The sequence below is a fragment of the Providencia sp. PROV116 genome, from assembly GCF_028482485.1.
GTDB lineage: Bacteria > Pseudomonadota > Gammaproteobacteria > Enterobacterales > Enterobacteriaceae > Providencia > Providencia rettgeri.
On sequence record NZ_JAMPQO010000035.1, the window covers coordinates 1 to 57,671 of the forward strand.

Sequence of the window (57,671 nt, forward strand, 5' to 3'; positions counted from 1 at the left end):
CCCCTTTTTTGCATTTTTTTATTCAACTGCTGCATTCCACAGCAAAACCCCTACTTATACCGACTTATGCACGAAGTTATCCACAACATGAAAATAATTTTAAAATTATCGCGCATTACGCAAACGTTTGCGTTACAATTGGCTCGAAATTTCAGCATTGATTTTGTTTTTATGTTCTGAAATTGTTAGTGACTTATATATTGTTATAGAGAAAGCTGGCAAATTCCGCTTTGCTTTCATCAATAGATATAATAGGTATATAAGAAAAGCTCGTTGAGTTTTTGACTGACTGATATTCGTTATTGCCTTATTTATTCAAATCCAAGGGATCTATCTCATGCAACTGCTTCGTCCTATTCGTCGTGCCCTGCTTAGTGTGTCTGATAAAACAGGGGTTGTTGAATTCGCTAAGGCGTTATCTCAACGTGGTGTTGAGCTCCTATCTACCGGCGGTACTGCAAAGTTACTCGCTGAGTCAGGACTAAACGTAACTGAAGTTTCAGATTACACAGGGTTCCCTGAAATGATGGATGGCCGAGTAAAAACATTGCACCCGAAAGTGCATGGCGGAATTTTAGGTCGTCGTGGTACGGATGATGCCATTATGCAACAGCATGGTATTGCACCGATTGATATGGTCGTTGTTAATCTATATCCATTTGCCCAAACCGTGGCAAAACCAAATTGTACCCTTGAAGATGCTGTAGAGAATATTGATATCGGCGGCCCAACCATGGTGCGCTCCGCGGCTAAGAATCATAAAGACGTAGCAATTGTAGTAAATAGTAATGACTATCAAATCATTATTGATGAAATGGATAACCACGAAAACTCGCTCAATTGGTCTACGCGGTTTGACCTCGCAATTAAAGCTTTTGAACACACTGCAGCTTATGACAGCATGATTGCGAATTACTTTGGTGAATTAGTTGCCCCTTATTATGGTGATACGACCCAGCCTTCTGGCCGCTTCCCTCGCACCTTGAATTTGAATTTTATTAAGAAACAAGACATGCGTTATGGAGAAAACAGCCATCAAGATGCCGCTTTTTATATAGAAGAAAACCCAAAAGAAGCGTCTATTGCAACTGCTCAGCAGATCCAAGGTAAAGCCCTGTCTTATAACAATATCGCTGATACCGATGCAGCTCTTGAATGCGTTAAATCATTCGAAGAACCTGCTTGTGTCATTGTTAAACATGCAAACCCTTGTGGTGTCGCTATCGGTGATTCTATCCATGCTGCTTATGATAACGCATTCAAAACTGATCCAACTTCTGCTTTTGGCGGCATTATCGCTTTCAATCGTCAATTAGATAAAGAAACTGCTCAAACCATTATCGAGCGCCAGTTTGTGGAAGTCATTATTGCGCCTTCCGTTGCTAAAGATGCATTACCTATTCTTGAGACTAAACAAAACGTTCGCGTACTTGAATGTGGCGAATGGAGCAAACCAGTTGCAGGCTTAGACTTTAAACGTGTGAATGGTGGTTTATTGGTACAAGACCGTGACTTAGGTATGGTTGAAAAGGAAGCGCTACGTGTAGTCACAAACCGCCAACCTACAGAGCGTGAATTAAAAGATGCCATGTTCTGCTGGAAAGTCGCGAAGTTTGTGAAATCGAATGCGATCGTTTATGCCAAAAATGACATGACCGTTGGAATTGGTGCAGGGCAAATGAGCCGTGTCTACTCTGCAAAAATTGCAGGCATTAAAGCCGCTGATGAAGGTTTAGAAGTCGCTGGCTGTGCAATGGCTTCAGATGCTTTTTTCCCATTCCGCGATGGTATTGATGCCGCAGCTGCTGTTGGAGTAACCTGTGTTATCCAACCAGGTGGTTCTATCCGTGATGATGAAGTCATTGCGGCGGCAAATGAACATGGTATTGCCATGATTTTCACTAATATGCGTCATTTCCGTCACTAATTATTAGGAGTCTAGTAATGAATATTTTGATTATTGGTGGCGGCGGCCGTGAACATGCCTTAGCTTGGAAAGCGGCACAATCCCCTTTAGCAGACAAAGTGTATGTTGCCCCGGGCAATGCAGGCACAGCATTAGAGCCAACCCTTGAAAACGTCAATATTTCGGCGACTGATATCAATGGATTGCTTCAATTCGCCAAAGATAAGCAAATTGGTTTAACTATTGTCGGCCCTGAAGCACCATTGGTTATTGGTGTAGTCGATGCGTTTAAGGCTGCTGGCTTAACTATTTTTGGCCCAACCCAAGGTGCTGCACAGCTTGAGGGTTCAAAAGCATTTACCAAAGATTTTTTAGCTCGTCATCATATTCCTACTGCGGCTTATGAAAATTTTACTGAAATTGAACCTGCTTTAGCTTACTTAGACAAAGTAGGCGCACCAATCGTGATCAAAGCAGATGGGCTTGCTGCAGGTAAAGGGGTTATTGTTGCAATGACTCTGCAAGAAGCGAAAGAAGCTGTTCATGACATGTTAGCAGGGAATGCCTTTGGTGATGCAGGCCACCGTATCGTGATCGAAGAATTTCTTGATGGTGAAGAAGCGAGTTTCATCGTTATGGTAGATGGTGAAAATGTCATTCCAATGGCGACTAGCCAAGATCACAAACGTGTTGGTGATGGTGATACTGGCCTAAATACTGGTGGAATGGGCGCTTACTCCCCAGCGCCTGTTGTGACAGATGAAATACATAAACGCGTAATGGAACAAGTCATTTACCCTACAGTTAAAGGTATGGACCAAGAAGGAAACCGCTACCAAGGCTTCTTATATGCAGGTTTAATGATTGATAAAGCAGGTAACCCAAAAGTTATCGAGTTTAACTGCCGTTTTGGCGATCCTGAAACTCAACCTATTATGATGCGCTTGCAATCGGACTTAGTCGCCTTATGTTTAGCTGGCGCGAAAGGTGAGTTAGCAGGTAAAGATTCATTATGGGATGAACGCCCTGCTTTAGGGGTAGTAATTGCTGCAGGTGGTTACCCAGGTGATTACCACAATGGCGATGTAATTTCAGGTTTACCAACCACTGAAGCCACGGATAGTAAAGTTTTCCATGCTGGTACTCGCATGAAAGATGGAGAAGTCGTGACTGCCGGTGGTCGCGTCCTATGCGTAACAGCATTAGGTAATGATATTGCTAAAGCACAAGCCAAAGCTTATGAAGTCGCCAAAGCCATTCACTGGAATGATAGCTTCTACCGCAACGACATCGGCTACCGCGCTATCGCTCGTATAAAATAATACAAAGTACTAAACCATTCCCTGAGCTGATAAGAGGAAACTTTTATCAGCTTTTTTATTTTCTATTTTTTGAACTTGTTTTTGCCTTTGACCATTCACACAGACAATGGCTCTAAGTATTTCGAATCACAGCAAAGCTGCAAGAGAGAGAATATCTAGGAGCATACATAAGTATGTAACTAGAGTGAGCGAACGTAGCAATATAGCTGAGGCTCGAAAAACGACGAGTAGACGAGTAAAAGTATCGGCTCTAAGTATTTCAATTCAGAGCTAGGCGGCAAACGAAGATATCTTAGGGAGCATACATAAGTATGTAACCTAAGTAGCTGAGAGCAGCCAACAAAGCTATGGATTGAAAGACGACGAGCGGTGATATTACAAAGAATCTTTAGAAGGCTGCCAGCGGCAAAAATCAGTATCCGCCACCATCAAAAGCTGGTTTCCCTCTGAAGACTCCAACCACGCTAAATTTAGCTGGGAATGCCACACTTTCGCACGGTTTTGTAACCACTTTTCAGAATAGGGTTCAAAAGTCACTTCACGCACATCCCCCTCACAGGTGGTCACTTTTCCTTGTTGCCAGCGACCTTGATAGAGTTTGATGCCGCCAACAATCAGTGCGGTGTTTGTCTCAAGTACTCGTTCCGCTTCAAAGCGCCAACGCGTGATTTCATCAGCCGAAAGTGATGTTTTATGGCCATCTTGAGCACGCTGCATAAAAATAACGTCATTATTTTTATCGAAGCGTAATTGTTCGGTGATATCACCATTTTTTTGATTCAAGATTTGGCTACGAATTTGCCAGAGGTTACCAGAGCGGTACTCGAAGAAATTAACGGAAGTGTCTGTGCCTTTATAGGGGCTATAAACCACCATTAAGACCAGAGGTTGGCTTTTTGCATTATTTAGCCGCCACATACGAATGACGCCATCATCGGCAATAAAACCGCTTGCACTAAACTCAGGTAGCTTTGGTGCATTAGAAGAACAGGCGCTTAGCATTGAGATGGCTCCCAATACCAGCAACCCTTTTTGAATAAACAAAAGGGGTAGTTTTTTACCCCCTCTGGTGATTCGTCTGTACAATGTTCTTATTTTACAGCTTCTTTCAGTGCTTTACCGGCAGAGAAAGCGGGTACAGTTGTAGCAGGAATTTGAATTTCTGCTTTAGTTTGTGGGTTACGACCAGTACGCGCAGCACGGTGGCTAACTTTAAAAGTACCGAAACCGACCAGTTGGACTTGCTCGCCTTTTTTCAGCGTTTCAGAAATAGCATTCAGAGTAGATTCTAATGCCGCTTTTGCCTGAACTTTGGTCAGGTCCGCTGATTCTGCGATAGCATCAACTAATTCAGTCTTATTCATAAATTATCCTTACACAGTGTGTTTATCGTTTGCAAAGCATCGAGTGCGTCGGATATGCCAAATTGACAGCCCCTGATACACGCCCCCGATAGCCACTTCTTCTCGCCCCTAAATGTAGACCAGAGTAGGGGCAAATGTGAAGTCTTAGTACTCAGCATTACTGCGTCAAGTCACGTTTTCGATAATGAAAATGCGAAAATCAGCTTAAAGTAATACCTATATTGCTCACCCCCGCTTCGCGGAGGTCAGATTTTAATCCTTTAATTAACTCTAAGTCGCGCTCTTCACAAGCTGCCAGTAAGCGGAAAATGTCCCACTGGATATCCCATTCCTCTTCAACGGCCGGGATTTCTTTAAGTTCTTCTTCTGTCATTTCCCGCCCTGCTTGAGTCATTTCGAGCATGGCAACTGTACGAATGGATGCTTCGCTAACCAATATTGCGTGTTCGAGGGTTTCACCACTCAATTTCGAATGAATAATTTCACCTAATGCAATACAGGCATCAATAGCTGGATACACACCATACATATCGAAATCATCTGCTGATGGGATAATTTCTTCTAATTTTTCTAACTGATTGTCGAAATTGACTTTGCTATCTTTAATGACCAAAGTTTCCCAAACTAAATCAAGGATGGAACGATAAACTTTTGCATCGGCAAATTCAGTTTGCTGACAAAACATTTGAAAGTTCGGATACATTCTTTCACATAGGCTCGCCATGAAAGTGGTATGTTGCCAGCTTTCTAATTTTTCCAACCTCAAATGAATGGGATTTCTTAACATAATTTCTGACTCATCAATCTTAATACTTCGCAGTTTACCTGAAAATCTGTCAATGCCACATATTTTGCTGATAATTAGCTGATTTTCTCATTCATTCGCTTAAAAAACGTTCGATTTGATGCAATTCCGTCAGCAAAACGCGTCGGTTCTGGCAAACGATAACCTCTTAGACACTGCTTAACCCACGCTAGGGAAGACGAAAAACCTACTTTATGCCCCGGCGAAACATATAATGGTTTGCAGCGTTTTTTACTCCGCAACACCCAACCGAGTTGATTTTCACCTGCCATTAACGGCTGAACACTTTCAGGCTCTTCACTTAACTCAACCGCATCACCACATAAACGGCTTTTTGCTACACCAATTGTGGCTATATTCGCTTGTAACCCAAAATGGCAGGCAACACCAAACCGCCGCGGGTGTGCAATTCCTTGCCCATCCACAAGCACTAATTCAGGTTTGTTTTGTATTTTTCCCCACGCTGCCATTAACCCTGGGACTTCACGAAAAGAAAGTAACCCCGGTATATAAGGCAATTGCGTCGGTATTCGAGCTATTTGATACTCAACAAGTTCTAACTGTGGCCAAGATAGTACAGCTACCACTGCACGTGTAATAGTGCCTTGTTGTTCAAAGCCTACATCGGCTCCACCAATCAGTTTGAGTGGTGGAAATTCATCATGCAAAATGATTTTTGAAGCTTGGCTAGTTTGTTCTTTTCGTAATCGTTGAGTATCTAAAACCATCATGCGTCCATTGCTTATGAGATTTAATTATTCTTAATCATAGATGATAATGGTGTACTTACAAGATTCTATAAATACACCACAAATCAAGAAGATCAATAAACGATAATTATTGATGATATTGGCGGGATAAACGGTGAACTGCATCGACAAATGCACCTGCATGCTCAGGTGGAACATCCTGATGGATACCATGACCTAAATTAAATACGTGCCCTTCACCTTGACCGAAGCCTGATAGAATATTTTGCACTTCTTCTTCAATACGAGCAGGTGGCGCATATAACATGGATGGGTCCATATTACCTTGTAAAGCAACTTTATCACCGACACGACGGCGAGCATCTGCAATTTCAGTCGTCCAATCAAGGCCTAATGCATCGCAACCCGTTGCGGCCATTTCCTCTAACCACTGGCCGCCACCTTTAGTGAATAAGGTGACAGGAACACGACGAGCGTCATTTTCACGAATTAAGCCATCAATAATTTTATGCATATAATTCAATGAAAACTGTAAATAATCACGCTTAGTTAAGACCCCACCCCATGTGTCAAAAATCATCACGGACTGTGCACCTGCGCGAATTTGAGCATTCAAGTATAAAATGACACTATCTGCCAGTTTATCCAATAACAAATGCAATGTGTTCGGGTCTTCGTACATCATCTTTTTGATTTTAGTGAATGCTTTGCTACTGCCGCCTTCCACCATATAAGTCGCCAGTGTCCACGGACTACCAGAAAACCCAATTAGTGGCACATTACCTTCAAGAGCTTTACGGATGGCACGAACTGCATCCATCACATAACCAAGTTCCATTTCAGGATCAGGAATAGGGATATTTTTTACATCTGCTGCGCTCATAATCGGTTTATGAAAACGTGGGCCTTCACCCGTTTCGAAATATAACCCAAGCCCCATTGCATCAGGGATAGTGAGAATATCAGAAAATAAAATTGCAGCGTCTAATGGAAAACGACGTAATGGCTGTAATGTCACTTCACAAGCCAATTCGGTATTTTTGCACAGAGCAATAAAATCACCAGCTTCAGCGCGTGTTGCTTTATATTCAGGCAGGTAACGCCCTGCTTGACGCATCATCCATACAGGGGTCACATCTACAGGCTGACGTAGCAAAGCGCGTAGATAGCGGTCATTTTTTAACTCAGTCATTATTTACTCCATTATTATAAGTGGCCGCCGCAAATGGCTAAGAGCGAAGTTCATTATTGTATCATGTTAATGGTAACAATATCAGCGCTGTGCTATTTGCCCGTTTCATATTCACTCTGACGACACAATGCGACCGTATCTTCAATCAAACGTCTAGCGATTGTGTCTGCCGGTGGGATCAACGGTAATTCATTGTAATGATACCAATTTGCGCTCACCAGTTCCTTAGGGTCTACTTTAATATCACCACTCTCATAATCCGCGAGAAAGCCCATCATTAAGGAATGAGGAAAAGGCCATGGTTGTGAAGATACGTAACGAATATTTTTCACTTTTATATGGCTTTCTTCCATGACTTCGCGCATAACAGCTTCTTCTAATGTTTCACCAACTTCAACAAAACCCGCAAGTACAGTAAATAATGGATTTTGCGAATGGCGCCGGTGCTGAGCCAATAGAATATGGTCATCACGGCGGATCCCCACAATAATACAAGGGGCAATCTGCGGGTAATAACGCTCATGGCAATGGTCACACAAACACGCCCATTCTGTTTCGCTATGGCGCATTGCCGTACCACAATAGCCGCAATAACGATGAGAGCGATAGAATTCCGCCAATTGCACACCTCGCCCAGCAAGACGAAATAAACCTTCATCTTGCGCAGCAACGATACGGGGAGATGCCATATCTGATGGCATTTTTTCGGCGATCAACCAGACAATTTCCCCTTGCCACTCACCGATTGGCGTTGCTGTTTTTCCTTCTAACAAATAGTCCTTTGCCATACCTCGTGGAATATCCCCATGAGGTAACCACAAACGCCCGGAAAAACAGATAAACCACCAACCACTTTCTGTTCCTGATAATTTTAACTTATTCATTTTTCACATCTTTTGTTAGTTTTTATTGTCGATAAGATCAATCTATTAATGACACAATACACTTCTTTGACACAATGTCATTCAAACGTTTGTTTCATTATTTTTCTTTGTCAATTTTGACACTTTTTAGACGTTCCATTCCATAAAATGTCTAAAAACTGTCATAAAAGGATCAACTAACTGTCACTTCTTAAAATTAGGATGCTAAGTAACCAATACGGTTCACCGTTCTGCAAAAGTGAGAAAATAATGAAAACTATCGTTCCTGCGATTTTACTATCATTGACCGCATCCAGTGTGACATTAGCTGCTGATGCTAATTTAGCAGAGTTAATCGATGCAGCGAAAAAAGAAGGGCAAGTTTACAGCGTTGGAATGCCTGATACTTGGGCTAACTGGAAAGGAACTTGGCAAGACTTAGCGGCACAATATGGCTTGAAGCATCAAGATACTGATATGAGCTCCGCTCAAGAAATTGCCAAATTTGCCGCAGAAAAAAATAATGCGACAGCAGATATTGGTGATGTCGGTGCTTCTTTTGGGCCTGTTGCCGTGCAAAAAGGAGTGACTCAACCTTATAAACCAACAACGTGGTCACAAATTCCTGATTGGGCAAAAGACAAAGACGGTCATTGGGCTTTAGCCTATACGGGGTCTATCGCTTTTATGATTAATAATGATTTAGTGAAAGATGCACCGAAAAGCTGGGATGATTTACTGAAAGGGAAATATAAAGTCACCGTTGGGGATGTTGGTATCGCTGCACAAGCCAATAATGCTGTACTAGCTGCCGCATTTGCCCGTGGTGGTGATGAAAATAACCTAAAACCTGCCATTGAGTTTTTTGCTGAACTCGCCAAACAAAAACGCCTATCCGTTAATGATCCAACTGTCGCAAATATCGAAAAAGGTGAAGTCGAAGTTGGCATCTTATGGGACTTCAACGCACTGAATTACCGCGATCAGATCAACCGTGATCGCTTTACAGTTGTGATCCCATCTGACGGTTCTGTCATTTCAGGTTACACCACTATCATCAATAAATTTGCCAAAAACCCAAATGCGGCAAAATTAGCTCGTGAATTTATTTTCAGTGATAAAGGCCAATTAAACCTTGCAGAAGGCTATGCTCGACCAATTCGTGCACAATATTTAACCTTACCTGATGATATTAAAGCCAAATTACTACCCGAAGAACAATATAAAAATGTTCAACCCATTAAGAATGCAGAAGGTTGGGAAAAGTCGTCTCGTAATCTCCCTAAAATGTGGCAACAGCAAGTTTTGATCCACCAGCAGTAATTTAATGTATTGATTTTAGGAAAAAATTGATGTCTGAGAAAGTCATACTTGTTGTCCTTGACGGTTTAAGTTATTCAGTAGCCCATCATTGTATGGGCTATCTCAACGGTTTAATCAAAGCCGACAGTGCAACACTTTACCGATTAGAGTGCGAGCTTCCTTCGATGTCTCGCCCTCTATATGAATGTATACTAACGGGAGTTCCACCTGTCAAAAGCGGTATTGTAAATAACCAAATTGTCCGGTTATCCCATTTTGACAGCATATTCTCTCTTGCTCGCCTTGCAGGTAAAACAACTGCCGCCGCTGCTTATTATTGGGTGAGTGAACTGTATAACCGAGCACCTTTCGTAGCAACAAGAGACCGTTTTACCCATGATGAGTCGCTAACCATCCAACATGGCTGCTTTTATCAAGCAGATCATTACCCTGATGACCATTTATTTGTTGATGCGGAATATTTACGTAGTCAATTTGATCCTGATTTCTTATTGATTCACCCTATGAATATAGACGATACAGGGCATAAGTTTGGCTTTGATTCCCCACAATACCGTAATGCAGCACGCCATGCAGATATTATCCTGTCGAATTATATTCCTACATGGGTTGAGCAAGGTTATCAAATTCTGATCACGAGTGATCACGGTATGAATAATGATCGCAGCCACGGAGGGATACTCCCTGAAGAGTGTTTAGTTCCATTGTTTGTTGTCGGTTCGCAATTTTCTCATCAACCCTGCAATATTGAGCAAACTGAGATTTGTGGAACCATTTGTCGTTTACTTGGAACCCACTCTCTCGATAAACCAGTTTGTGATGCGCTGTTACAAGGAGATTTGTAATGGCTGATATTCCTGCCCCCTGTGAACAGGCATACCAACAACAGGGAAAAATTGCCATGTTAAAAAAACGCTTTGCTCGTTTTCATTGGCGCGCTGCACTGCTACTGCTGCCATTCTTTGTGCTGTTTAGTCTATTCCAAATCGCCCCAATGATTTGGGTGCTAATTAATAGCTTTATCTACGAAGAAGCATGGTCATTAGGTAACTACCTTGAAGTATTCAATAATGATTTTTACTTACAAGCGTTTGAAAATACCCTATGGCTTTCCGTTATTTGCAGTGTAATTGGCTTATTCATTTCCAGTATCACGGCATTTTCCATTTATAAAATGCAAGGGAAAATTCGCCGGATAATGATCTCCTTCACCACCATGGCCAGTAATTTCAGCGGTGTTCCCCTTGCTTTTGCATTCATTATTATTTTGGGCTTCAACGGCGCGATTACCTTACAACTCAAGGCATGGGGAATTATCGAAGATTTTAATATATACAGTGCCAGCGGGTTAATGCTGTTGTATGTGTATTTTCAGATCCCATTAGGCGTTTTGTTGCTCTACCCCGCCTTTGATGCACTAAAACCGGAGTGGGAAGACGCTGCTAAAACAATGGGAGCAAGCAAGCTAACCTATTGGTTAAAAGTTGCTATTCCAGTGCTTTCCCCTGCTTTACTTGGTACTTTTATTATCCTAATTGCTAATGCCATGGGCGCATACGCCAGTACTTATGCCTTAACGAGTGGTAATTACAACCTTGTGACTATCCGAATTGCCAGTTTAGTTTCCGGCGATTTGTTTCTCGAACCGAATATGGCTGCTGCGTTATCAATGCTACTTATCGCTATCTTAGCTTTTATTACTACTATCCATCATTGGTTAATCAAGCGGAGCTACCATGCAAAATAATAATGTGATTAGCCAAGTGATAACCAATAACAATAAACCCTCTGGATTATGGCTCCATAAGTTAGTACTAATCAGTGTTGCTAGCCTATTAGCGCTACCTATTATTGCCACATTTTTGTATTCCATCGCCAGCTCTTGGGGAGCCACTGTGCTACCCGATGCCTTGTCCATCAAATGGTATCTACAATTGTGGCAAGACCCGCGTTTTCTCATGGCATTTGGTCGTTCATTAATAATTTGCTTTGGTACATTGCTGGTTAGCACATTAATTATTTTGCCGATGACATTTGCGGTATTTTATCGGTTCCCTAAACTCAAAGGGGTGATGGATTTACTGATTATTTTACCCTTTGCGATTCCGCCTGTCGTCTCGTCGGTGGGCTTGCTGCAAATATTTGCCGATGAACCATTCATGTTAGTTGGCACTCCTTGGATCCTGATTGGTACTTATTTCACCATCACGTTACCTTTTATGTATCGTGCTCTTGCGAATAGCTTTCAAGGTATTAATTTACATGACTTAATGGACGCTGCACATTTACTCGGCGCCAGTACTTTCCAAGCTTTTATGATGATTGTGTTACCAAATATTCGCAAAGGTATGTTGGTCTCATTATTAATTTCATTTTCATTTTTAATGGGTGAATTTGTGTTTGCCAATATTCTAGTGGGAACACGTTATGAAACCTTGCAAATCTATCTTTTCAATATGCGACAAACCAGCGGACATTTCACTTCTGCTCTGGTGATGTCATATTTTCTGTTTACCTTATTGCTGACATGGTTAGCAATGCGATTAAATCGTTCAGGAGATGAATGATGAGTTATGTTATTGCGGAAAACTTAGCTAAATCTTTTGGTACTAATCAGGTATTTGCTGATATTCAGTTTACTATCGAAAAAGGCGAATTTATTACCCTACTGGGCCCAAGTGGTTGCGGAAAATCAACTTTATTACGCTGTATCGCAGGACTTGAACAACTTAATGATGGTGAACTTTATATTAATCGCCAGAATGTAACCCACCAAGCTGCGCAGCAACGCGGGGTGGGTATGGTGTTCCAAAGTTATGCGTTATTTCCCAATATGACTGTGGTTGGCAATATCGCGTTTGGTTTAAAAATGCGTAAAATTGATAGCCAAGCAAGGTCTAAAGCAGTCGCTGAAGTGATCGAATTAGTTGAGTTACAAGGAAAAGAACAACAATTTCCCCATCAGCTATCAGGTGGACAGCGTCAACGAGTAGCACTCGCAAGGGCATTAGTCATGAAACCGCAAATTTTGTTACTTGATGAGCCACTGTCTGCTCTTGATGCTCGCATTCGCAAGCACTTACGCCAGCAAATTCGCCAGATTCAACGCGAATTAGGTTTAACGACAATTTTTGTTACTCATGATCAAGATGAAGCGATGATTATGTCTGACCGTATTTTTCTTATGAATAAAGGCCAGATAGTGCAAAGTGGCACGGCAGAGAATATTTATACCCAACCAGCAACAGAATTTGTCGCTCGGTTTATGGGGCATTACAACCTTGTTGACTCCAAAAAAGCCAATACGATGTTAGGTCTTAATTTACAAGGTACACTTGCTATCCGCCCTGAGTCTATATATGTCAAAGAAGCAGGTCGCCAATATGGTAGCCATATTTCTCACCCTGTTGATGCTATTATTGTTGACCATCAATTATTGGGAAATATCATTCGTTATAGCGTCGATACACCTGCTGGTCACATGACAGTTGATTTACTCAATCGCTCATCAGAACGCTTATTTGAGCCAGGCACTCGTCTTGAACTTATGTTTAATAAAAATGAAATTCGCACACTTAGTTAATAATCAGATAGGAATATAATGCAAAACAAACTGGCCATTTTTGACTTAGATGATACGTTAATTCAAGGTGATAGCAGCGTATTGTGGACGCAATATCTGTGGGACAGGCAAATTATCAACGACCCACAGTTTGTAGAGGCGGATAAAGCCATGATGGCACAATATAATGCAGGCACATTAGATATGCCGACTTACTTACGTTTTAACCTGCAAACTCTCGCCAATGTAAAAACGGAACAAGTAGATATCTGGCTGGATGATTTTGTACAAAGCGTGATTTTACCGCGGATCTACCCTGAAGCGATTAGAACGATCGCAAATTACCGAGCTAAAAGGATCCCGATTATTGTGATCTCCGCAACTGTTTCGTTTATTGTGAAAAAGATCGCCGAAAAACTTGGTGCAGACGTCGCCATGGGGATCGATATTAAACAACAAAATGGCTGCTATACGACCGAAATTGACGGTATCCCAACCTTTAAAGAAGGCAAGGTTAAACGCCTTATGGATTGGGTTCGCCACCAGCCAATCACTGATGCCTATGTATATTTTTATACCGATTCTGCCAACGACCTGCCCATGTGCCAATTTGCCGATGAAGTATTTATTATCAACGGTGACGAACGCCTAACGCAAGCCGCACTCGAACACAATTGGCCACAATATCAGTGGAATTTATAAACCTTATTTTTATCTCAGCCTTGATTTCAATTTTTTAGGTTTTAACTAACTCGCCTTTCAAAGGTTCCTCTAAATTATTCGTGCTAGAGGAAGGAGATAAATAGAATTATCCCAAGGAGCATACACAAGTATGTGACTTGGGGAACCTAGCGCAGCCAACGCACTTATCGCTTGAAGAATGACGAGAAAATAATCTTATCCCACTCTAATTTATTCTTTCCTCTAAATAATTCAAGTGAGAAGAAGGCGGTAAGCGAGAATATCCCAAGGAGCATACACAAGTATGTGACTTGGGGAGCCGAGCGCAGCCAACGCACTTATCGCTTGAAGAATGACGAGGAAAGCTTATACTGAAATCTCTTGTCGGAGTGCCTAGCATGCATAGCATCGGGCTGAGACCGTTAATTCGGGATCCGCGGAACCTGATCGGGTTAATACCCGCGAAGGGAACAAGAGTAATCACTCAGCGTCTTTTTGCCATCTCTCATTTGGCTAAAAATTAAACGCAATGTCTTTTTATTACTCCTCCGAACTCCTGACAAGCAACTTTCTTTCGATAAACCCGCTACTCACTAAGATGTGATAGCCGTGACAATGTCAGGAAATTGCTATGTCCAATAATACACAACAAAATATCATCCCTACAGCTGATTTATCGCCACAAGCAGCACCCGCTCGCACTCGTAAAGCCCAACGTGATGCCGCTGAAAACTTTATCAACACTGTTTCTGGCGTTTCATTTCCCAATTCTGAACGTATTTATCTTCAAGGTTCAAGAGGCGATATCCAAGTCCCAATGCGAGAAATTCAGCTTTCGCAAACCCTTATTGGTGGCGACAAAGACAAACCGCAATTTGAAGATAACGAACCCGTTCCTATCTACGACACTTCAGGCCCTTACGGCGATCCAACATCAGAACTCAACGTTCACAAAGGCTTGAAAAAAATTCGCGCGCCATGGATAAACGAGCGCTCAGACACCACTAAAGTAGAAAATCTCAGCTCTGACTTCACACAACAACGCCTTGCTGATGCAGGCCTTGACCATCTACGCTTTAACAACCGTCCCCACCCGTTAAAAGCCCAAACTAACAAGTGTGTTACCCAATTACATTACGCACGCAAAGGTATCATTACCCCTGAAATGGAGTTTATTGCAATCCGCGAAAATATGGGACGTGAACGTATTCGTGGCGAAGTTTTATTGCAACAACATCCAGGCCAAGGCTTTGGCGCAAATTTGCCAGAGAATATTACCCCTGAATTTGTTCGCCAAGAAGTGGCGGCGGGTCGCGCTATTATCCCAGCCAATATCAACCATCCCGAATCAGAACCAATGATTATTGGTCGTAATTTCTTGGTTAAGGTTAATGCCAATATTGGTAATTCATCGGTCACCTCATCCATTGAAGAAGAAGTAGAAAAACTGATTTGGTCAACACGCTGGGGGGCAGATACCGTCATGGATTTATCCACTGGCCGTTATATCCACGAAACCCGCGAATGGATTTTACGTAATAGCCCCGTGCCTATTGGTACAGTTCCGATTTACCAAGCCCTCGAAAAAGTGAACGGCGTCGCCGAAAATCTCACGTGGGAAATGTTCCGTGACACATTATTAGAGCAAGCAGAACAAGGTGTCGATTACTTCACTATCCATGCCGGCGTATTGCTACGCTATGTGCCAATGACAGCTAAACGCCTAACAGGGATCGTCTCTCGCGGTGGCTCTATCATGGCAAAATGGTGCTTGTCTCATCACCAAGAAAATTTCCTGTATGAGCACTTCCGTGAAATCTGTGAAATTTGTGCCGCTTACGACGTTTCCTTGTCATTAGGTGATGGCTTGCGTCCGGGTTCCATCCAAGACGCCAACGACCAAGCTCAATTTGCCGAGCTCCATACCCTTGGTGAGCTCACAAAAATTGCGTGGGAATATGATGTTCAAGTCATGATTGAAGGTCCCGGCCACGTACCAATGCAAATGATCCGCCGCAATATGACCGAAGAGTTAGAGCACTGCCACGAAGCGCCATTCTATACGTTAGGGCCTCTAACAACAGATATTGCTCCGGGTTATGACCACTTTACCTCTGGTATTGGTGCCGCCATGATCGGTTGGTTTGGCTGTGCGATGTTATGTTATGTCACCCCTAAAGAGCACTTAGGATTACCGAACAAAGAAGATGTTAAACAAGGGCTAATTACTTATAAGATTGCAGCCCATGCCGCTGACCTTGCTAAAGGCCACCCGGGTGCACAGATCCGTGATAACGCCATGTCCAAAGCCCGTTTTGAATTCCGCTGGGAAGACCAATTTAACTTGGCGTTAGATCCTGAAACTGCTCGCAAATATCACGATGAAACCTTACCACAAGCCTCTGGGAAAATTGCTCATTTCTGTTCTATGTGTGGGCCTAAATTCTGTTCAATGAAAATATCCCAAGAGGTTCGTGACTACGCGGCCCAAAAAGAAGCAAATGAAAAAGAAGCGGGTATGGAACAGATGTCAGAAGCCTTCCGTGCCCATGGCAGCGAACTCTATCACGGTGCTGAAATTGTGAATGCTGAGGTGGATGAAAATGCCAAAATTGCCTAATGCTATAACTCTCCCAAATAGCCCTTTTCCTGAGACTGCACAACGCCTTGGGCTTTATCCCGTTGTGGATTCCGTTGAATGGATTGAACGTTTGCTTAATGCAGGTGTTTCCACAATTCAATTGCGTATCAAAGACAAATCTGACGCAGATGTTCGTGATGAGATTCAACAAGCTATTGCGCTCGGGGAAAAACATAACGCACGCTTATTCATTAATGATTACTGGCGGTTAGCGGTCGAGTTTGGTGCTTATGGCGTACATTTAGGCCAAGAAGATTTGGAAACTACCGATTTATTAGCAATCCACCAAGCGGGCTTACGGTTAGGAATATCAACGCACGATGAGCATGAATTGGCTATCGCAAAATCGGTTCGCCCTTCCTACATTGCCATGGGGCATATCTTTCCAACACAAACCAAAGAGATGCCTTCTTCGCCTCAGGGTTTAGAAACACTTAAAGCCATGGTGGAAGCAACACCTGATTACCCAACGGTAGCCATTGGTGGGATTTCCATTGATAAAGTGCCTGACGTGCTAGCAACTGGAGTGGGGAGTGTCGCGCTAGTCAGTGCGATTACTAAAGCCGATGATTGGCGCGCCGCAACAGAAACTTTGCTGAATTTAATTGAGCGGGATCACGCCAATTAGTCGATTTTTAATCACAAAATTAGCCCTAGTTTATCGTCATAAAAACAGGGCTAATGATGATTTAAGGAATTCAATCATGTTAAGTGACCAAGAATTCATGCGTTACAGCCGCCAGCTATTACTTGAAGACATCAGTCCTGAGGGGCAACAAAAACTGAAAAATAGCAAAGTCCTAATTGTCGGTTTAGGGGGCTTAGGCTCTCCCGCATCCCTTTATTTAACGGGCGCTGGTGTCGGCGAATTGTGGCTAGCTGACCACGATGACTTACACGTTTCTAACTTACAACGGCAGGTACTTTACGATACCGATGATATTGGCCAGTCAAAAGCCCAGCTTGCCGCAGATAGGCTACATCAACTCAATCCGTTGGTAAGAACCCATGTTATCGCACAAAAGTTGGATGTTGAGACTTTAATTCCCTTAGCGGAACAAGTCGACTTAGTGCTTGATTGCTGCGATAACATGGCCACTCGTCATGCAGTTAATACCGCTTGTGTCATGACCAATACAACCTTAGTCAGCGGCAGTGCTGTTGGGTTTGGTGGCCAATTAATGGTACTTGAGCCGCCATTTAGTACCGGTTGCTATGCCTGTTTATACCCAGACCAAGATGAACCCGAACGCAACTGCCGCACTGCTGGGGTATTAGGGCCAGTGGTTGGGATTATCGGCACGTTGCAAGCACTGGAAGCCATTAAATTACTTGTCGGCCTTCCCTCTGCACTGAGCGGTAAATTGCGTTTATTCGATGGAAAACAGCAACAATGGAATACATTGCAATTAATGCCGTCATTGCAATGCCCAATCTGTCGGGAAGAAGCATGCATATCATAATTAATGACCAACCTATGGAATTCGACGCCCCACTGACGGTTAATCAATTATTTTCCACTCTCGATCGCCCAATGGTGGGAACTGCACTTGCCATCAATCAAGTGATCATTCCGAAGAGTCAGTGGGATTCATATCTCATTAATGACCAAGATAATATCTTGTTGTTTCAAGCTATCGCTGGGGGCTAATGATGTTAAAAATCGCAGATTTTACTTTTCACTCACGCCTGTTTACTGGAACAGGTAAATTTGCCAGCGCCAGCCTCATGCAAGACGCCATTGCGGCATCCGGCAGTCAATTAGTGACAATGGCAATGAAACGTATTGATTTACGTGGGCAAGATGACGGTATTTTACAACCTCTACAACAATTGGGCGTGAAATTATTACCGAATACCTCAGGGGCGAAAAATGCCCAAGAGGCGATATTTGCTGCACGCCTAGCTCGTGAAGCCCTTGGTACTAACTGGGTCAAACTCGAAATCCATCCAGATATGCGTTATTTACTACCGGATCCCATCGAGACATTACTCGCCGCAGAGCAGCTCGTTAAAGAGGGATTTGTTGTATTGCCTTATTGCAGCGCAGACCCGGTGTTATGCCGTCGTTTAGAAGAAGTTGGCTGTGCCGCTGTGATGCCATTAGGTGCACCGATTGGCACAAACAAAGGCTTAGCAACGAAAGAAATGCTCCGTATCATTATTGAACAAGCTTCTGTACCTGTCGTTGTAGATGCCGGAATTGGTGCACCAAGCCATGCGGCAGAAGCCATCGAAATGGGCGCTGATGCCGTTTTAGTCAACACTGCAATCGCTGTAGCAAAACAACCTGTACTCATGGCAAAAGCGTTTAAACTCGCGGTCGAAGCGGCTGAATTAGCTTATCAAAGTGGTTTAGCTACGCCGAAGCAACAGGCGCAAGCGTCCAGCCCATTGACCAGTTTCTTAGGGGCCTTATCATGATCCCAAGTTTCCAAGAACGCTTACAAGAACTGGATTGGGACGATATGACACTGCGGATAAACAGTAAAACACCTGCCGATGTAGAACATGCTTTGGCGGTGGATATACTCACACTCGATGATTTTATGGCACTGCTTTCCCCTGCTGCCCGTCCCTATATTGAGCTGATGGCACAAAAAGCTCAGAAACTCACCCGACAACGCTTTGGCCATGCCGTTGGGTTTTATGTGCCACTTTATTTATCGAACCTATGCGCAAACGATTGTACTTATTGCGGTTTTTCGATGAGTAATAAAATTAAACGTAAAACGCTAAATGACGCTGAAATTATCAATGAGTGCGAAACCATTCGCAAAATTGGTTTCGATAGCTTATTGCTAGTCACCGGAGAGCACCAGAGTAAAGTGGGTATGGACTATTTTCGTCACACATTCCCCATCATTCGCCCTTATTTCAGTTCCTTAATGATGGAAGTGCAGCCATTAAGCACAGATGAATATAAGGAATTAAAAACTCTGGGGTTAGATGGTGTGATGGTTTATCAAGAAACCTACCATGAACCCACGTATCAACTCCATCACCTCAAAGGCAAAAAACAGGATTTTCACTGGCGCTTAGCCACGCCAGAACGCTTAGGAGAAGCGGGTATAGATAAAATCGGCCTTGGTGCGTTAATTGGTTTATCAAACAGTTGGCGTACTGATTGCTATATGGTTGCAGAACATTTGTTGTACCTACAGCAATACTACTGGCAAAGTCGTTATTCTATCTCTTTTCCTCGCTTACGCCCTTGTGCGGGTGGTGTTGAACCTGCATCACTGATGAATGAAGCCGAATTAGTGCAATTAATTTGTGCTTTTCGCTTACTGGCGCCAAATGTAGAGCTTTCACTCTCAACCCGTGAATCACCTTATTTCCGTGATAACGTGGTGCCATTGGCAATTAACAACGTCAGTGCCGGCTCGAAAACCCAACCAGGCGGCTATGCAGATACCAAAGAAGAGCTAGAACAATTTTCTCCAAATGATAACCGCAGTGCCGCACAAGTAGCGAATGCACTTGTGCAAGCCGGTTTACAGCCCGTTTGGAAAGATTGGGATGGTTATTTAGGTCGTTAGAATTTTACTGAAAAAGAGCATTAGCTGCACAACCGCTTAGTGCTCTTTTATTATTTAGGAGATTTTATCCCACTTGATCGTATTTTCTAAAATAAGAGCCAATATAATACCCATAAGTAGCCCATTACCCAGTAAAGAACTAAACATTGTTGGTAACGAATTTAGTACCGCAGCAGGGGCTGACATCAAAAAAATGCCAATAAAAATAGGTAATGCGAGGCGATAAATATTACGTGCATTCAGTTTCATATCCGCAAGAAATGAAAATGAAGAAAATAGCAACGGCAAATAAGTTGCTAACATAACCGCACTACCAATGGCTAACGGCAAAGATCGGAAAAATTGAGTCAATACCGCAACGCCCCCCACGCATAAGAAAATAAGGCTGCCAATCGTAAAAGAGATACGTGAACTGTCTTTTGTTTGAGTAATTAAACCAATAGATGAGACAAACGGTGAAAAAGGCACTACGCCTATCGGCGCTGCTAATATTGTTACGACTCCTGACATCATAAAACTGCGTCGATATAAGGATTTAACGGGTAATGAGTTAGGGTAAAAAACATCCGTTCCGCGCATTGCTCCAAACGTATTTGATGTGTTTAATATCCCAGCCAAAATCGCTGTTATCACAATACTTACATTAATTTCATCAGAGCGGCCTAATGGAAATAGCACCCATTCTCCTGATGAAACAGATGATATCGTGCTACCAAATAACCCACTATAAGCAACCCACCCTGTGATTGTTCCAATCAATAATGCATATTTACCAATATTCACGGGTAAATACACAATGATGCCTATCACAAATACTAATACTGCGAGCGCCAAAAAGAATACAGGATAATTAACTGTAATATTCTCACTACCAATACCAAAGGGTAGCCCTAGCATCCCCTTTAAAAAAATAGTGACCAACTGTGCGCCAAGTAAAAACATAAATACCACCAGCACACCTGGTTTGAATAAACCCGCTAACCAACCACCAAGACCACTTAGGCCAATAAGAATGGTAATAATCCCAGACAGAAAAATTCCCATTGCCAAACTCCATCCAATCGTCTCAAGAGGAGTTCCTTGCATAGATTCTGACAAAGTAACGGTTAAAATTGTTGCCCACCACAGCCCTGTAGGCCCTTCCATTATGGAGCGTTTATGTCCTATAAATGCTTGCAACAAGCAAGCTAAAGCTGTTAATAAGAAAGCATACTGAGTAATAACAAACGTGGTTTGTGGTGACAAATGAAAAGCAGACTGTAACGTCGGGGGAATAACAACCGTATTACAAAAGATAAAAAAGAACCATTGAAAGCCAGAAATAATATTATTTTTTGTAATAGCAATATTCCGCATTTTCATTCCTTACCGGTGATTATATATCTGACCAGATTAATGTTTATAACGGAAAATTTCTAATTTAAATCTAATTGTTATGATATTTATAAATTATGATTTATTCTTCTCATGATAAAAAATAGCTTCATACACTATTAATTCTCTATTTTTATTTTCATTCGACTAGTTGATAAAAATAAAGCGGGGGAAAATATTATTCCGCTTTATTTATTACCTTTATTGCCGATATAAAAGTACGTAGTTACCAATAAAAATTATAGATAGGAAAGCGGCCAATGTTTAAAATATATATGTTTAGCCTGCCAATCCACTTTATCAATATTATCAGCAAGCAAATGTTTTGCGACGGTAAATGCAAATTCAAAGCTTACACCAAGCCCTTTTGCACTAATAAATTTTCCATCAACAACAACATCTTGGTCGACATAGATACCATCATCAAATTTTTCAGCCAGCTTATCTCCTGTACTATAATGCCGTCCTTCCAGTAACCCATGAGCCGCTAACACCTTCGCACCTGAAGAACATAGCGCACAAATATACTTATCCTCATGTATATGCCGACGAAGAAAATCAACTACTTTTTCATTCGCATACAAGCGGTCAGTTCCTTTTGGGCCCCCTGGCATCATGATGGCATCATAAGTATGGGATAACTTATCGACTAACAGATAATCTGCACTAATTTTAGTACCAAAATACGTATTTAAAATAAGCGAATCCATGCAAGACAGCACATCAACATGAATATCTAGCCGACGCATGATATCAATGAAAACGACCGCTTCCCCTTCCTCAAAGCCATCCGCGAGCAAAACAGCAACTTGTTTCATGACATTCCTTTTATTTTCAAAGAAAGTTATTACGGATCATCCGCAATAAATTTGGGTTGTATACTCAGCAAATCCAGATAATTTTTACTTGTTAAAGTGTTCCATCACTTTTGCAAACACGAATTTTATCCATCACCACCGCTTTCATCGCCGCCTTTCCGGGAACCAAGTAATGGCGTGGGTCAGTGGCTTCTGGGTTTTCAATGAAGTACTGCTTAATGGCATCAGAAAACGCAATTTTGAGTTCTGTTGCGACATTGACTTTACAAATTCCAAGGTCAATACAGTGCCTAACATCCGCATCAGGGATCCCCGAAGCACCATGCAGAACTAACGGTAAATCTGTTTTCTTACGGATCGCATCTAGCCTAACAAAATCCAAATGAGGCTCACTTTTGTACATGCCGTGAGCGGTTCCGATGGCAACAGCTAAGGAATCAATACCGGTTCTTTGAATAAAAGTTACGGCAGCATCAGGGTCGGTGAAAAGTGCATCTGCAGCATCGACAACTAAGTCATCTTCTTGCCCACCTAAACGCCCTAGTTCAGCCTCAACCGTACAGTCCCATTGATGGCAAAAATCAACAACCCGTTTAACAATTTGAATATTTTCTTCAAACGGAAAATGAGAAGCATCAATCATCGCAGAGCGCACACCCGCGGAGACTTTCTGGAAAATGTCTGGAATATCTTCATGATGGTCGAGATGCAAAGCCACTGGGACTTTATAACGCTCAGCGGCCTGCTGGCAGATTGCTATCAAATAGTCACTTCCTGCATAAGAAAAGGTACTCGGTGTGCCAGCTAAAATAACCGGGGATGCCATTTCTGCGGCAGTTTCCATGACAACTTGAATAGTTTCTAAATTATGAATATTAAATGCGGGAACTGCATAGCCTCCCAGTTGAGCTTTGTTCAACATATTACGGGTAGATACCAAGTACATAATCGCCTCTCACCTTTCGATTGATTTCGAACAATATTAAACGAAAGAAACAGAAAGGTAAAAGATCTAAATCACATTTCCATTCCTTTCGCACTGAAAGCAAATGAAAGGAAGATTAGAAGTAGTGAGTCATTTTAGAGCTATAACTTGTCACTCCTTTACGTAACAAGTTGTTTTTAGGTCGTTTTGATTGGCCTAGTAGCGTTTCAATTACTTTATGTGAGCATAATTGTTTCTCTAAGCGGCGCGTCAATGGGGATTGCTGTTTGAGGTAATCTTCACGAAATATCACGGTGACCTCTTGTGTTTCTTTCACACCAATAACCGTTACCGCAATTGATGGTATTTCGAAATGAAAGTCTGAGCTTTCAACTGGCAGTGGGCTACAAGGGCTATCCCAAAGTTGAATTCGATTGCCACAATACAAAGCAATAATTACAGCACGTAATGACCAAAAACTACTCGCAGGACCACTGTAATTATCGACTAGGCGGGCATCATAGCTAAATAAACCTTGAGTTGGCGCTCCCGCTTTTAAGGCACCATGACCAATAAAATAACGCAAAGTACTTTCTAGTGCTTTTTTAGCCTCCCCCACACTCACAGCATCCCCACCTAAATCAACACCGGCTAATAAAGGCGCGGACACCGCGAGGCGATAACATGCACTGCGGCCAAAAAATGGAATGCCTTGTGGTGTCATAAGATAACGATAATGATGGTTAAACTGATTTAAGGAACTACGAATGAACTCATCATCGAAATGAGGGCAAATTTGATTAAGCCAATATAGTGAATAGTAAAAACCCCATGCATTGTAGTAATCAAAGTTACCCTTTGCACCATCTCGAAACCAACCATCACCCACGTAAAATTGTTTCACTCTTTCATACCGCCACATTGCAATAGTATCTCGGCCGGTGAGTGCTCGGATCACAAATTGCACGGTAAGTGGAAAAAGGTGCCAGTTGTTATCAACAATATCGCAATGATTAACCTGTTCAAACCATGTAATAATTTGCTGTTGCGCAGGTGTATCCAATTTTTCCCATACCCACTCACGGCTTAACCAAAGCGTCAGCGCTAAGTCTGCCGACTCACAAATTTTTTGGTCATAATTGTCAAGCTTTCCCCAATAGCCTTTATGATTGGGGTCAGTGCCATGCAAAAATGCATTTTTAATAATCTCAGGAAGGTCAATCGGCGCTAAATTTAACCCATTTAATACGTTTTTTCGGCTATGGACTAACCATACAGCGAACAAAGGCAGTACCCGGCTAACGCCTTCTAGCGCATCTGTTCGCACAGTTTGTTGGCCTGGGCTGCCAGGGTAATAGGCATGAGAGTAGCCCCAAGCCTGATAATGAACAAAAGCTTCCGCGGTATAGCACACTAATAATTCGCAAAGAACTGAAAGAGGTTTGTTTTCATCTTGAAAGGCTTTGGTGATGTCCTCATCGTTACATTGATAGGCTGACTTTCTAATTAATCTTCGAATGATATTCTCTTTGAATAATTTCTGATAAATTTTTATATCTGGATGCTCATAAGGTAGTTTTGGGCGTTCAGTCGGTATTGTCATACGTATTTCTCTATGGTGCAGACAGGCGCATCCTTGCGCGCAGAATAAAACAAAGTTTTGTATTTATCTTGCTGATTCAATCAGGACTTGGTAACGATCTTGTCCCCATACGACAGGTTTTGGTTTATCTTTAATCCATTGATAATAAGCAGATTTCAACTCTTTTACTTTTTCTGGATATTGAGCTGCTAAATTATTTGATTCGGCTGGGTTTTGTTTATCATTGAATAATTGGAGCTGGTTAGAACCATCATCATAAAAATAAAGTGCCCATTCTCCATCACGGATAGCCCATGAACCTTTCGATAGTTTTTCTAAATTAGGGTTGTTTGGAATTTCTTTGCGTTGATAAGTGATCCATTCATGGTAACCATGCCAAAAATCTTGGTTTTCTTCGCTGTAATGTTTCGTCCCTGGCCCTGTCCAATACAAATAATTATGTGGCGACTTTTCTGTTTTTCCCGTTAAGAGTGGCATAATATTTTTGCCTTCAACCTTCATACTATCGGGTATGGTGATCCCTGCGCTTTGTAATGCGGTTGGTAAGATATCAATCGCTGAAACCATCGCATCACTGTGTTTACCCGCAGGAATATGCCCTGGCCAATAAGCAACAAATGGAACGCGTACACCACCATTAAACATTTGTCCTTTAAAGCCTTTATCCATCGCATTCATTGGCATTGGCGACTCATGTACCGCACCATTGTCTGAAATAAAGAAAATTAGCGTATTATCTAATTCGCCATTTTCCTTTAGTGTATTGATAATTTTACCTATTCCCTCATCGGCTGCATTTAGCGCAGCAAAATATTTGTCGGCTTCAACATTACCCGTATTGAATTTATCCATATATTTCGCTGGAGAAGCTTCTTCTAACGGAATGTGCGGCACACTATATGAAAGGTTGATAAAAAAAGGTTTATCCTTGTGCCCATCAATGAATTTAATGGCTTCATCCGTTAACAAATGCGTGGTGTAGCCGGGGGCTGGCACGTTTTCACCATTTCGCCACATTGCAGGGGAGTTCCAAAGTGCCGCTCCTGATGCATAGAAACTATACGCATAATCGAAACCTCTTTCATGGGGGGCAAAACCTGGCTCCGGTGTTGAAATCATATTATCGTGATAATCGCGGGTTTGCTTTTCTGCTACAATTTTAGGCTTTTTCAATACCTTGGCATTATGCCATTTCCCAATGCTAGCGGTGGCATAGCCGTTTTCTTGGAATAATGCAGGTAATAGTTTGATATCTTGTGGAATACCTAACATCGCATCGTCATTACTGTAAGTGCCAAAGCTTGCGGGAGAGCGCCCTGTAAAAATGCCAGCTCGTGATGGACCGCAAACAGGATGAGCAACAAATGCATTGGTCATCTTAATTCCACCTGCTGCCATATCAGCGACATTTGGCATCGCCGTTCTGGCCGCTTCCACCATCTTATTAATATCACCTTGATAACGCTGTGGTGATGGGCGCTGTGCGAGTTCTGTGACATCAAGGCTATCAAGCACAAAATCGAGCTGCCCTGTTCCTAAATCATCCATAACAATCAGTAAAACATTCGGCTTTTCCGGTGTCCCACCTGCATTCGCTGTAATGGGAGGCACTAAGCTGCTTGCGGCTATCAACCCAGCTAATAGGCTTTTCTTCATAGAAGGTAATCTCACAAAAATATCTCCAGATAATATTATTATTACTTGTAAGCACGCTGTATTGCGCCAAGTGCATCACTGGCTAAAGCACCACCCGATATCGCTTGACGCATTAACTGCATACCTAAAGCGGTATGATGAAAAATCTTTTTATATGAACGACATAAATAGTTATGGCGATATTTTTCACCTTCTATCGCCGTGATCCGGTGCTTAGGACAACCACCATAACAAAGACTTTGAACCTCACAGCGCTGGCAAAGATTAGTTAGCTTGTCATATTTATTTTGCCCAAAACGGACTTGCTGCTTAGAGGAAACAATACGGGAAAGGGAGTGTTGTTGTACGTTACCTAACCGATTTGCAGGGTACACATAGTGGTCACAGGAATAGACATCCCCATTAGATTCAATAATCAGTGCTTGCCCACACGTTTTAGATTGCACACAGGTTGATGCTGGGTAGCCCATCCAAGTACCTAATAAGCTATCAAAAAGACGAATATAAATTTTGCCAATGTCTCCTTGATGGATCCATTCATCAAAAACATCAGCCATAAACTGCCCATACCCCTCCGCGGGTACTGAAAATGGCGCCATCACTGCATTTGGCCCAGGAGCATAATGACCACCTTGGGTCTGTGGAAAACGCCTATCCACCTCAACAATGGGGATAAACTGAAAAAAAGTGGAACCCAATGCTTTCAAGGCTTGGTACGTTTCTTTTCCCTTTCGCCAATTTTGGTCATTAACTACGGTTAACGTATTAAATTCAACATCATATTCAATCAAAAGCTGAATGGCTTTCTTCACGCGTTCAAAAGTTGGGTTACCATTAACGGAAATTCGATATTTATCATGAACAGCTTCTAAGCCATCAATTGATACACCGATTAAAAAACCGTGGTCTGCAAAAAACTGCGCCCATTGTCGATTAATCGCAATGGCGTTCGTTTGCATACTATTCGTGATCGTTTTTCCTTGAGCATATTGCTTTTGGTACTTAACAACCCGCTCAAAAAATTCAAGACCTGCAAGTGTTGGCTCCCCACCTTGCCATGAAAAATCTACCTGCTCACCAGCATGGGACTGGATATAGTCTTTGATATAACGACGTAGCACGTTATCAGGCATAACGTCATGTTGATCTTGCGCAGGTTGCTCGTGAAACACATTTTCTTTTTCAAGATAAAAACAGTATTCACATTTAATATTACAGCGATAGCTGGTGGGTTTCGCCATCATATGAAAGTAAGAGGGTTGGTTTGCAGGCATTTAAATTAATCCGAAATAGTCAGGTTATTTTTATAGCATTACGCAAAACACGAAAAATCAAAAGAGATTGAAATCACAAAATAAGAAAATGAAAGAATTTGAAAGAGTTCAGTTTGAGTTAAAAACATTGAAAAGAGTATAAATAACGTACAACATGCCACTAATTTATGTTTTTTGTTTTAAAGAAATTTCTATTCCTTTCGAACTTCAAATACCGCCATCACACTTTATGCCAATTTTTGAGCTTATATTTAGCTAACTTTTTGCAAAAATTGCTAATATTGATGTAAAACACGGAGTTTGCTTAGTAAAAGTACAGTTATTACGACTTTATTGATTGGATACTTTCTTATTCGAAGATATGATATTTAAAATTTGAAAATATCCGTAAGCAAACAGCATACAAATCGAAACTTTGTGAAAGAGATCAAAAGTTTTGTTTTTTTTCGTTGTCGGTATTTTTTAGCGTAGTAAACTTAATTCGAAATCAAATGAAAGTAAATCATTTGATTTCGTAAGGAGATGAAAGTGAAAGCGGCAGTTGAACGGCGCATGGAAATCCTCGACATGATTAACCAACAAGGTAAAGCACGAGTCGAAGATTTAGCCGAAATATTTAAAGTTTCAAGTGTCACCATCCGTAGCGATTTAAGCTTTCTTGAAAAGAATGGTTATGTGGTCCGCTCCCATGGGGCAGCAATTCCAAATACTGGGTTTATTGCTGAACTAAGCATCCACGAAAAACGTGGGCAAAATGCGGGCACAAAAACATTAATAGGGAAAGCAGCCGCCGCGCTCATTAATGATGGCGACACGATCATTTTAGACTCGGGGACAACGACACGAGAAATTGCGACACACTTAAAGTCGCGGGATAACGTCGTTGTCATGACTAACGGTTTAGATGTCGCAATGGAGTTAGCAACAGCCGCAGGCGTTGATGTACTAATGACTGGCGGCGCATTGCGCAAAAATGCTTTATCGTTTTCTGGCTCACAAGCAGAAAATAGCCTCAGAAATTATCGTTTTGACAAGGTTTTTCTTGGGGTTGATGGTTTCGATTTACGCGTTGGTATCACGACACACAATGAACAGGAAGCTAGCCTTAACCGGTTAATGTGTGAAATCTCGGAAACAGTTATTGCGGTTGCTGATTCTACGAAATTTGGTAAACGCAGTTGTCATATGATCCGTGAATTCGCTGATATTGATGTTTTGGTGACAGACTCTGGGATCCCTGATGAATATGTCCAAGAGTTGAAAAACCATAAAATTGAAGTAATCATCGTCGATAAAGAGCAATAATTCGCTAACTCCATTAACAATACAACCGTGTTGATTGTGGAGTTAGTATTAATGCATCCTTTAGAAAAGATTGTTCAGCAAAATAAACTTGGTAAACAGAATGGTATTTATTCTGTTTGCTCAGCCCACCCATTTGTTATTGAAGCTTCATTGCACCAAGCGCTGGATGATGATTCCTTTCTTTTAATTGAAGCCACATCAAATCAAGTTGACCAATTTGGTGGCTATACGGGTATGACTCCGGCTGATTTTTTCAATTATGTAGTTGAAAAAGCAGAAAAAATTAATTTCCCTCTGAATAAGTTAATTCTTGGTGGTGACCATTTAGGTCCGAATCGTTGGCAAGGGCTTAAGGCCGCTGATGCCATGGATAATGCCGATGTTCTAATTGAACATTACGTTGCCGCAGGATTCAAAAAAATCCACCTTGACTGTAGTATGTCCTGCGCAGATGACCCCGTTCCACTCACGGATGAAATCGTTGCACAACGTGCCGCCCGACTCGCTGTTGTTGCAGAAAAAACCGCCAAAGAAAAATTTGGTTACAGCGATATCGTGTATGTTATTGGTACTGAAGTCCCCGTACCAGGTGGAGCAACTGAAGCGCTTGAAGGCGTTGAAATCACAGCCCCACAAGCCGCGAGAAAAACCTTAGACTGCCATGCGAAAGCGTTCGAAAAAGCAGGTGTCGGTGACTGTTGGGCACGTGTTATTGGCCTCGTCGTTCAACCGGGTGTGGAATTTGACCATACTGGTGTTATTGATTATCAACCCGAAAAAGCACAAGCATTAAGTCAAGTGGTTGATGACTACCCTCATCTCGTTTTTGAAGCACACTCAACCGATTACCAAACACCTGATGCTTATAAGCAGCTCGTTCAAGACCACTTTGCCATTTTAAAAGTTGGTCCGGCTTTAACATTTGCTATGCGAGAAGCCCTCTATTCTCTATGTGAAATTGAGAATGAAATGTTCCCGGCAGAACAGTGTTCTCACTTAAAAGAGAAAATGGAACAGTTGATGTGTCGTGAGCCCGAATTTTGGCAAAAATACTACCATGGTGATGCCCAGCAGCAAGCTTTTGCTCGCGTTTATAGCTTTAGTGACCGTATTCGTTATTACTGGCCTGATAAAGAAATTAACCAAGCCATAGAAATACTGATGGCTAACTTATCTTCAAAACCAATCCCGTTACCACTTTTAAGCCAATACATGCCGCATCAATTCAAACAATTAAGAGAAGGCATGCTCGATGGCTCAGCGAAATCCTTTATTTTTGCAAAAATTCGCGACGTACTTTCGGTATATGCCGATGCATGTAAATTTAGTCACTGAGGTTTGACATGGAATATTTAAGCTATCAAACACCCGAGCTCGAAAAGCTAAACGCATTCTGGACAGCAAAAGAAATTGAGCAACAACCTGAATGCTGGGAAAAAACAAACCAGCTAATACAAGAGCAACGTACTGAAATTGATACATTTTTAGCTAAAGTGCTTCAGGCATCGGACGCACGCATTATCATGACGGGTGCTGGAACATCGGCTTTCGCTGGCCGCGCTCTTGCCCCCGTTCTCACCGGTCATTTAAAACGCCGAGTGGATGCCATTGCCACCACGGATTTAGTCGCTGATCCAAAAGAATATTTAGCGGAAGACGTACCAACGTTACTAATTTCTTTTGCTCGCTCAGGCAATAGCCCCGAAAGTGTTGCCGCCCTCGATGTGGCAGAAAAATGCCTCACTCAATGTTACCACTTAGTTTTAACCTGTAACGAGCAAGGACAGCTATATCGTTATTGCCAAAATAATACCAATGCATTAGCCATTTTAATGCCTGAAGAGTCAAATGACCGTTCATTAGCCATGACTTCAAGCTTTTCATCCATGATGATGGCGGCACTGTGTATTTTCTTAACAGAATCCTTCTATTTAAACGAAATTAAACCTTATTTCTACGATTATCACGACATTTTTACTCAATTTAACCACCGTATCCGGGAAGAATACGCGGGTAAATTTAAACGAGTCATTTATTTAGGTAGTGGTGGCCTACAAGGTCTTGCACAAGAAGCCGCTCTAAAAATGTTGGAATTAACAGCTGGTAAGGTCGTTGCTAACTTCGACACACCGTTAGGCTTTCGCCATGGACCGAAATCTATCGTCAATAAGGAAACGTTAATCGTGCTGTTTCTGTCAAACGATAAATACACTAGACAGTATGAAACTGACTTATTAAGAGAGGTAATTCACGATAATGCTTCAGCAAAAGTGATCGCGGTCACCTCCTCTTCCGATGACACACAAATAGAGGAAAGTTTTGTTTATATTAAAAAAATGGAGCAATGCTCAGACTCAGCCCTATTTTTCCCTTATTTAATGTTAGCGCAGGCCTTTGCATTCCATAGTTCCATTGCACTGGGGAATACACCGGATAACCCATCTCCAACCGGAGAAATTAATCGAGTTGTTCAAGGTGTCACTATTTACCCGTTCTCATATCAAGAAGATGGCGTCATGCCTTCTTAATGATAAATATAGCTAATAATAAGAGAGCAATTATATGCACGCACCAAATATTGTCTGGACCCGAATCGATGAGCGTTTATTACATGGGCAAATTCGAATCACTTGGGGTAAACACACTGAAGCAAATTTAATTCTTGTCGCTAATGATGATGCTGCGGATGGCCCTAATGCTGCTTTTATGCAAGCAGGAATGAAAGCCTCCGCGGGTGGAGAATATGCCGTCCGATTTTTCTCTATCGAAAAAACTATCGATGTCATTCACAAAGCGTCTCCTCGTCAAAAAATCTTTATTCTTTGCAATAACCCAACAGATGTTGCCCGCCTTGTCGAAGGCGGCGTTCCTATCACTCACTGTAATGTTGGCAATATGCACTTCCATGAAGGAAAACGCCAAATTACCAAAACAGTGTCTGTGGATGAGCGCGACTTAGAAGCATTTCGTCGGCTTGTCGACAAAGGAGTCGCTTGCACGATTCAAAATACTCCCGATCAAACCCCCGTTAATGTTCTTACTCTCGCATCAGCATAAGCAGATTGAGATAACAACTTAACACTAAGGCGTTTAAGGAAAACTATTATGATTTATGAAGCTTCTCTTGTGGCTTTATGGGCCTTCTTTTGCGGTATAGATAAGTATGACGTTGCACTCAATATCCACCGCCCACTGATCACAGGGCCTGTTGTTGGCCTGATTATGGGTGATATGCAAGTCGGTTTAATTGCGGGTGCAACATTAGAATTAGCTTGGCTTGGGCTTGTTCCAAATGCAGGGGCTCAGCCACCTGATGTTACTTTAGGCACTATCGCCGCCGTTGCATTTGCCATTATGACTAATCAATCACCAGCGGTAGCGATGGGGATTGGTATGCCAATTGCCGTTCTCATGCAAATGATCATTATCGGCTTTTTTGCTATTACCGCGTTCACCATGGGTAAAGCTGACCGCTACGCTGAAAAAGCCGATGCGGCGGGGATCTCTCGGTTATTAGTCGCCACAATTACCGTTCGTTCTTTACTCTACGCGATCGTCGCCTTTGTAACGGTTTACTTCGGTGAACACGCAGCACAGTGGATTGATGAAAATACACCAAAAGTGCTCCTCGAAGGCTTAGGTATTGGGGCGAAAATGGTTCCAGCAATTGGCTTCGCGATGTTGTTGAAAATTATGTGGTCAAAAGAAGTGGCGGGTGTGTTCTTTGTTGGTTTCGTTATGACCACTTATCTCAAACTGCCAATTATGGCAGTAGCAATACTCGGCGCATCTGCGGCGGCTCTGTATTACTTCTTCAGCGGTAACAACAACAAGAATAACTCACAACAAAATGAGGATTTTGAAGATGGTATCTGATAACAAAACAACAGTAGAAACAAAAAACTTACCTGTGGAATCCTACGTTGATGGCGTTGATGAATATCAAGATACCACTGTCCGCAAAGTCATCACGAAAGGCGATCTATGGCGCTGTGCTTTTCGTGGGCTATTTATGGAAGGTAACTTTAACTTTGAACGTATGCAAGGAGGTGGCTTTGCATTCTCCATCATCCCAGCCCTACGCAAAATTCATGGTAATAACAAACGCGATTATGCAACCGCACTGAAAAATCACTTACAGTTTTTCAATGCGAGTCCAAAATTATTTACTTTCTTACTTGGTACTGCCGTTGCCATGGAAGAAAACAAAGAGAAACCTTCTACGGTCAACGTCATGAAAGTGGCAGGCATGGGCCCAACAGGTGGAATTGGCGATGCTATCGACCATATGACACTGATGCCACTGACTTTAGCATTAGGTGCATCTATCGCAATGGAAGGCTCAATTGCCGGCCCATTCGTTTTCTTCTTTTTGTACCAAATTGTTCACTTTTTTGTCTATTTCGGTTTGATGTTCATGGGATATCGTGCAGGTACTGCAGCGATGGTTAACATGAGCGATGCAACAGAAAAACTCGCTAAAGCCGCCAACATCATGGGGATTTTTGTCATCGGGGCGCTTTCCGCCACCTTCATAAAAGTACAAACCACCGCTGCTGTCGAGGTGGGTGGCAAAGTGGTCGAACTACAAACCGCCTTGTTTGACAAAATCATGCCTAATTTACTCCCTCTGTGTCTTGTCTTTTTGATGTTCAAAATGGTGAAAGGGACAGGCTTTTGGGCAAAACCGCCAGTACTTATCTTCTCTGTCTTAGCCTTCGGTGTTATTGGCCATGTACTTGGTGTGATGTAACAAAATCGTATTAAATTGTTTTTAGGTGGGTAGCAAAGTTACCCACCAGCAAGGAGTTATAAATGATTGGTTTGATTGTTTCTGGGCACATTAATTTTGCGAGCGGTATGGCTTCCGCCGTCAAAGCCATCGCAGGTGAACAGGAAAATATGGTGTTTATTGATTTTGTTGAAACCCTTTCTCCCGACGAATTGGAACAACAAATGCGAGCAGCAATGGACGCCATGAATTGTGAACAAGTACTTTTTCTTACCGACCTTCCTGGTGGAACCCCTTGTAACCGCGCTATGGCAATTATGATGGAAGATAAATCCGTTGAAGTTTTAGCTGGAGTTAATTTGCCGATGATCGTCAATGCGGCATTAGAACGTGAAGGCGTTGATGCGAAAGAACTTCTTTCTATCTTACAGGATATTGGTACTAGCAGTATCCAAGACCTACGTCAGCAACTGGCGATGATATCAGAGCCTGAATTTGAAGAAGATGGCCTATGAAAAAGCAATATGCCATTTTAGCGGATCGCACCTTTACTCCTGAAGGAATTCGCTATCAGCAGTATGTTCGAGTGTGCAACGGTGTTATACAGGAAATTACGGATACTGCTCCCGAACACTGCCCTGTTATCCGTCTTGAAGACCGCTCCTTACTGCCGGGATTTGTTGATATCCATATTCATGGGCGTGCTGGTGCAGATGTCATGGATGCAAGCCAACAAGGGTTGCAAACCATTGCTGATGCATTAGTCAAAACCGGCGTTGTGGCTTGGGTAGGAACCACCGTCACCGCACCAATGAATGATATTAAACGCGCACTCACCCAAGTGTGTGAATTTATCACCAAGCCGCAAACATCAGGAGCTCAATTAGTCGGCAGTTTTTTAGAAGGCCCTTACTTCACTGAACGTCATCGAGGCTCACATCCTGTTAAGTACTTAAAATCGCCGACCATTCATGAATTAGAAGACCTTATGCAATGTGCTAATCACACACTTTTGCGTGTTGCAGTTGCACCTGAAGCTGAAGGCGCCATTGAGGCTATTGATTGGTTAGTACAACACGGTATTAAAACCAGTGTTGCACATACCGCCGCCGATTTCATGCAAACCAGTCTTGCATTTTCCCAAGGAGCAGATTGTGGTGTGCATCTTTATAACGGGATGACCAGTTTACACCATAGAGAACCCGGTTGCTGTGGCGCAGTGTTGTACCACGATGTTCTTGCGGAACTGATTGCCGATGGCGTTCATGTTCATCCCGTCATGATGCAGCTAGCGTATCGAATGAAAGGTTATCAGCGGCTCGCTTTAATCACAGATTGTATGCGAGCTGGCGGCCTACCAGATGGTGATTATGCCCTTGGGGCACAAACGGTAAAAGTCACGCAAGGGCAAGCTCGCACAGCCGATGGCTCTCTTGCAGGCAGTACATGTAGCCTTGATAACGCATTGCGCAATATGGTGCAACTCGCTCATGTTCCTGAGTGGGAAGCTGTACAAATGGCCACATCGGTCCCCGCTCAATACCTTGGAATTGATGACCAATTTGGCTACATCCGAGTTGGGGCTCAAGCTAATTTTGCCGTTGTTGATAATAATTTTTATCTAACAGACACATTCATCAGAGGTGAACACGTTCACTCTGTATTCGGGGATACCGACCATTAAGGTTGGTTACCTATCAGTAAATCATGAGGTATTTATAATGGAAATTCGTCAACCAATTCACAGCGAGCATGCAAAAACACTTGATACTGAAGGCTTACGCAAACAGTTCCTGATCGAGAACTTGTTCCGTGAAGGGGAAATGAATCTCACTTATAGCCATATCGACCGCATCATTGTGGGCGGCATTGTTCCAACACAAAAGCCACTCGCTCTTATGGCAGGAAAAGCATTAGGCGTTGAGTTCTTTCTTGAGCGTCGTGAACTGGGTGCAATTAATATTGGGGGGGCTGGTCAAGTTATCGTTGACAGCGAAACTTATGATATCGCACCAAAAGAAGCTATTTATATTGGTATGGGTGCTAAATCTGTCGAGTTTATCAGTAACGATGCCATTACCCCTGCACGTTTTTATATGAACAGTGCTCCTGCACACCATACCTATCCAACACGCAAAATTACTATCGAACAAGCTTCACCAGAAAAATTGGGTCATGTTGAAAATTGTAACGTTCGAACCATTTATAAATTCTTACACCCATCTATTTTACCAACCTGCCAATTATCAATGGGCATGACAGTACTCGAACCCGGTAGCTTATGGAATACCATGCCATGCCATACCCATGAGCGCCGTATGGAAGTGTATCTGTATTTCAATATGCAAGAAGACAACGTTGTTTTCCATTATATGGGTGAGCCTTCGGAAACCCGCCATATTGTTGTTCGTAATGAACAAGCCGTCATTAGTCCAAGCTGGTCTATTCACTCAGGAGTGGGAACCGCGGCTTATACATTTATATGGGGAATGGTTGGGGAAAACCAGGTATTCCACGATATGGACCATGTCGCGATGAAAGATCTGAAATAACCTTTTATCTTTTTAACATAATAAAAAACGATGTGGCAGTACTGCCACATCGTAAGTGAGGCACAGATGAACTTATTTGATTTAACAGGAAAAGTTGCGATTGTCACTGGATGTAATACCGGTTTAGGTCAAGGGATGGCAATTGGTTTAGCCCAAGCAGGCGCGGATATTGTCGGGGTTGGTATTCAAGATGCCCCTGAAACACGTACTCAAGTTGAAGCTTTAGGCCGTAAATTTCACTATATTATCATGAATTTAATGGAACAAGACGGGTTACAAACTTTAGTTGATGATGCGGTATCCGCTATGGGCCATGTTGATATCCTTGTCAATAATGCGGGTATTATTCGCCGTGAAGACTTATTAGAGTTTAGTGAAAAAGATTGGGACGATGTGATTAATATTAATCAAAAAACCTTATTCTTTTTATCTCAACGTGTTGCACGCCAATTCGTGAAGCAAGGTAATGGCGGGAAAATTATTAATATTGCATCAATGCTTTCATTCCAAGGTGGTATTCGGGTTCCATCTTACACAGCAAGCAAGTCAGCTGTCATGGGGCTCACTCGTGCTCTTGCTACTGAGCTTTCCCAATACAACATTAATGTGAATGCAATCGCCCCAGGTTACATGGCAACAGACAACACAGCAGCACTACGCGCAGATGCAGACCGCAACGCGGCTATCTTAGAGCGCATTCCTGCAGGTCGTTGGGGAACACCTGAGGATTTAGCAGGACCAGCCATCTTTTTAGCCTCCAAAGCAAGCGACTATATTAATGGTTATACCATTGCTGTTGATGGTGGCTGGTTAGCTCGCTAATCCATCAGGAGAAAATAATGGAACAATCATCATTACCAAAACCATTACAACGTAATACGGTTTTAGATGATATGAAACGAGTTTATCGTTATCAATCAAAAAACCAAGTACGCAGTGTACTTCGTCGTAGTGGCAAAACCCGTTTTATCAAAGATACAGACTGGGAACGTGGTGTTCTGTGGTCTTGTGTTGCTGCTGCATGGCAAGCAACACAGGATAACGAATATCTCGCTGGTGTATTGGATTACACATTACATACAGGATTTCGTACAGGACCTAACCCGCGTTTTGCCGATGACCACGTCTGCACCCAAGCCTATTTAGCTGTGAGTTCACAATTTGATCATCCAGAAGTCCTTGAACCCACTATTAACGCATTCAACCTTATGTTAGCAGAGCCAAAACCAGGTCGAGAGGACTGGTGGTGGTGTGATGCACTTTTCATGGCCCCTCCAGCTTTTGCTGCATTATCAACTAAAATGAATGACGGTCGCTATTTCGATTACATGCATACCGCTTATTGGGATGCGATAGAACATTTGCGTGATCCTGAAACTGGTTTAATTTATCGCGATTATCGTTATATTCCTGATGGTAAAGGTGGTGAATTGCGTGAAAAAAATGGTGAGAAAGTATTTTGGAGTCGAGGCATTGGTTGGGTCATTGCGTCTATCCCTCGTATCTTACAATCTTTACCTAATGATTTCCCTGCCCGCCAGCAATATGTAAATTTATTTACGGAGCTAATGGAAACTGTCATTCAATACCAGCAAGAAGATGGCTTCTGGCGTACCAGTTTACTTGACCCGCAAAGCTTTCCCACTCCCGAAAGTAGCGCCACCGCATTATTTTGCTATGGCTTAGCATGGGGGTTAAACCAAGGTTTACTGGAAGAAATGCGTTATCTGCCTTTACTAGAAAAATCATGGCGTGCACTACAAAACTGTATTCACCCTAATGGCATGTTAGGTTGGGTGCAGCTTCCGGCGTTCAATCCACGAGATGTCAAGTATGAACATAATATGGATTATGGGGCAGGAGCATATTTGTTAGCAGCAAGTGAAGTTATTCAACTCAAAATTTAATTCATTACAACCCGATTTACCATTGCTCAAGTTGTCATTTCATTACTTTCTTTTTGGCCAATTTATTGGCCATTTTTCTTGCTTTTTTCCATGTTTCTTCCTCCCTTCTCTTTAAAAATAGGCAATAAAAAAAAACCACGATGATTCGTGGGTCAGACTGCCGACAAACATATTGTGTTTGGCGGCAAGTCTAATAGGTTTTGAAAATAAACTAGGAAAATCAATTTATTGATTTTCGGCTGATAATACAAAGCGGGAAAAACCACGCTTTTATCCCGCTTTGTCAACAACCCCACCCGCGATGATTCGTGGGTATATTTAATAAAAAACGATATTACCAAGTATATTGAATACCTACACGGAAACGTGTTTGGCGGTCACTTGAAAACCTATTTTCTTTCACATTACCCACTTCAACAAATGGGCGCCATAAAGCACCATCATCCGCTTTAATGTCATAACGAAGGCGAACGTTGTGTTGATAATCGAATTTCTTATCATTATAAAGAGGTTGAGCGTTGTCAGCCATTTCCCACATTAAATCTAACTGATATTGCAGGTCTAAGTTACCCCATTTGTAACCTATCCAGCTATCAAACTCCTGGATTTTAGAATGGTAATTACTGCCGTTTTCCCCAGCTTGACCATAATCCCACACTTTCCATTTATAACGGCCTTGCAAACGAATACCATTATCGAATGTATAATTTAAACGGACATAAGGCACATAAACTAAACCTAATTTATCAAAATCAAGAGAAGCACCGACAAGTCCCACTAAATTTGGGTTCAACTTTGTATAATAAAAAGCTGAAAATTCTGAACCATCAATTTTCATTGCATCATAGGCACCATCTTTATTCCCATAACGTGCATCGAGTTCAAATCCAATATTTTTTCCTGTATCCAAGAAAGCTTTAATTCTATCTCCACTTTTCCCTGATGCATCTAAATATTGGTGACGGTATTCAATTGTTGTTTTATAGTTATTTGCGAGAGCAGATTGTGATGAAATTGCAAATAACACTGCACTAGCAATAATTAATCTTTTCATTATCTTTATTCCAAAGCTGTGTGCTATTTAAGCACGAGGATAGTGATTCCCTGTTTTATTAGAGAATAATATTTTCATTATTTTTAGTTATTACCGCCTAATTAATTAGGCGGCAAAAAATAATTTATTTAACTTCACACGCTGAGACTTTCTTATTTAATTTATTTGTTGTTGCCGTAATAAACTCTGTTGGTCTCCAAGAGTCACCGGTTTTTTCTAACCACGGTATGAGCTCATCTTTAATTAATTTATCAATAATTGGCTTGTTTTCATCTGCCACATTTTTCATTTGATAAGGGTCATTCACATTATCATAAAGCGTATATTTCAGTGGCTGTCCATCTTGGCGATCAATAACCAGTGTATGAGTTTTCGTTCTCACACCGCGTTTACCAAACGAAGGTTCACCATACGGAATAAATAAGTAAAGTTGAGAATTGGCAACATCCCCCTCACCAGTAACCACTCGCTCAGCTAAATTACTTCCTTCAACTGAGCCGGGAATCCATTGCTCTAATCCTAATAAACCTAGAATCGTTGGGTAGATATCCGGTGCTGACATTAATGCATCATCTTGCCCCGGTTTAATTTTACCCGGTAACCGAAACATCATCGGAACACGCATTGATTCATCATAAGGGTTATTTTTTGTCGGCTGCCCATTTGCACCAAGACAACTACCATGATCAGAGAAGAAAACGACCAATGTATTATCAGCAAGTCCCTGTTTTTCAAGTTCATCAACGATACGCCCAAATTGTTCATCGACGCCGTTTACCATCGCCAGATATTCTTTAAAATATTGAGGACCATAACCTTCTTGGTATTCCACATCCCATTTAACGTTTGGACGAGTATTTAACTCTTGCGAGGTTTTCCCTTTATAGACATCAAGATATTTTTGTGGGACTTGGTCATACGGTGAATGTGGAGGGTTCATTGAAACAACCAGCGCAAATGGCTTAGTATTATCACGGTATTGCCCATTTTTATTCTGTAAGAATTTTATGGCCATATCCGCTTCGTGCTCTGGTCCCCATTGGTCGATATAAATAGGTTTTTCTCGTGGTGTATTATTGGCCCAATACATCGGTTTCATATGCAAATCATATGTGCCATAGGAGTACCAAAAATCAAAGCCATGGCGGCGGTTTGGTGCTGCCCATTCATTCCAATAACGCCCTTCCATCGGATTGTTATAGCTTTCAATGAAAGGTGCATATGGCGCATCCAAATGCCATTTACCAATATAACCCGTGCTGTAATCCAATGATTTCAAAACATCAGACCAACAATTAGCGTAAGGTGATAAATCAATCCCTACCTTCCCACCATAATCATGTGCGTTGCCTGTAATACCGTTACGTACAGGATATTGGCCAGTCATAAACATGCCACGAAATGGAGAACATAGTGGGTAATTGGATGCCATTTGTGTCATGACTTTTGATTGTTTGGCAAACTTATTTAAATTAGGGGTAATTGACGGGTCTTCTCCCATAAATTGTAACGCATGGGCACGCATCTCATCGGGGAATACTATCAATAAGTTAGGGGAGTTATCGGGCCGATAAGGCTTAATATTTGAAGGTTTTCCATCACTGGCTAAAATGGGACTAGAAACCGACATTGCTGCACCGCTGGCTGCTAATCCTTTTATAAAGGTTCTGCGCGAAACAGTCATTGCTTCATCCTCTTTTTGTTTACGTTTTCTTTCGTTTTTGGTTAATACATATTATTTATACTTTTACATAAGATCAAAAAGTAAGTGATCGAAAATACCAAAATTCAAGTAGAGATCACAAAAAGTAAGCAATTCATCGAAAACAAGTCGATTACCTCACAGTAAAAAAATGATGACAACTTAGCAAAAATAACCATAATCAAATGATTTTTAATAAAAATAAACAATTCAGAGATACTGAGCACAAAAGTAGAATTTTGCTTTGAAATTACATAGCAAGTGGTAGTTAAACAATCGACATTAAATTTTCATTTACTTTCAAAGAAGGATGAATAGAGGCAATGTGAAACAATACAAAAAAAAATTTTTTATCACTACCCTATAAAAATCAACCAATATAAGGGCCATTATAAAATTTATTCAATTATCTAAATGAAAGATAAAGAAATAAAATGTCAAAATATGATTTTAAGTATTCATTCCATCTACTTTTCTATTAATATTGTTAAATTAAAATTGTTTTTATTTTTAGAATAAATTATCTTTTAGTTACCCAGCAACAATATATATTAATTAAATTTAAGATAGAGTGAGTTTAATACTAGGTATTAAATAAAATATACATCGTGAAGGAATATTATCACGTATTAATATCAATAATTTAACAATGTAAAATAAGATAGGAATAAAGTCGCTCATTTTAATTCATTATGCGAATAATGCCACTATTAATTATCAATTTTATATACCCACTAGCATTTCTTAGAAAAATTCAACAGGTCTGATATTCAAAATGTCTTTAGTTGTGATACAAAAATAATACTGTGAAATGAAATTACATTCACAGATATAACTAATGTAAAACGCATTCTATAAGATGCTGGGGAATTAAAAGAATGAATATTGTTGAGCGATTTATTTCTTACACCAAAATTAACACCACCACTGATAGGGAAAAGGGCGCGGCAGGGATTATGCCATCCTCAGAAGGGCAACGTGTCCTTGCGAAACAATTGGTTCAGGAGCTCGAGGCTCTGGGCGTTGAAGACATTAAACTGCGTGACACTGCTATTGTCACCGCAACGTTACCTTCCAACCTTGATTATGATGTCCCAACCGTCGCTTTCTTCGGCCACTTAGACACCAGTGCAGAACAAACCAATGATACTAAAGCGCAAATCTTGCCATACACCGGTGAAGATTTATGCATGAATAAAGAGCTTAATATTTATCTACGTAAGAGTGAATTCCCTGAATTGGTGAACTACATTGGTGATGACATTATTGTCACTGATGGAACTAGCCTATTAGGTGCTGACGATAAAGCGGCAATTGCCTCTATCATGGATATGCTGCAATACTTTAAACAAAACCCAGAAATCAAGCACGGAACCATTAAAATTGGTTTTGTTCCGGACGAAGAACAAGGCCTCCGTGGCGCAAAAGTTTTTGATGTTAAAGAGTTTGGAGCAGATTTTGCTTACACCTTAGACTGCTGCGGTATTGGTGAACTTGTGTATGAAAACTGGAATGCGGGTGATGCCGAAATCATCTTTACGGGTAAATCAGCTCATCCAATGTCTGCGAAAGGCAAACTCGTTAATTCATTATTAATGGCGCAAAAATTTATTGCCATGTTACCCGGCGGTGAAGCCCCTGAATATACAGATGGTCGCGAAGGCTATTATTGGGTGAAACAAATGTCAGGTAATAGCGCTCGTACCGTGTTAAAAATGGACATTCGCGATTTTACCGAAGACGGCTATCGCAAACGTATGGCTTTCTTAAAACAATTAGCAGAAAGCTGTGAAAGTCTCTGGGGCAGCGAAAGTGTTGTTTGTAAGCTATCAGATCGCTATTCTAACGTTTACAACAGCCTACAAGGTGATAACCGTTACCCTATTGATATTGCTGTTGACGCCTACCAAGCTTGTGGTATTACACCAAAAGTCATTCCTATGCGTGGTGGCTATGATGGAGCCGCATTATCACAAAATGGGTTACCTTGCCCTAACATCTTCACAGGTGCACATAACTTCCATTCAATCTATGAATATCTACCTGTTAAATCCCTACATGCCGCCAGCGATGTATTAAAACAAGTGGTACAAATCACCGCTGAACGCTTCAAACCAGGAGCTAAAGCATGATCCCAATTCTAACGGTTCTGATTATCGTTGTTTTGGTTGCGCGGTTTATTTTGAAGGGATACAAAGCTGAGCCGGTATTATTAATTGCTGGCTTAGTATTGATGATATTCACCCTAGCCCTTGGCTGGGGGCCTATCCTCCCTAAAAATGTCGCCACCACCGGTATCACTTGGCTCGATCCATTTGAAGTCATGCGAGATTTATTCAGTAGCCGCGCAGCAGATCTCGGTTTAATGATCATGGCATTGATGGGCTTTGCGCACTATATGGACCATATAGGTGCCAATGAAGCGGTAGTACGTGTTGCAACCAAGCCACTGAAAAATATGCGTTCACCTTATGTACTACTATTTTTCTCTTTCTTACTGGCAAGTATCTTGCAATTAGCCATTCCATCAGCAACAGGCTTAGCTGTATTGTTAATGGGTACCATGTTCCCCATTATGATTGGTTTGGGATTATCACCTGCTTCTGCGGCTGGAGTTATCGCTACATCCCTTGGTGTGGCCTATACTCCAACGGCAATTGATGCTATCCGTGGCGCAAAAGCTGTCGATATGTCTGTTGTTGAATATGTACTTTACTATCAAGGCCCTGCCGCGTTAGCCACTGTATTGGTAGTCGGTATTACCCATATTTTCTGGCAACGTCATTGTGACCGTAAGCAAGGTTTCGTGCCTGAAATTGGTAAAGCTGTTCAGTCCCATGAAAAAGAGGAAACGACTAAGTCCGTTCCTGGATATTATGCACTTCTTCCTATGTTACCCATTATTATGGCAGTAGGAACATCCAATTTGTTCTTTTCCGGTATTCACTTAGATGTTGTGACTATCGTACTGATTGCTATGGCAATTTGTATGGTGATTGAAACACTTCGCGTACGTAATTTCAAAACGGTTTGTAATGGCTTCCAAACATTTTTAAATGGTATGGGTCATGCATTCAGTAATGTAGTTGGCTTATTGGTTGCTGCTGGTGTGTTCGCTCATGGTATTAAAGTCAGTGGAGCAATTGACCAACTGATTTTAGGTGCTGAGTCCGTCGGCTTGCCACCATTTGCCATGGCGATTGTATTTGCATTAGTGACCCTTGCAGCAGCCATTATTATGGGTTCAGGTAATGCACCATTCCTTGCATTCGTTGAGTTAATTCCACAAATTGCGCATAGTATGGGCGTTAACCCAATTGCCATGATCCTACCAATGCAACAAGCTTCCCACATGGGTCGAGGTATGTCCCCCGTCGCGGGGGTTATTATTGCCGTATCAAGTGGGGCAAAACTGCAACCTTTTGATGTCGTGAAACGAACCGCTGTACCATTAATGGTTGGGTTTGTCGCGCACTGTGCAATTATTGGTATTTTTTATTAATCACGAAACTTATCAGTAATAACTATAAAAGCGGGGATATTTTCCCGCTTTTATTTTCATAACACAATATTAATGTTTACACTGGCATGAATCATCATGTTTCGTATCTGAGTCTATTGGGCAACAAGAGTTGATAGTTTTATTGATGATATCTGACAATGTATTTACTGTATTGATAATTAATGGCAAGTTGTCACACACCGCATCACAATTTAATAAACCTTTATCTGGTTTTACTGGTGGTGTTAAGCTGTCACACAATATTTCCTGTAAAACCAAGGAGAAATTTGCAATCCCTGTGGTGTAAATGTACGCACGTCCGTCGGTTTCTTTGGCTAACCGTTCGTACTCCCTCGTCACGTTATCTCTATCAGCAAGAGTCGGAAAACGATCTAGATTTGTTAGGCTATCATCCGGTGTACCTTGGTAGGTATACACCTTAATTCCTCTTTCTTGAGCGACAGATATGGCTTCATTATTTTTTGCAATTGCAGCACGAGTAAGAATTCCGCCGCCACCTTCCATCCCTTCATCACCCAACACAAAAATAGCCCTACGCGCATCATCACGCCAATCAAAATGTTTACTAATATCAATAACCGCGCGACATAAATCTTCTTTATTTCCAGCATGATCTCGCCCATCGGATTCTTTAAACGGTAATCTTGCTTGTAGATCCCTTTCGTTCGCTCCGACCTTAATTAAATATTCACTGGCAGATTGATCAAACTTAGTGTTTGCCCAAGTCCCTTCAATACCTAAAAATGTGGCACGAAGATGCGATGGACATTTTGCTGATGCCGCTTCAATCGTCGCATCAATCTGTTTACTTAAATCCCCTGCTTCATCAGCCATTGAACCACTGGTATCGATAACAACAACTAAATCTAACGCAATTTGCCCGTTCCCAGTGATTATCTGAGATGTATTCATTACCCCTAATGAGTTTGATAATAAACCATGATAAGCCGAAAGGCTGGCTTGATTTGTATCTACCTGTTCATTTGTCTTTTTTTTATCCATCGTATATTCCTTTTATTTATTCCTATTAAATAATTTGAAAGTGATTTTTGTATTATTATTTTTATTACCGTTTAATTTTTAACCCGGAAAATTATTATTACGTTTTTTCACTGGCCGATATATTTTAAAAATAGAAATACGTATTACATATTCAGATAAATTTAAGAAATAAAAGGATTTATTGATGAATTCAAATTAGAAAAATAAAAATCAATTTATCATTTTATTAGATATAAAAAAGCCAGTACCTTTCGGTACTGGCTTCTGTCAGGAATTTTGCAGTGAAATCAGAAATTAGTTCTGGTTGTCGCTGCTGAAACCTGCATTTAACAGCTCAGCTAAGTTCGCTGTTGCTTCATCTGCACTGACTTGTGGTGCATCCACAACATCGTTCAGATGACGGCGGCGGATACGGTCTTGGTGATACGCAAAACCAGTACCTGCTGGGATCAGACGTCCAACAATTACGTTTTCTTTCAGACCGCGCAGTTCATCACGTTTACCTGCAACTGCTGCTTCAGTCAGTACGCGTGTTGTTTCTTGGAACGATGCTGCTGAGATAAAGGATTCTGTTGCCAGAGATGCCTTCGTAATACCCAACAGGTCGCGAGCAAAGTTCGCTGGAATTTTGCCTTCTTGTTCCAGTTTACGGTTAGAAACTTTAACACGTGAGTACTCGACTTGTTCACCTTCGAGGAATTCAGAACTTCCTGCATCCGCGATAGTGACTTTACGCAGCATCTGACGAACGATAACTTCAATGTGTTTATCGTTAATCTTAACGCCTTGTAAGCGGTAAACTTCCTGAACCTCGTTAGTAATATAACGCGTAACAGCATGGACACCACGCAGACGCAGAATATCGTGTGGAGATTCTGGACCATCGGAAACCACGTCACCGCGTTCAACGATCTCACCTTCGAACACGTTGAGCTGACGCCATTTAGGGATCATCTCTTCGTACGGATCGCTACCATCTAATGGTGTGATAACCAGACGACGCTTCCCTTTGGTTTCTTTACCAAACGAGATAATACCGCTGATTTCAGCCAAGATTGCAGGCTCTTTCGGACGACGTGCTTCGAACAAGTCAGCTACGCGTGGCAGACCACCCGTGATATCTTTAGTACCCACAGATTCTTGTGGAATACGCGCTAAGGTATCACCGACATTGATTGCGATGCCATCATCTAACTGAACAATTGCTTTACCCGGTAAGAAGTACTGAGCAGGCATGTCTGTGTTAGGTATAAGAACGTCGTTACCATTTGCGTCAATAACACGTAAAGCAGGACGTAGGTCTTTACCACCACTGGTACGTTCCGCAGTATCCAGAACAACGATTGAAGACAGACCAGTTAATTCATCAGTCTGACGCGTCATTGTTTGACCATCAAGCATGTCAGAGAAGCTGATGAAACCAGAAACTTCACTGACGACTGGCATGGTATGTGGATCCCAGTTCGCAACAGTTTCACCGCCCGTTACTGCATCGCCATCGCCTTTCGTCAAGTGCGCACCGTAAGGGACTTTATAGCTTTCTTTAGTACGACCGAATTCGTCAATCAGACGCAGCTCTGTATTACGTGAAGTAATAACCAGTTTACCTTCTGAGTTCGTAACGAATTTTGCGTTAACCAGTTTCAGAGTACCTGTGTTACGGACTTGAATGCTAGATTCTGCCGCCGCACGAGATGCCGCACCCCCGATGTGGAACGTACGCATCGTTAACTGTGTACCCGGCTCACCGATTGACTGTGCCGCGATAACCCCGATAGCTTCACCTTTGTTGATGATGTGACCACGAGCAAGGTCACGACCATAACAGTGAGCACACACACCGAAGTCAGTTTCACAACTTACAACTGAACGAACTTTAACGCTGTCGACTGAGTTAGCTTCTAACAGGTCACACAGTTTTTCGTGCAGTAATGTATTACGTGGAACTAGAATGTCCGCAGTTCCTGGGATCAGGATATCTTCTGCAGTCACACGACCCAGTACACGTTCACGCAGTGGTTCTTTAACGTCGCCACCCTCGATAACCGGAGTCATCAGGATACCTTCGTGAGTTCCACAGTCGTCTTCAGTTACCACCAAGTCCTGCGCAACGTCAACTAAACGACGAGTCAGATAACCGGAGTTCGCTGTTTTCAATGCGGTATCGGCAAGACCTTTACGCGCACCGTGCGTAGAAATAAAGTACTGGAGAACGTTCAGACCTTCACGGAAGTTTGCCGTGATTGGTGTCTCGATGATTGAGCCATCTGGCTTAGCCATCAGACCACGCATACCGGCTAGCTGACGAATCTGAGCTGCAGAACCACGAGCACCGGAGTCGGCCATCATAAAGATACTGTTGAAAGAAACTTGTTGTTCTTCGACGCCATCACGGTTAATAACCGCTTCAGTCGATAAGTTTTCCATCATCGCTTTAGCAACACGTTCGTTTGCCGCTGCCCAGATATCGATAACTTTGTTGTAACGTTCGCCTGCTGTAACCAGACCAGACTGGAACTGTTCCTGAATTTCTGCAACTTCAGCTTCTGCTTCGGCGATAATTCCAGCTTTTTTCTCTGGAATAACCATATCATCGATACCAACTGATGCACCAGAACGTGCCGCATAGGCAAAACCGGTATACATGATTTGGTCAGCAAAAATAACAGTAGGCTTCAGGCCCAGAACACGGTAACAGGTGTTCAGCATTTTAGAGATCGCTTTTTTACCTAACGCTTGGTTAACCAATTCGTAAGGCAGACCTTTCGGTACGATCATCCATAAAATTGCACGACCAACAGTAGTGTCAACTAAGCCCGTGTTGATTGTGATGTTACCTTCCGAATCTTTTACTTCTTCAGTGATACGGACTTTAACGCGGGCATGCAGTGACGCATGACCTGAACGGTAAACACGCTCAGCTTCTTTAGGACCGGCTAATACCATGCCCTCGCCTTTCGCGTTTACGCAGTCACGTGTCATGTAGTAAAGACCCAATACAACGTCCTGTGAAGGAACGATGATAGGCTCACCACTTGCAGGTGACAGGATGTTGTTGGTTGACATCATCAACGCACGTGCTTCTAACTGAGCTTCCAGAGTCAGAGGAACGTGTACCGCCATTTGGTCTCCATCGAAGTCGGCGTTATATGCCGCACAAACGAGTGGGTGCAATTGGATAGCTTTACCTTCGATAAGAATAGGTTCGAAAGCTTGGATACCCAGACGGTGAAGTGTTGGTGCACGGTTCAGCATAACTGGGTGTTCACGGATAACTTCATCCAAGATATCCCAAACAACCGCTTCTTCGCGCTCAACCATTTTCTTCGCAGCTTTAATGGTTGTTGCCAGACCACGTAATTCTAATTTGCCATAGATAAATGGTTTGAATAACTCAAGAGCCATTTTCTTAGGCAGACCGCACTGATGCAGACGCAGGTATGGACCTACGGTGATAACAGAACGACCTGAGTAGTCAACACGCTTACCAAGTAAGTTCTGACGGAAACGACCTTGTTTACCTTTGATCATATCAGCCAAAGATTTCAGAGGACGTTTGTTAGAACCTGTGATTGCGCGACCACGACGACCGTTATCTAACAGGGCGTCAACCGCTTCTTGCAACATACGTTTTTCGTTACGTACGATGATGTCTGGCGCAGCCAGATCCAGGAGGCGTTTCAGACGGTTATTACGGTTGATTACGCGACGATACAGATCGTTTAGATCTGATGTTGCGAAACGACCACCATCGAGTGGAACTAATGGGCGCAGATCCGGTGGTAATACAGGTAATACGTTTAAGATCATCCACTCTGGTTTGTTACCAGATTGGATAAATGCTTCTAGCAGTTTGATACGCTTAGTCAGCTTCTTACGCTTAGTTTCAGAGTTAGTTTCGTTTAACTCTTCGCGCAGCGTTTCACACTCGTTCTCAAGATCGAGGTTTTTCAGCAGGCCTTGGATTGCTTCCGCACCCATTTTCGCATCAAATTCGTCACCGAACTCTTCCAGCGCATCTAAGTATTGCTCTTCTGTCAGAATCTGTGCACGCTCAAGGCTAGTCATACCGCCTTCAACAACGACATATGATTCAAAGTACAGAACGCGTTCGATATCACGCAGTGGCATATCAAGCAGCAAACCGATACGGGATGGCAGTGATTTTAAGAACCAAATGTGTGCAGTCGGAGATGCAAGTTCAATGTGACCCATGCGCTCACGACGAACTTTGGTCTGTGTAACTTCAACGCCACACTTCTCACAAATCACACCACGGTGTTTTAAACGTTTGTACTTACCGCACAGACATTCGTAGTCTTTTACTGGCCCGAAAATACGCGCACAGAAAAGACCGTCACGCTCAGGTTTGAACGTACGGTAGTTAATGGTTTCTGGCTTTTTAACTTCACCGAATGACCATGAACGGATCATATCAGGTGATGCCAGAGCAATCTTGATAGCATCAAACTCTTCGGTCTTGGTTTGCGCTTTCAGAAACTTTATTAAGTCTTTCACAAAATGCTCCTGTCGGAGTTAGACCTGTCAGGTGAGTGTTCAAAGACACTCTCCCCAAATCCCAGTGCTTACATGTGCCGGAAAGCAAGCTTTCCGGCATAAAACGAATTACTCGTCTTCCAGCTCGATGTTGATACCCAGTGAGCGGATTTCTTTCAGTAATACGTTGAAAGATTCCGGCATACCAGGTTCCATCTGATGGCTGCCATCGACGATGTTTTTATACATCTTCGTACGGCCGTTAACGTCATCCGATTTAACTGTAAGCATTTCTTGAAGAGTATAGGCTGCACCGTATGCTTCCAGTGCCCACACTTCCATCTCCCCGAAACGCTGACCACCGAACTGCGCTTTACCACCCAGCGGTTGCTGAGTAACCAAGCTATAAGAACCTGTTGAACGGGCGTGCATCTTATCGTCAACCAAGTGGTTCAGTTTCAGCATATACATGTAGCCAACAGTTACTTGGCGCTCAAAGCGCTCGCCAGTACGACCATCGAATAATGTAATCTGACCTGAAGTTGGCAGACCACCCAATTTCAGCAGTTCTTTGATTTCTTTCTCTTTCGCACCATCAAATACTGGTGTTGCAATTGGCATACCTTTTTTCAGGTTCTCAGCCAAACGCATAACTTCTTCGTCAGAGAAAGTGTTCAAGTCAACTTTCTGGCGTGGATCATCACCTAAATCGTATGCTTTTTGGATAAACTCACGCAGTTTGGCAACTTCTTCTTGCTGTTTAAGCATAGCATTGATTTTCTCACCAATACCTTTCGCTGCCATCCCTAAGTGAGTTTCCAAAATCTGACCGATGTTCATACGTGATGGTACGCCCAGCGGGTTCAGAACGATATCAACTGGGTTACCGTTTTCATCGTAAGGCATGTCTTCAACTGGGTTGATTTTTGAGATAACACCTTTGTTACCATGGCGACCCGCCATTTTATCACCCGGTTGGATCTGACGTTTAACAGCCAGATAAACCTTAACAATTTTCAGTACACCCGGTGCTAAGTCATCACCTTGAGTAATTTTACGACGTTTTGCATCGAGTTTTTTCTCGAACTCAGATTTCAGTTCGTCATACTGTTCAGCTAATTGCTCTAACTGGTTTTGCTTCTCTTCGTCAGCTAAAGATAACTCTAACCAACGGTCGCGAGGCAGTTTGTCCAGTTTTTCAGCTTCAATTCCGCCGTTAACCAGTACAGAACGGATACGAGCAAACAGACCTGCTTCGAAAATACGCAGCTCTTCTGTTAAGTCTTTCTTCGCATCACGTAACTGAGTTTCTTCGATCTCTAATGCACGTTTGTCTTTCTCTACACCGTCACGGGTAAATACTTGTACGTCAATAACCGTACCAGATACACCGTTAGGAACACGTAAAGAAGAGTCTTTAACGTCTGATGCTTTTTCACCAAAGATAGCACGTAACAGTTTCTCTTCTGGCGTCAGCTGAGTTTCACCTTTAGGTGTCACTTTACCAACCAGAATATCGCCGCCTTTCACTTCCGCACCAATATACACGATACCGGATTCATCAAGTTTAGACAGTGCAGCTTCACCGACGTTTGGAATATCTGCAGTGATTTCTTCAGGCCCTAATTTAGTGTCACGAGACACACAAGAGAGCTCTTGAATATGAATAGTTGTAAAACGGTCTTCTTGAACAACACGCTCAGAAACTAAGATGGAGTCTTCGAAGTTATAACCATTCCATGGCATGAATGCCACGCGCATGTTTTGACCAAGTGCTAATTCACCGAGGTCTGTTGAAGGACCATCCGCTAACACGTCACCACGTTCAACTGGCTCACCTAAAGATACACAAGGCATCTGGCTAATACAGGTGTTCTGGTTAGAACGGGTATATTTAGTCAGGTTATAAATATCGATTCCAGCTTCGCCTGGGTACATCTCATCTTCGTTAACTTTGATAACGATACGAGAAGCATCAACGTACTGAACCGAACCACCACGTCTTGCAACAGCAGTAACACCAGAGTCAACCGCTACTGCACGCTCCATACCTGTACCAACTAATGGTTTGTCAGCACGCAGAGTAGGAACCGCTTGACGTTGCATGTTTGCACCCATCAATGCACGGTTGGCGTCATCGTGTTCAAGGAATGGGATCAGGGACGCACCAACAGAAACAACCTGTTGAGTCGAAACGTCCATATATTCAACCTGTTCACGGCTGAATAAGCTTGATTCACCTTTGTTACGACACGTAATCAGTTCTTCAACAAAGCTACCATCATCACCTAAAACGGTGTTCGCCTGAGCAATGATGAAGTTACCTTCTTCAATTGCAGACAGATAATGGATTTCGTCTGTCACTAAGCCATCACGTACTAAACGGTATGGGGTTTCTAAGAAACCGTACTCATTGGTCTGTGCATAAACAGATAATGAGTTGATCAGACCGATGTTTGGACCTTCAGGCGTTTCGATTGGACAGACACGACCGTAGTGAGTTGGGTGAACGTCACGTACTTCGAAGCCCGCACGCTCACGAGTCAAACCACCTGGGCCTAACGCAGAGATACGACGTTTGTGCGTAATTTCAGACAACGGGTTGTTCTGGTCCATAAATTGAGACAGCTGGCTGGAACCAAAGAACTCTTTAACTGCGGCTGAAATTGGTTTCGCATTGATCATATCTTGTGGCATTAATGCATCGAGGTCGCCCAGAGAAAGACGCTCTTTCACTGCACGCTCAACACGAACCAGACCGACACGGAATTGGTTCTCTGCCATTTCACCAACAGAACGAATACGACGGTTACCTAAGTGGTCGATATCATCCACTTCGCCTTTACCGTTACGGATATCGATGAGTTTACGCATAACATCAATGATGTCTTCTTCACTCAGGATACCTGAACCTTCGATTTCTTCACGGTTCAGTGAACGGTTGAACTTCATGCGACCTACCGCAGACAAGTCGTAACGATCTTCAGAGAAGAACAGGTTCTCGAACAAGTTTTCTGCAGCTTCACGGGTTGGTGGCTCACCAGGACGCATCATGCGGTAGATTTCTACCAATGCACTCAGACGGTCGTTAGTTGGGTCGACACGAACGGTTTCAGAAATGTAAGCACCGTGGTCTAAGTCATTGGTAAACAATGTTTCGATTGTTTTATGACCAGACTGACTCAGACGTGCCAACATATCTAAAGAAAGTTCCATGTTCGCTGCACAAATCAGCTCACCGGTGCTTTCATCAATATAGTCTCTAGCAACAACTTTACCTGCGATATATTCAACAGGAACTTCGATGCTATTGACTTCTTCTTTCTCTAACTGACGAATGTGACGTGCAGTGATACGGCGGCCTTTTTCTACATAGACTTTACCGTTCGCTTCGATATCAAACGAAGCAGTTTCACCACGTAAACGCTCAGGAACCAGCGTCATCATCAGTTTATTATCACGGATTTGGAATACTGTTTTTTCGAAGAACAGATTTAAGATTTCTTCGGTGTTGTAATCCATTGCACGCAGAATAATGGTCGCAGGTAATTTACGGCGACGGTCAATACGTACAAACAGGTTATCTTTCGGGTCGAATTCGAAATCAAGCCATGAACCACGGTAAGGGATAATACGTGCGTTATATAGCACTTTACCTGAAGAGTGTGTTTTACCTTTATCGCTGTCAAAGAATACACCTGGACTACGGTGTAACTGAGAAACGATAACACGCTCAGTACCGTTGATAACGAAAGTTCCGTTTTCAGTCATGAGTGGAATTTCACCCATGTAAACTTCTTGTTCTTTGATGTCTTTAACAGTTCCTTCCGGTGCTTCACGCTCATAAACGATGAGACGTAATTTCACACGTAAAGGCGCAGAGTAAGTTACACCGCGAATTTGACATTCTTTAACATCAAAAACAGGCTCGCCTAAACGATAGCTGACATATTGTAATTCAGCATTACCGCTGTAGCTCTGAATTGGAAACACAGAACGGAAAGCTGCTTCCAGCCCATTCTGGCCATCTGGATCTTGCTCGATAAACTTCTGGAACGAGTCAAGTTGGATAGAAAGGAGATAAGGTATGTCCAAAACTTGTGGACGCTTACCAAAGTCCTTACGGATACGTTTTTTCTCGGTATAGGAGTAAACCATAGGTTTCCTCAGCTCGTTGATCAGTGACCCAAGTGGTTAGCTCTTAGTTTAAGAGACTGAACCGCAACGCGTTTTTATATAAGAAATGGAAAATGAATACTTTCCTTAATACTCATTGCTATTACTCTTAAATCATTTCATTGCGTTGCCATTGCTACCGAGCTACCCGAGCGGGTCGTAGCGAAGAACACAGTATATTAAGTCGTCAATAGAAAGAAGTATTGGAGGGTTGTTGTTAACATTAAAACTGCGTGAAAAGCTGTTAACACCCATCACGCCTTACAGCGCAAAAAGGCTGGTGATTAAAAAATCACCAGCCGTCAGCCTAATTAGATCAGGCTGCGTTCTTGAAGTTGAACTTATTTAAGTTCAACAGAAGCGCCTGCTTCTTCAAGAGATTTTTTCAGAGCTTCAGCTTCGTCTTTGCTTGCAGCTTCTTTAATAGTAGCTGGAGCAGATTCTACCATGTCTTTAGCTTCTTTCAGGCCAAGACCGGTTGCACCACGAACTGCTTTGATAACTGCAACTTTGTTACCGCCAACAGCTGACAGTACAACGTCGAATTCAGTTTTTTCTTCAGCAGCTTCAGCTGGGCCCGCAGCAACAGCAACAGCTGCAGCAGCAGAAACGCCGAATTTTTCTTCCATCATAGTAATCAGTTCAACAACGTCCATTACAGACATTTCTGCAACTGCATCAAGGATTTGGTCTTTAGTGATAGACATAACAAGTGTTCCTAAAATTCAGAAATAGTTTATACGTTAAAAAGCAACGAAGGAAAGGGCTTATGCAGCTTCTTTCTGATCGCGCAGAGCAGCCAGAGTACGAACCAATTTGCCTGCAGCGGCTTCTTTCATGGTTGACATCAGGCGTGCGATTGCTTCATCGTAAGTTGGGAGAGTTGCCAGACGATCGATATCTTTCGCTTGGATTAACTCACCTTCAAAGGCCGCAGCTTTAATCTCAAATGCTGGATTCGCTTTCGCGAACTCTTTGAACAGACGAGCGCCAGCGCCCGGGTGTTCGTTAGAGAAAGCAATTAAGGTTGGACCGACAAACACGTCTTTCAGTACGTCATAAGAAGTACCTTCAACAGCACGGCGGATCAGTGTGTTACGAACAACACGGATATAAACGCCAGCTTCGCGACCTGCTTTACGCAGTTCAGTCATTTTTGCTACAGTTACGCCGCGTGAATCAGCAACAACTGCAGAAAGCGCGCCTTTGGCTACTTCGCTGACTTCAGCAACAATCGCTTGTTTGTCTTGAAGATTTAGTGCCATTAGCTTCTTGCTCCTGGATTAACCGGGAAACCCCGGGACTCACATCACTCAAACACAACATTATGTAAGAGCGCTAAAACACGGTGAGCAGAATAGAAATCCAGAATTAAATTCTAGGTATCTCTGTCACCGTCTACGCAGGTAAATTAAGCAGCGGTTAGACTACACCTGCGGTCTTGGACGGGGTCTGGAAAGGCCAGACTCCATACCGAAATTTGTGGTTTGTTGAGTATATTGCTATACCCAACAAACTCAAGGCGTCAAATTTTATACAAATTTGACGCAAAGGTAAAGCCTAATTACCAATTAGCCGAAGCTATAGCAATTAAACTGTCGCTGACAGACCAGCTTGGTCAACAGCAACACCTGCACCCATAGTGGTAGACAGGCTAACTTTCTTGATGAAAACACCTTTAGCAGAAGCTGGTTTTGCTTTTTTCAGCGCGATCAGCAGTGCTTCTAAGTTTTCTTTCAGTTTGTTAGTGTCGAAATCAACTTTACCGATAGTGGTGTGGATGATTCCGTTTTTGTCATTACGGTAACGAACCTGACCTGCTTTAGCATTGTTAACTGCTTCAGCAACGTTTGGAGTTACAGTACCAACTTTCGGGTTTGGCATCAGACCACGTGGGCCCAGAACTTGACCTAATTGGCCAACAACGCGCATTGCATCTGGAGAAGCAATAACAACGTCAAAGTCCATTTCACCAGCTTTGATTTTATCAGCCAGATCTTCCATACCTACCAGTTCAGCGCCTGCAGCTTTAGCAGCTTCAGCGTTTGCGCCTTGTGCGAACACAGCAACGCGAACTGAACGGCCAGTACCGTGTGGCAGTACAGTTGCACCGCGAACGTTTTGGTCAGATTTACGAGCATCGATGCCCAGGTTGATAGCTACGTCAACGCTTTCTACGAATTTAGCAGTTGCTAATTCTTTCAGCAGTGCAACGGCTTCGTTGATGTCGTACTGTTTAGTTGCATCAACTTTTTCACGGATATTGCGCATGCGCTTAGTCAGTTTAGCCATTGTCTTAGTCCTCCACTACCAGGCCCATGGAACGAGCAGTACCTTCAATTGAACGCATCATTGCGTCAACATCAGCACCAGTCATGTCCGCAGCTTTAGTTTCAGCGATTTCGCGAATCTGAGCAGAGGTCACTTTACCAACTTTATCTTTGTTAGGCTTGCCTGAACCAGACTTAACGCCAGCTGCTTTTTTCAGCAGAACTGCTGCAGGTGGAGTTTTGGTAACGAAAGTGAAAGAACGGTCTGCGTAAACAGTAATAACAACAGGAATTGGTAAACCTTTTTCCAGGCTGTCTGTTTTTGCGTTGAACGCTTTACAGAATTCCATGATGTTAACACCTTGTTGACCCAGAGCTGGACCAACTGGTGGACTTGGGTTCGCCATACCAGCTGCAACTTGCAGCTTAACGTAGGCTTGAACTTTCTTAGCCATGATATTTCCTCTAGATGGGTGATAGCGCCTTACAGTTTGCAAGGCTCCCCGTTACATTAAACATGTCCCGCACATTAATTTGCGCCGAACATAAAAACAAAAGGCGCGAAATTGTAGTCAAATTTCACGCCTTTTGCAAGTCAGTTTTGTCGCTTAGATTAGGCTTTTTCTACCTGACCAAAATCCAATTCGACTGGAGTTGCGCGACCGAAGATAGAAACAGAGACTTTTAAGCGGCTCTTTTCATAGTCAATTTCTTCAACAACACCGTTAAAGTCAGCAAATGGACCTTCGCTAACACGAACCATTTCACCTGGTTCAAACAGTGTTTTCGGACGTGGTTTATCACCAACTTGTTGTAAGCGGTTCATGATAGCGTCAACTTCTTTATCGCTAATTGGCGCTGGACGATCTGACGTTCCGCCAATGAACCCCATTACACGCGGTACACTACGCACTAAGTGCCAAGAGTCATCGTTCATGACCATTTGGACCAAGACATAGCCTGGGAAGAATTTACGTTCACTCTTACGGCGCTGACCGCTACGGATTTCAACAACTTCTTCTGTTGGAACCATAACTTCGCCAAAAGAATCTTCCATAGCATGTAATTTGATATGTTCACGTAAAGATTGTGCTACGCGACCTTCAAAACCAGAGAATGCCTGAATGACATACCAGCGCTTTTTAGGTGAATCGGACATTTAGAATAACCTCAGGCTTGTAATAAATGAAACTAAACGCACCAGGATACCATCTAGTCCCCACAGTATTAAAGACATTACAGCCGTTACTGCAGCAACAATTAAAGTAGTTTGCAATGTTTCCTGGCGAGTAGGCCAAATGACTTTTCTCATCTCGACGCGAGCTTCGCGTGCAAACGCCAGTGTTGCTTTACCTTTTGTAGTCCATAAAGCGACAGCACCTGCAATAGC

Annotated in this window: 50 protein-coding genes and 1 riboswitch (1 of these 51 running past the window's edge); of the genes, 27 read left to right on the plus strand and 23 right to left on the minus strand. The window is 42.4% G+C overall.

The annotated features are described in order from the left end of the window. The first annotated feature begins 337 nt into the window (after positions 1-337). The gene (gene purH / locus PSE72_RS18990; RefSeq protein ID WP_115166459.1) at positions 338-1,927 is read left to right on the plus strand and encodes a bifunctional phosphoribosylaminoimidazolecarboxamide formyltransferase/IMP cyclohydrolase; all 1,590 of its coding nucleotides are present in this window, start codon (positions 338-340) and stop codon (positions 1,925-1,927) included. 17 nt (positions 1,928-1,944) lie between these two features. Beyond that, positions 1,945-3,228, plus strand: a complete 1,284-nt coding sequence (gene purD, locus PSE72_RS18995) for a phosphoribosylamine--glycine ligase (RefSeq protein ID WP_115166458.1) — start codon at positions 1,945-1,947, stop codon at positions 3,226-3,228. Between the two features lie 375 nt (positions 3,229-3,603). Here purD and PSE72_RS19000 read toward each other — a convergent pair whose 3' ends face one another. The 6 genes from PSE72_RS19000 to nudC form a co-directional block, all read right to left on the minus strand. Then, positions 3,604-4,230: a DUF1481 domain-containing protein gene (locus PSE72_RS19000; protein ID WP_115166457.1), complete on the minus strand. Its 627-nt coding sequence runs from the start codon at positions 4,228-4,230 to the stop codon at positions 3,604-3,606. An 89-nt stretch (positions 4,231-4,319) separates the two neighbouring features. Beyond that, complete coding sequence (locus tag PSE72_RS19005) at positions 4,320-4,592, minus strand: HU family DNA-binding protein (protein WP_004264522.1); 273 nt, start codon at positions 4,590-4,592, stop codon at positions 4,320-4,322. A 199-nt stretch (positions 4,593-4,791) separates the two neighbouring features. Continuing rightward, positions 4,792-5,379 carry a YjaG family protein gene (locus PSE72_RS19010; protein WP_109913182.1) on the minus strand — a complete coding sequence of 196 codons (588 nt, stop codon included), beginning with the start codon at positions 5,377-5,379 and terminating at the stop codon, positions 4,792-4,794. A 74-nt stretch (positions 5,380-5,453) separates the two neighbouring features. Next, a complete protein-coding gene (gene nfi / locus PSE72_RS19015; RefSeq protein ID WP_115166456.1) occupies positions 5,454-6,125 on the minus strand; it encodes a deoxyribonuclease V in 672 nt (223 codons plus the stop codon). 109 nt (positions 6,126-6,234) lie between these two features. Further along, the gene (gene hemE / locus PSE72_RS19020; protein ID WP_115166455.1) at positions 6,235-7,299 is read right to left on the minus strand and encodes a uroporphyrinogen decarboxylase; all 1,065 of its coding nucleotides are present in this window, start codon (positions 7,297-7,299) and stop codon (positions 6,235-6,237) included. Between the two features lie 92 nt (positions 7,300-7,391). Then, positions 7,392-8,183 carry an NAD(+) diphosphatase gene (gene nudC / locus PSE72_RS19025; RefSeq protein WP_115166454.1) on the minus strand — a complete coding sequence of 264 codons (792 nt, stop codon included), beginning with the start codon at positions 8,181-8,183 and terminating at the stop codon, positions 7,392-7,394. Positions 8,184-8,432: 249 nt separating this feature from the next. On the opposite strand from nudC, the gene PSE72_RS19030 reads away from it, so the two are divergent. The 12 genes from PSE72_RS19030 to thiH all read left to right on the plus strand — a co-directional run bounded on the left by PSE72_RS19030 (position 8,433) and on the right by thiH (position 19,911). Then, positions 8,433-9,485, plus strand: a complete 1,053-nt coding sequence (locus PSE72_RS19030) for an ABC transporter substrate-binding protein (protein WP_115166453.1) — start codon at positions 8,433-8,435, stop codon at positions 9,483-9,485. Positions 9,486-9,514: 29 nt separating this feature from the next. Beyond that, the gene (locus PSE72_RS19035) at positions 9,515-10,330 is read left to right on the plus strand and encodes an alkaline phosphatase family protein (RefSeq protein WP_115166452.1); all 816 of its coding nucleotides are present in this window, start codon (positions 9,515-9,517) and stop codon (positions 10,328-10,330) included. Then, positions 10,330-11,232, plus strand: a complete 903-nt coding sequence (locus PSE72_RS19040) for an ABC transporter permease (protein ID WP_198642138.1) — start codon at positions 10,330-10,332, stop codon at positions 11,230-11,232. The genes PSE72_RS19035 and PSE72_RS19040 overlap by 1 nt, the downstream gene beginning before the upstream one ends. Further along, positions 11,222-12,052, plus strand: coding sequence for an ABC transporter permease (locus PSE72_RS19045; protein ID WP_109913188.1), 831 nt, complete (start codon positions 11,222-11,224; stop codon positions 12,050-12,052). The genes PSE72_RS19040 and PSE72_RS19045 overlap by 11 nt, the downstream gene beginning before the upstream one ends. Further along, positions 12,052-13,068, plus strand: a complete 1,017-nt coding sequence (locus PSE72_RS19050) for an ABC transporter ATP-binding protein (protein ID WP_115166451.1) — start codon at positions 12,052-12,054, stop codon at positions 13,066-13,068. Before PSE72_RS19045 ends, PSE72_RS19050 begins: the two co-directional genes overlap by 1 nt. Before the next feature lie 18 nt (positions 13,069-13,086). Then, positions 13,087-13,749 (plus strand): HAD family hydrolase, encoded by a 663-nt coding sequence (locus PSE72_RS19055; protein WP_115166450.1) that lies wholly within the window; start codon positions 13,087-13,089, stop codon positions 13,747-13,749. 354 nt (positions 13,750-14,103) lie between these two features. Beyond that, a riboswitch (TPP riboswitch) is annotated at positions 14,104-14,215 on the plus strand. A 144-nt stretch (positions 14,216-14,359) separates the two neighbouring features. Then, on the plus strand, positions 14,360-16,348 hold the full coding sequence (thiC, locus tag PSE72_RS19060; protein ID WP_115166449.1) for a phosphomethylpyrimidine synthase ThiC: 1,989 nt from the start codon (positions 14,360-14,362) through the stop codon (positions 16,346-16,348). Further along, complete coding sequence (thiE, locus tag PSE72_RS19065; protein ID WP_109913192.1) at positions 16,332-16,997, plus strand: thiamine phosphate synthase; 666 nt, start codon at positions 16,332-16,334, stop codon at positions 16,995-16,997. Before thiC ends, thiE begins: the two co-directional genes overlap by 17 nt. 76 nt (positions 16,998-17,073) lie before the next feature. Next, positions 17,074-17,832, plus strand: a complete 759-nt coding sequence (locus PSE72_RS19070; protein WP_115166448.1) for a HesA/MoeB/ThiF family protein — start codon at positions 17,074-17,076, stop codon at positions 17,830-17,832. Next, the gene (gene thiS / locus PSE72_RS19075; protein ID WP_004265860.1) at positions 17,820-18,020 is read left to right on the plus strand and encodes a sulfur carrier protein ThiS; all 201 of its coding nucleotides are present in this window, start codon (positions 17,820-17,822) and stop codon (positions 18,018-18,020) included. The genes PSE72_RS19070 and thiS overlap by 13 nt, the downstream gene beginning before the upstream one ends. Before the next feature lie 2 nt (positions 18,021-18,022). Next, the gene (locus PSE72_RS19080; RefSeq protein ID WP_217007931.1) at positions 18,023-18,793 is read left to right on the plus strand and encodes a thiazole synthase; all 771 of its coding nucleotides are present in this window, start codon (positions 18,023-18,025) and stop codon (positions 18,791-18,793) included. After that, positions 18,790-19,911, plus strand: a complete 1,122-nt coding sequence (gene thiH / locus PSE72_RS19085; RefSeq protein ID WP_115168238.1) for a 2-iminoacetate synthase ThiH — start codon at positions 18,790-18,792, stop codon at positions 19,909-19,911. The genes PSE72_RS19080 and thiH overlap by 4 nt, the downstream gene beginning before the upstream one ends. A 54-nt stretch (positions 19,912-19,965) precedes the next feature. Here the strand turns inward: thiH and PSE72_RS19090 are convergent, their stop codons facing one another. The 6 genes from PSE72_RS19090 to PSE72_RS19115 form a co-directional block, all read right to left on the minus strand. Then, positions 19,966-21,267, minus strand: a complete 1,302-nt coding sequence (locus PSE72_RS19090; RefSeq protein WP_198642142.1) for a uracil/xanthine transporter — start codon at positions 21,265-21,267, stop codon at positions 19,966-19,968. Positions 21,268-21,524: 257 nt separating this feature from the next. Next, a complete protein-coding gene (locus PSE72_RS19095; protein ID WP_198642143.1) occupies positions 21,525-22,103 on the minus strand; it encodes a DJ-1/PfpI family protein in 579 nt (192 codons plus the stop codon). Positions 22,104-22,194: 91 nt separating this feature from the next. Further along, positions 22,195-23,049, minus strand: coding sequence for a tagatose bisphosphate family class II aldolase (locus tag PSE72_RS19100; protein WP_115166445.1), 855 nt, complete (start codon positions 23,047-23,049; stop codon positions 22,195-22,197). Positions 23,050-23,164: 115 nt separating this feature from the next. Further along, positions 23,165-24,631, minus strand: a complete 1,467-nt coding sequence (locus tag PSE72_RS19105) for a DUF2264 domain-containing protein (protein ID WP_217007868.1) — start codon at positions 24,629-24,631, stop codon at positions 23,165-23,167. Positions 24,632-24,694: 63 nt separating this feature from the next. Next, positions 24,695-26,302, minus strand: coding sequence for a sulfatase family protein (locus tag PSE72_RS19110; protein ID WP_115166444.1), 1,608 nt, complete (start codon positions 26,300-26,302; stop codon positions 24,695-24,697). A 26-nt stretch (positions 26,303-26,328) separates the two neighbouring features. Continuing rightward, on the minus strand, positions 26,329-27,561 hold the full coding sequence (locus PSE72_RS19115) for an anaerobic sulfatase maturase (protein ID WP_115166443.1): 1,233 nt from the start codon (positions 27,559-27,561) through the stop codon (positions 26,329-26,331). Positions 27,562-28,089: 528 nt separating this feature from the next. On the opposite strand from PSE72_RS19115, the gene agaR reads away from it, so the two are divergent. The 11 genes from agaR (at position 28,090) to PSE72_RS19170 (ending at position 38,057) form a co-directional block, all read left to right on the plus strand. Next, positions 28,090-28,866, plus strand: coding sequence for a transcriptional repressor AgaR (gene agaR, locus PSE72_RS19120; protein ID WP_115166442.1), 777 nt, complete (start codon positions 28,090-28,092; stop codon positions 28,864-28,866). Positions 28,867-28,917: 51 nt separating this feature from the next. Continuing rightward, a complete protein-coding gene (gene kbaZ, locus PSE72_RS19125) occupies positions 28,918-30,201 on the plus strand; it encodes a tagatose-bisphosphate aldolase subunit KbaZ (protein WP_115166441.1) in 1,284 nt (427 codons plus the stop codon). Between the two features lie 8 nt (positions 30,202-30,209). Further along, positions 30,210-31,394, plus strand: coding sequence for an SIS domain-containing protein (locus PSE72_RS19130; RefSeq protein WP_115166440.1), 1,185 nt, complete (start codon positions 30,210-30,212; stop codon positions 31,392-31,394). A gap of 34 nt (positions 31,395-31,428) precedes the next feature. Then, the gene (gene agaV / locus PSE72_RS19135; RefSeq protein WP_115166439.1) at positions 31,429-31,923 is read left to right on the plus strand and encodes a PTS N-acetylgalactosamine transporter subunit IIB; all 495 of its coding nucleotides are present in this window, start codon (positions 31,429-31,431) and stop codon (positions 31,921-31,923) included. Positions 31,924-31,971: 48 nt separating this feature from the next. Continuing rightward, positions 31,972-32,742: a PTS N-acetylgalactosamine transporter subunit IIC gene (gene agaW / locus PSE72_RS19140; RefSeq protein ID WP_004264436.1), complete on the plus strand. Its 771-nt coding sequence runs from the start codon at positions 31,972-31,974 to the stop codon at positions 32,740-32,742. Continuing rightward, positions 32,732-33,619, plus strand: coding sequence for a PTS system mannose/fructose/sorbose family transporter subunit IID (locus PSE72_RS19145; protein WP_117163054.1), 888 nt, complete (start codon positions 32,732-32,734; stop codon positions 33,617-33,619). Before agaW ends, PSE72_RS19145 begins: the two co-directional genes overlap by 11 nt. A gap of 62 nt (positions 33,620-33,681) precedes the next feature. After that, entirely contained in the window at positions 33,682-34,113 is a 432-nt protein-coding gene (gene agaF / locus PSE72_RS19150) for a PTS galactosamine/N-acetylgalactosamine transporter subunit IIA (RefSeq protein ID WP_115166437.1), read from the plus strand. After that, on the plus strand, positions 34,110-35,282 hold the full coding sequence (gene nagA, locus PSE72_RS19155; protein ID WP_115166436.1) for an N-acetylglucosamine-6-phosphate deacetylase: 1,173 nt from the start codon (positions 34,110-34,112) through the stop codon (positions 35,280-35,282). The genes agaF and nagA overlap by 4 nt, the downstream gene beginning before the upstream one ends. A gap of 37 nt (positions 35,283-35,319) precedes the next feature. Continuing rightward, the gene (gene kduI, locus PSE72_RS19160; RefSeq protein ID WP_198642146.1) at positions 35,320-36,150 is read left to right on the plus strand and encodes a 5-dehydro-4-deoxy-D-glucuronate isomerase; all 831 of its coding nucleotides are present in this window, start codon (positions 35,320-35,322) and stop codon (positions 36,148-36,150) included. Positions 36,151-36,216: 66 nt separating this feature from the next. Further along, positions 36,217-36,972: a 2-dehydro-3-deoxy-D-gluconate 5-dehydrogenase KduD gene (gene kduD / locus PSE72_RS19165; RefSeq protein WP_115166435.1), complete on the plus strand. Its 756-nt coding sequence runs from the start codon at positions 36,217-36,219 to the stop codon at positions 36,970-36,972. A 17-nt stretch (positions 36,973-36,989) separates the two neighbouring features. Further along, a complete protein-coding gene (locus tag PSE72_RS19170; protein ID WP_272691108.1) occupies positions 36,990-38,057 on the plus strand; it encodes a glycoside hydrolase family 88/105 protein in 1,068 nt (355 codons plus the stop codon). Between the two features lie 334 nt (positions 38,058-38,391). Here the strand turns inward: PSE72_RS19170 and PSE72_RS19175 are convergent, their stop codons facing one another. Both PSE72_RS19175 and PSE72_RS19180 read right to left on the minus strand, forming a co-directional pair. After that, the gene (locus tag PSE72_RS19175; protein ID WP_115166432.1) at positions 38,392-39,111 is read right to left on the minus strand and encodes an oligogalacturonate-specific porin KdgM family protein; all 720 of its coding nucleotides are present in this window, start codon (positions 39,109-39,111) and stop codon (positions 38,392-38,394) included. A 124-nt stretch (positions 39,112-39,235) separates the two neighbouring features. Continuing rightward, on the minus strand, positions 39,236-40,795 hold the full coding sequence (locus tag PSE72_RS19180) for a sulfatase-like hydrolase/transferase (protein WP_115166431.1): 1,560 nt from the start codon (positions 40,793-40,795) through the stop codon (positions 39,236-39,238). Between the two features lie 896 nt (positions 40,796-41,691). Between PSE72_RS19180 and pepT the strand changes: the two genes are divergently transcribed. Next, complete coding sequence (gene pepT, locus PSE72_RS19185; RefSeq protein WP_109913194.1) at positions 41,692-42,945, plus strand: peptidase T; 1,254 nt, start codon at positions 41,692-41,694, stop codon at positions 42,943-42,945. Next, complete coding sequence (gene dcuC / locus PSE72_RS19190) at positions 42,942-44,315, plus strand: C4-dicarboxylate transporter DcuC (RefSeq protein ID WP_115166430.1); 1,374 nt, start codon at positions 42,942-42,944, stop codon at positions 44,313-44,315. Before pepT ends, dcuC begins: the two co-directional genes overlap by 4 nt. A gap of 69 nt (positions 44,316-44,384) precedes the next feature. Here dcuC and PSE72_RS19195 read toward each other — a convergent pair whose 3' ends face one another. From PSE72_RS19195 to secE, 9 genes are all read right to left on the minus strand, one after another. After that, complete coding sequence (locus tag PSE72_RS19195; protein WP_115166429.1) at positions 44,385-45,338, minus strand: VWA domain-containing protein; 954 nt, start codon at positions 45,336-45,338, stop codon at positions 44,385-44,387. Positions 45,339-45,632: 294 nt separating this feature from the next. Continuing rightward, on the minus strand, positions 45,633-49,856 hold the full coding sequence (gene rpoC / locus PSE72_RS19200) for a DNA-directed RNA polymerase subunit beta' (RefSeq protein WP_198642147.1): 4,224 nt from the start codon (positions 49,854-49,856) through the stop codon (positions 45,633-45,635). Between the two features lie 108 nt (positions 49,857-49,964). Continuing rightward, positions 49,965-53,993: a DNA-directed RNA polymerase subunit beta gene (gene rpoB / locus PSE72_RS19205; protein WP_004265877.1), complete on the minus strand. Its 4,029-nt coding sequence runs from the start codon at positions 53,991-53,993 to the stop codon at positions 49,965-49,967. A 359-nt stretch (positions 53,994-54,352) separates the two neighbouring features. After that, a complete protein-coding gene (gene rplL, locus PSE72_RS19210; protein WP_004265879.1) occupies positions 54,353-54,718 on the minus strand; it encodes a 50S ribosomal protein L7/L12 in 366 nt (121 codons plus the stop codon). Positions 54,719-54,778: 60 nt separating this feature from the next. Then, positions 54,779-55,276 (minus strand): 50S ribosomal protein L10, encoded by a 498-nt coding sequence (gene rplJ / locus PSE72_RS19215; RefSeq protein ID WP_004264381.1) that lies wholly within the window; start codon positions 55,274-55,276, stop codon positions 54,779-54,781. Positions 55,277-55,601: 325 nt separating this feature from the next. After that, the gene (gene rplA / locus PSE72_RS19220) at positions 55,602-56,303 is read right to left on the minus strand and encodes a 50S ribosomal protein L1 (protein ID WP_004265881.1); all 702 of its coding nucleotides are present in this window, start codon (positions 56,301-56,303) and stop codon (positions 55,602-55,604) included. Positions 56,304-56,307: 4 nt separating this feature from the next. Further along, complete coding sequence (rplK, locus tag PSE72_RS19225; protein WP_004264379.1) at positions 56,308-56,736, minus strand: 50S ribosomal protein L11; 429 nt, start codon at positions 56,734-56,736, stop codon at positions 56,308-56,310. Positions 56,737-56,894: 158 nt separating this feature from the next. Continuing rightward, positions 56,895-57,440, minus strand: coding sequence for a transcription termination/antitermination protein NusG (nusG, locus tag PSE72_RS19230; RefSeq protein ID WP_004264378.1), 546 nt, complete (start codon positions 57,438-57,440; stop codon positions 56,895-56,897). After that, on the minus strand, positions 57,441-57,671 hold the 3' portion of the coding sequence (secE, locus tag PSE72_RS19235; RefSeq protein ID WP_004265885.1) for a preprotein translocase subunit SecE. Its footprint extends 156 nt past the window's final position; 231 of the gene's 387 nt are visible here — the last part of the coding sequence; its start codon lies beyond the right edge, outside the window — the gene reads right to left on this strand; it ends in the stop codon at positions 57,441-57,443.

Bases quoted from the DNA above. Each gene is read 5' to 3' on its own strand.
- purH (WP_115166459.1), top strand. From the start codon at position 338: ATGCAACTGCTTCGTCCTATTCGTCGTGCCCTGCTTAGTGTGTCTGAT.
- purD (WP_115166458.1), top strand. From the start codon at position 1,945: ATGAATATTTTGATTATTGGTGGCGGCGGCCGTGAACATGCCTTAGCT.
- PSE72_RS19000 (WP_115166457.1), bottom strand. From the start codon at position 4,230: ATGCTAAGCGCCTGTTCTTCTAATGCACCAAAGCTACCTGAGTTTAGT.
- PSE72_RS19005 (WP_004264522.1), bottom strand. From the start codon at position 4,592: ATGAATAAGACTGAATTAGTTGATGCTATCGCAGAATCAGCGGACCTG.
- PSE72_RS19010 (WP_109913182.1), bottom strand. From the start codon at position 5,379: ATGTTAAGAAATCCCATTCATTTGAGGTTGGAAAAATTAGAAAGCTGG.
- nfi (WP_115166456.1), bottom strand. From the start codon at position 6,125: ATGGTTTTAGATACTCAACGATTACGAAAAGAACAAACTAGCCAAGCT.
- hemE (WP_115166455.1), bottom strand. From the start codon at position 7,299: ATGACTGAGTTAAAAAATGACCGCTATCTACGCGCTTTGCTACGTCAG.
- nudC (WP_115166454.1), bottom strand. From the start codon at position 8,183: ATGAATAAGTTAAAATTATCAGGAACAGAAAGTGGTTGGTGGTTTATC.
- PSE72_RS19030 (WP_115166453.1), top strand. From the start codon at position 8,433: ATGAAAACTATCGTTCCTGCGATTTTACTATCATTGACCGCATCCAGT.
- PSE72_RS19035 (WP_115166452.1), top strand. From the start codon at position 9,515: ATGTCTGAGAAAGTCATACTTGTTGTCCTTGACGGTTTAAGTTATTCA.
- PSE72_RS19040 (WP_198642138.1), top strand. From the start codon at position 10,330: ATGGCTGATATTCCTGCCCCCTGTGAACAGGCATACCAACAACAGGGA.
- PSE72_RS19045 (WP_109913188.1), top strand. From the start codon at position 11,222: ATGCAAAATAATAATGTGATTAGCCAAGTGATAACCAATAACAATAAA.
- PSE72_RS19050 (WP_115166451.1), top strand. From the start codon at position 12,052: ATGAGTTATGTTATTGCGGAAAACTTAGCTAAATCTTTTGGTACTAAT.
- PSE72_RS19055 (WP_115166450.1), top strand. From the start codon at position 13,087: ATGCAAAACAAACTGGCCATTTTTGACTTAGATGATACGTTAATTCAA.
- thiC (WP_115166449.1), top strand. From the start codon at position 14,360: ATGTCCAATAATACACAACAAAATATCATCCCTACAGCTGATTTATCG.
- thiE (WP_109913192.1), top strand. From the start codon at position 16,332: ATGCCAAAATTGCCTAATGCTATAACTCTCCCAAATAGCCCTTTTCCT.
- PSE72_RS19070 (WP_115166448.1), top strand. From the start codon at position 17,074: ATGTTAAGTGACCAAGAATTCATGCGTTACAGCCGCCAGCTATTACTT.
- thiS (WP_004265860.1), top strand. From the start codon at position 17,820: ATGCATATCATAATTAATGACCAACCTATGGAATTCGACGCCCCACTG.
- PSE72_RS19080 (WP_217007931.1), top strand. From the start codon at position 18,023: ATGTTAAAAATCGCAGATTTTACTTTTCACTCACGCCTGTTTACTGGA.
- thiH (WP_115168238.1), top strand. From the start codon at position 18,790: ATGATCCCAAGTTTCCAAGAACGCTTACAAGAACTGGATTGGGACGAT.
- PSE72_RS19090 (WP_198642142.1), bottom strand. From the start codon at position 21,267: ATGCGGAATATTGCTATTACAAAAAATAATATTATTTCTGGCTTTCAA.
- PSE72_RS19095 (WP_198642143.1), bottom strand. From the start codon at position 22,103: ATGAAACAAGTTGCTGTTTTGCTCGCGGATGGCTTTGAGGAAGGGGAA.
- PSE72_RS19100 (WP_115166445.1), bottom strand. From the start codon at position 23,049: ATGTACTTGGTATCTACCCGTAATATGTTGAACAAAGCTCAACTGGGA.
- PSE72_RS19105 (WP_217007868.1), bottom strand. From the start codon at position 24,631: ATGACAATACCGACTGAACGCCCAAAACTACCTTATGAGCATCCAGAT.
- PSE72_RS19115 (WP_115166443.1), bottom strand. From the start codon at position 27,561: ATGCCTGCAAACCAACCCTCTTACTTTCATATGATGGCGAAACCCACC.
- kbaZ (WP_115166441.1), top strand. From the start codon at position 28,918: ATGCATCCTTTAGAAAAGATTGTTCAGCAAAATAAACTTGGTAAACAG.
- PSE72_RS19130 (WP_115166440.1), top strand. From the start codon at position 30,210: ATGGAATATTTAAGCTATCAAACACCCGAGCTCGAAAAGCTAAACGCA.
- agaV (WP_115166439.1), top strand. From the start codon at position 31,429: ATGCACGCACCAAATATTGTCTGGACCCGAATCGATGAGCGTTTATTA.
- agaW (WP_004264436.1), top strand. From the start codon at position 31,972: ATGATTTATGAAGCTTCTCTTGTGGCTTTATGGGCCTTCTTTTGCGGT.
- PSE72_RS19145 (WP_117163054.1), top strand. From the start codon at position 32,732: ATGGTATCTGATAACAAAACAACAGTAGAAACAAAAAACTTACCTGTG.
- agaF (WP_115166437.1), top strand. From the start codon at position 33,682: ATGATTGGTTTGATTGTTTCTGGGCACATTAATTTTGCGAGCGGTATG.
- nagA (WP_115166436.1), top strand. From the start codon at position 34,110: ATGAAAAAGCAATATGCCATTTTAGCGGATCGCACCTTTACTCCTGAA.
- kduI (WP_198642146.1), top strand. From the start codon at position 35,320: ATGGAAATTCGTCAACCAATTCACAGCGAGCATGCAAAAACACTTGAT.
- kduD (WP_115166435.1), top strand. From the start codon at position 36,217: ATGAACTTATTTGATTTAACAGGAAAAGTTGCGATTGTCACTGGATGT.
- PSE72_RS19170 (WP_272691108.1), top strand. From the start codon at position 36,990: ATGGAACAATCATCATTACCAAAACCATTACAACGTAATACGGTTTTA.
- PSE72_RS19175 (WP_115166432.1), bottom strand. From the start codon at position 39,111: ATGAAAAGATTAATTATTGCTAGTGCAGTGTTATTTGCAATTTCATCA.
- PSE72_RS19180 (WP_115166431.1), bottom strand. From the start codon at position 40,795: ATGACTGTTTCGCGCAGAACCTTTATAAAAGGATTAGCAGCCAGCGGT.
- pepT (WP_109913194.1), top strand. From the start codon at position 41,692: ATGAATATTGTTGAGCGATTTATTTCTTACACCAAAATTAACACCACC.
- dcuC (WP_115166430.1), top strand. From the start codon at position 42,942: ATGATCCCAATTCTAACGGTTCTGATTATCGTTGTTTTGGTTGCGCGG.
- PSE72_RS19195 (WP_115166429.1), bottom strand. From the start codon at position 45,338: ATGGATAAAAAAAAGACAAATGAACAGGTAGATACAAATCAAGCCAGC.
- rpoB (WP_004265877.1), bottom strand. From the start codon at position 53,993: ATGGTTTACTCCTATACCGAGAAAAAACGTATCCGTAAGGACTTTGGT.
- rplL (WP_004265879.1), bottom strand. From the start codon at position 54,718: ATGTCTATCACTAAAGACCAAATCCTTGATGCAGTTGCAGAAATGTCT.
- rplJ (WP_004264381.1), bottom strand. From the start codon at position 55,276: ATGGCACTAAATCTTCAAGACAAACAAGCGATTGTTGCTGAAGTCAGC.
- rplA (WP_004265881.1), bottom strand. From the start codon at position 56,303: ATGGCTAAACTGACTAAGCGCATGCGCAATATCCGTGAAAAAGTTGAT.
- rplK (WP_004264379.1), bottom strand. From the start codon at position 56,736: ATGGCTAAGAAAGTTCAAGCCTACGTTAAGCTGCAAGTTGCAGCTGGT.
- nusG (WP_004264378.1), bottom strand. From the start codon at position 57,440: ATGTCCGATTCACCTAAAAAGCGCTGGTATGTCATTCAGGCATTCTCT.